Here is a 47,298-nt window from a genome sequence, read left to right on the forward strand (position 1 = left end):
CGTTGACGATGTGAATGACGGTGGAGCCCGCATCGCGAGCCTGGGCGAGCAAGTCGGCGGCGGCGTCGAGCGCCGGCTCCCAGCCCTCGAGCTCCATGACGCCCTCGGTGTACGTGTTCTGGTAGTCGACCATGATCAGGGTCGCGTCCTTCAGCGAGGCCGGGGTCTCGTCGAAGCCGTTCAGCTGTCGCAGTGTGGTGCGTGCCATGGGAACGTTCTCGTCTCTCATCGTGCGGCGTGGCCGCAGGGGCTTCCGGGGACGACTCGACGCTACGATCGAGGCCCGGATGTCGGCAATGACATGTGACCCGCAGAAACCGACATCACGATGGATGACGAGAGCGGAGGCGGAGCGTGAGCACGATCGAGCGACTGGTCGTGGTGGTCGTCTTCGACCAGGTCGACCTCCTGGACGTGACCGGGCCACCCGAGGTCTTCTCGTTGCTCCAGCGGGAGATGGACGAGCCCACGGGCTACAGAGTCGTGCTCACGGCGCAGACCATGGACCCGGTGACGACCTCCGCAGGAGTGCGCCTCCTCCCGGACGCAACCTTTGACGACCTCAGAGGCAGATCGATCGACACGCTGGTCGTGCCCGGCGCGGTCTCGGTCGATGAGGACCGCCGCGTCACGGCCCTGGTCGATCCCGAGATCGCTGCGCGCGTGGCCGAGCTGGTCGAGCGCACGAGGAGGGTGACCTCGGTCTGCGTGGGCGCGCACATCCTCGCCGCGACGGGCGTCCTCGCTGGCAAGCGGGTCACCACCCACTGGTCGACGGCGCACCAGCTCGCATCGGAGCACCCGGAGGTCGACGTGGACGCGGACCCGATCTTCATCCGCGATGGCCAGGTGTGGACCGGGGCGGGCATCAGCTCCTGCCTGGACCTCGCCCTCGCACTGGTCGCGGACGACTTCGGCGAGGTCCTGGCCCAGAAGGTCGCTCGCCAGCTCGTCGTCTACCTCAAGCGGCCCAGCGGGCAGAGCCAGTTCAGCGTCCCGCTCGAACCGATCTCGACCACGCGCCGGGTCGACGAGCTGCGCCACTTCATCTCCGGGCACCTGGCCGACACGCTGACGGTGCCCGAGCTCGCAGAGAGCCTGCACATCAGCGATCGCCAGCTCACGCGGATCTTCAAGAAGGAGCTCGGCATGACGCCTGCGGCCTACGTGGAGGCGGCGCGTCTGGAGGCGGCCCGCAATCTGCTGGAGACGACGGCGGACACGATCGCCCGTGTCGCGAAGCAGACCGGCTTCGGCACCGTCGACACTCTGGGCCGCGCGTTCCGTCGGACGCTGGGCGTGACGCCGAGCGAATATCGCGAGCGGTTCCGGGTCGAACCTGCCGTGGACCGGAACCGCGCGATGACCGGCGCCGTTCGAGACCGTCGGGGATGCCCGCCGTGACGGAGTCCGCCTGCCACTCCTGACCGCGGACACCGGGCGGCCATCTTCGTCCAGCAGGATGTCGGGATGACCGCACCCGCTCCGCTTGCCCGACGGCTCGGTCTCGGTGATGCGATCGCGATCGGTGTCGGCTCGATGATGGGTGCCGGCGTGTTCTCGGTGTTCGCGCCCGCAGCACAGGCGGCCGGTGGGGGTCTGCTGATCGGCTTGGTGATCGCCGGGGTCGTGGCGTTCGGGAACGCGACCTCCACTGCGCAACTCGCTGCGGCGTACCCCACGGCCGGTGGTGCCTACCTCTACGGCCGCGAGCAGATCGGGCCGACTGCCGGATTCCTCGCAGGGTGGTCGTTCGTGATCGGCAAGACCGCCAGCTGCGCCGCGATGGCGATGGTCCTCGCCGCCTATGTGGCGCCCGACGGGTGGGAGAAGGCGATCGGCATCGCAGCGGTGGTGGCCGTCACGACGGTGAACTGCCTCGGTGTGCACCGCACGGCCGCCGTCACGAAGGTCCTGGTGGTCGGAGTGCTTGCCGTCCTCGGGCTGGTGATCGTCGCTGCGTCGACAGCGCGGTCTGACGGAGCCGGACCGTCGCTCGACCTCGCGGTCGACGGCGGTGTGTACGGAGTCCTCCAGTCGGCCGGGCTGCTCTTCTTCGCCTTCGCCGGGTACGCCCGCATCGCGACCCTTGGTGAGGAGGTGCGCGACCCCGCACGCGTCATCCCCCGAGCCGTGGTCGCCTCGCTCACGATCGCACTCCTGGTCTACGCGGCCGTCGCCTGGAGCGTGCTCGCGGTGCTCGGGCCTGATCGGCTGGCCGCCTCCTCCGAGCCGCTGGTCGAAGCGGCTCGCGCCGGCGGGTGGGACTGGACCGAGCCCTGGATCCGCGTGGCAGCCGCGGCTGCGACGCTCGGGGCGCTGCTCGCTTTGGTGGCCGGCATCGGCCGCACGACGTTGGCCATGGCGCGGCACGGAGACCTTCCCTCCACGTTGGCGGTCGTGCACCCGCGCTTCGCGGTTCCGCACCGCGCGGAGATCCTCGTCGCCGTGGTCATCTGCGCCGTCGTCGCGGTGGTCGACCTGCGTGGGGCGATCGGGTTCTCGTCGTTCGGGGTGCTGCTCTACTACCTGGTCGCCAACGTGTCGGCCTACCGCCAGACTCCCGACCATCGTCGCTATCCGCGGGTGCTGCAGGTCGTCGGCGGCGTGGGGTGCGTCGTGCTGGCCGCGACGCTTCCGTGGCAGTCCGTCGCGGCGGGTGTCGCGGTGCTGGTGCTTGGCCTGGTTGGACGAGCCCTGGCGCACCGAGGCTGATCCCCGCCGCGCCTTACGTCACGGGTGCGAGGCGAGGGACGAGACCGGAGAGTCGATCGACGATGCGGGCGTACGCGGACTCGAAGGCCGCGTCCGTGCCCACCGAGACGGGGTCGGGTAGCGACCAGTGGAGCTGCACGTCGCCGCCGAGCTCTTCGTACGCCTGGTCGCAAACGGCGACGATGAAGTCGTCGTCGCGGCGGATCGTGGCGATCGCCTGGGGTTCGTCGTCGAGGGTGAGTCCGTGCCGACGGGCGACGGCGACCGCGCCGGGAGCGACGACGGCCGCGGGCGCGGTGCCGGCGGAGGCGACCTCCACCCGAGCGCTGCTGCGGGCATGAGCCGCCGCGAGCTGCGAGCGCGCCGAGTTGGCCGAGCAGACGAACACCACGCGCGGGGTCACGATGTCGGCGTGCGCGCCCTCGGCGGCGCGACGATCGACCAGAGTCAGGTAGGTGCGTCGTCGATCGCCGTCGGAGCGTCGTCGATCAACGATCCCGACCTCCTGAAGCACCTTGAGGTGGTGGGCCACCAGGTTCGACGGCAGGCCGAGCGATGCCTGCAGCTCGCTCGGCGAGAGGTCGGTGAGGGTGAGTCGGTCGACGATCTGAAGACGGGCGACGTCGGCGAGCGCCGCGTGCCAGGCAGCGCGTCCCGCCGTGGAGTTTCGCTCAACATTCATTGAGTCGAGTTTGACTGAGTGAAAAGTCCTCGTCAAGATGAGCGCGTGGACTACACCGAGACCTCCGACGATCCCGCGGTCGTCGGGCTGGCGCGCCGGATCTTCGCCGAGCTTCTCGGAACCGGATTGCTGGTCGCGATCGTCGTCGGCTCGGGCATCGCCGCTCAACGGCTCTCGCCCGACGACGTCGGGCTGCAGCTGCTGCAGAACAGCACGGCGACGGTGCTCGGCCTCGGTGTCCTGATCCTCGTGCTCGCTCCGGTCTCGGGCGCGCACTTCAACCCGGTCGTGACGGTCGCCGACTGGTGGCTGGGTCGAGGCGCAGCCGGATTCAGCGCCCGCCACGTCGGGCCCTACGTCGTGGCGCAGGTCGTCGGTGGTTGTCTCGGCGCGGTGCTCGCGAACGCGATGTTCGAGGTCCCTCAGGGCACGGCCACGACCGAGCGAGCCACTGCGGCGCACCTGCTGGCCGAGGTCGTCGCGACGGCCGGGCTCGTGCTGGTGATCTTCGCGCTGGTCCGCTCCGGGAGGTCCGCCCTGGCTGCTCCCGCCGTCGCCGCCTACATCGGCGCCGCCTACTGGTTCACGAGCTCGACGTCGTTCGCCAACCCGGCGGTCACGGTCGGTCGCACCTTCTCCGACACCTTCGCGGGCATCGAACCGACGTCGGTCGGCCCGTTCGTCCTCGCCCAGCTCGTGGGCGGGGTCGTGGGCGTGCTGCTCGTGCTCGCGCTCTACCCCCAGCCCCATCCAGGAGCCTCCCGTGACTGAACGCCCTGTCGTCCTGTTCGTCTGCGTCCACAACGCCGGGCGCTCCCAGATGGCCGCCGGGTTCCTGACCCACCTGGCCGGCGATCGCATCGAGGTCCGCTCGGCCGGCTCGATGCCGGGTGACCAGGTCAACCCCGTCGCGGTCGCCGCGATGGCGGAGGTCGGCATCGACATCGCCGGGGCGCAGCCGAAGAAGCTGACCGACGACGCCGTGATCGCGTCCGACGTCGTCATCACGATGGGCTGCGGCGACGAGTGCCCGTTCTTTCCCGGGAAGCGCTACGAGGACTGGGTCCTCACCGACCCCGCCGGGCAGGGCATCGAGGTCGTCCGTAGGGTCCGCGACGAGATCCGCGCGCGAGTCGAGGAGCTCATCGTGAGCCTCGGGGTCTGAGGTTCGAGAGGCTTCGAGGCTCGCTCGTTCCTCGCTCGCACCTCAGCCGACGGGTGGGGGCCGACCTCGCTCGCACCTCAGCCGACGGGTGGGGAAGTTCTCCCCAGGTGTGCACACAGCTGTGGAGAACTACATCGATGTAACTCGGTTGTCCACAGGCCCGGTGGTGAACGCCGGCCGAACGGCGATGGAACAGCACGACGGCGCCGTTGCTAGGCTCACGGTTTGCCGCGAACGGCCCGTTCGCTCCCGCCCCGCGCGTCGAGAGGACGAGTGATGCGCACCGACATCCAGGCGCTCCGCGCCCTCGCCGTCGGTCTCGTCGTCCTCAACCACCTCTGGCCGGGCCGCCTCGGCGGCGGCTACGTCGGCGTCGACGTCTTCTTCGTGATCTCCGGCTTCCTCATCACGGGCCACCTGATGAAGGAGGTCGAGGGCACCGACCGCCTCGGCTTCCTGCGCTTCTACGCCCGTCGCGCCCGCCGCCTGCTGCCGGCCGCGACCCTCGTGCTCGTGGTCTCGGCGGTCACCGCGTACCTCGTCCTGCCGTTCACGGCCTGGGAGCGCACCGCCTGGGAGACGATCGCCAGCGCGCTGTACGTCGAGAACTGGTACCTCGCGGCCAAGTCGGTCGACTACATGGCGCTCAACGACCAGGCCACGGCGGCGCAGCACTACTGGTCGCTGTCGGTCGAGGAGCAGTTCTACCTCGTGTGGCCCGCGCTGCTGGTCGGCGTCTGGGCCCTCGCGCGGCGGCGGTCGGCGGTCGTCACGGCGATCATCGTGGTCGGCGCGGTCTCGTTCGTGCTCGGCCAGATCGCCGTCAGCTCCGGCTCCCCCTCGGCGTACTTCGTGACGCACGGTCGGGTGTGGGAGTTCGCGGTCGGCGCCCTGGTGGCGCTGCTCGCGACCCGGCACGGGATCCGGGGTCGAGCCGCCGGGGTGCTGGCCGGAGTCGGCTTCGTCGCGGTCGTCGCTGCCGCGTTCCTGTTCGACGACGCCACCGCGTTCCCCGGTGTGAACGCGCTGCTGCCCGTGCTGGGCACGGCGGCGGTCATCTGGGCCGGCACCGGCAGGGCGCACGCGTGGCACGACGCGATCACCGCGAACCCCGTCGTGCAGTGGCTCGGCGACATCTCGTACTCGCTGTACCTCTGGCACTGGCCGCTGATCGTGCTGGTGCCCCCGGCCCTCGGGCGCGGACGTGACCTCGTCACGAGCGTCTCGATCCTCGCCCTGTCCCTGCTGCTCGCCGACCTGACGAAGCGCTTCGTCGAGGACCGGTTCCGCTCGCGCGCGAGCTGGGTGCGGTCGAACGCCCGGTCGCTGACCGCCGCCGGCTCGATGATGCTCGTGACCGCGATCGTCGGCACGGGTCTGGTCGCCGCGTACGGGCACGAGAACGCCAAGTACCAGCCGCCGCAGGAGGCCACCGTGGCCTCGTGCCTCGGTCCGAACGCGCTGGTCGACCCCGAAGCGTGCGGGGACGATCCCTTCGGTCCGGTCAGCGTCCCGACCCCGGGCAGCCTGAGCGACTACACCTTCACGCCCGAGGAGTGCAGCACGCCGACCGAGCTCTTCGCTCAGGACGACTTCCGCCCCACCGTCGAGTGCGACTTCTCCGGTGGCGACGAGGCGGCCCCCCAGGTCTGGCTCGTCGGCGACTCGCACGCCCAGCAGTGGCAGGGCCTCGTGCTCGACCTCGGCCGCGACCGCGGCTGGGACGTCACCCTGAGCTACCTCGGCGCCTGCCCCATCGCCGACGTCCCCTACGTCGGCTTCCGCACCCCCGCGCCCGACTGGGAGGTCACGCGGTGCGAGACGTGGAGCGAGGACGTGCAGCAGGGCGTGGTCGACGCGCAGCCCGACCTCGTGTTCACCTCGACCGCCGCTCGACTGGAGTTCCTCGACGACGGCACGGACCGCCCGCAGGTCGACCAGCTGACCGACTCCTTCGCCCGCATCTGGGGCGTCTGGACGGAGGCCGGCGTGCCGGTCATGGCCATCGCCGATCCGCCCCTCAACGGCGAGGTGCGCGACCCGGGCTGCGTCGACCTGGAGGGTGACGATCCCCGCGTGTGCGCGGTGGACCGCGCCGTCGCGCAGCCGCCGGACCCGGTGGCGCTGGCCGCCCAGCGCGTGCCCGAGGTCGGCCTGCTCGACCTGACGGACTACTTCTGCGATCCCGCCCTCTGCTACGGCGTGGTCGGGGGGCTCGACGTCTACCACGACGGCGACCACCTGAGCCTGGCGTTCGTGCGCCAGTTCCGCGACATCGTCGCCGCGCAGCTGCCCGAGACCGTCTGAGGTCCCGGCGGGGATCAGGCCGGGGTGTCCTGGTGCTCGCGCACCTCGCGCCGCACGACGTCGTAGGCGACGGGCATCTGCACGGCCAGGATCGTGAAGATGCCGATCGCCAGGCCTGACGCGGCACCCGCGGTGCCCCACTGCTGACCGCCCACGACGATCGCGACGCACCCGACGGCGCTGCCGATGATGGTGCTCGCGAGCAGCGAGGTCGTGCGGCGCCGTGCGGCCAGCACGTGGCGCGCCGTCACGGTCTCGAGCGACCAGCCGAGGAAGAACACGCCGAACGCGAAGCCGGTCGCGGTGTCCATCCGCAGGGGCTCGCCCAGCAGCAGGGCCGACATCGCCGGGCCGAGGAGACCGAGCGCGAGAGCGCCGGCCACACCGAGGACCAGGTGGACGCCGAGACTCACCCCGACGCGCTTGCGGAAGACCGCGCCCTTCGCCTCGGCGACCCAGGCGGTCAGGACGCTGCTCGTGACCGCGATGCTCGCGGCGCCCGTGCGGGTGAACCGCTCGGCACCCGAGAACACCGCGATGACCTGCGGCGAGCTGACCGACGCGCCGACCAGCGCGGTGGACCCCATCGAGTAGAGCCCGGCGATGAGCTCGGTCAGCGTCGGCGCCAGGTTGCTGCGCAGCGTGACGGCGCGTGGTCCGAGGGCGGCGCGGTCGAGCCCTCGGGTGAGCGACCGGTGGAGCACGCCCACGGGCAGGATCGTGAACAGGCCGAGCACGATCGCGTACAGGTAGAGGTGGTCGAACGCGACGGCCAGCAGGACGCCCACGACGTTGCCGGCGGTGCGCGGGATCGCGTCGTAGAGGATGACGATCGACGGCTGCCCCTGGCCGATGCCGTACCAGGCGGGCGAGAAGCCCGCGAGCAGCAGCGCCACCGCCATCGTCGGCGCGAGCGCGTCACGGGACGGGTCGACGAGGTAGGCGATCCCCGCCGTCGGCACCAGCAGCACCGCGAACGCGAGGCTGCGCATGCGGACGGAGTCGAGCCACAGGCCGGGGCGCTCGTGCTCGGGCACCCGGGCGACGTCGGCCGGACCCGTGACGGTCCACCCGTACGACAGCGCGAGGCTCGCGACCATGCCGACGGACTGCCCGAGCGCGATCGACGCGAACTCGTCGATCGTCGCGGCCCGCGCCAGCAGCGGCAGGACCAGGAGCGGCGTGAGCAGCGAGACGATCGGCACCGCGACGAAGCCGAAGCCCCGCCGCGTCAACGTCCTCACGCTGGAGACCTCGTCCGTCACTCCGCCACCCTAGTTGATCCGGTGTGGGCCACCGGCCTGCGCGCGGCTGGTCCCCCGCGGCGCACGGCAGACACGGCGAACCCGTTGCCATCGCACCGAAAAACGCCTGCCCCGCGCCTGCTACGGTCGTCGGAGCGCTCGCGTGGCCCCCGGGCTCGCAGCCGCGTCCCGCAGCCCTACTGGAGGAGTCCCTCGCCGTGAACGTGTCCGTCTCGCCCTCGGCATCCGCGTACTGGCGCTCTCGAGCCACGATCGACGGCGCGTTCTGGGACGTCGACTTCCGGCTCTTCGACGAGCTCCTGACCGCGCAGGACGCCCTCGGCGTGAAGGGCGACCTGCTCGAGATCGGGGCGCTGTACGGCAAGAGCACGATCGTGCTCGGCGTCCACGCCGAGTCCGACGAGACCGTGCACGTCTGCGACGTGTTCGAGTCCGAGGCGTCGACCGACGCCAACCAGGCCGAGAACGAGTCCTCCTACCCCGGCCTCGCCCGCGACACGTTCGAGGCCAACTACCGGAAGTACGTCGACCGCGACCCCCGGATCATCCAGGAGTGGTCGACGGCTATCGCGAGCCACATCGAGCCCGGCACGCTGCGCTTCGCGCACGTCGACGGCGGCCACCTGTTCGAGACGGTCGTCGACGACCTGCGCAACGTCAAGCCGTTGATGGGCGAGCGCGGCGTCATCGTGCTGGACGACTTCCGCGCTCTGCACACCCCGGGCGTCGCCGCAGCAGCCTGGGCCGAGGTCGTCAGCGGTGGGCTCGTGCCCTTCGCGATCTCGGAGCAGAAGATGTACGCGACGTGGGGCCCGGCCGGCGACTACGCCCGCCACCTCGACACCTGGCTCGCGCGCAGCCCCGACGTCGTCAGCTACGGCTACCAGGACGTCGCCGGCCACACGCTGCTCGTGATCGAGAACCCGACCCAGCCGACGACCTTCCGCGCCCGCGTGGGCCGCTGGGTGCCGCCGGCCATCGTGCCGCTGCTGCTCGGCAAGCGCCCGGGCCCGCACCTGGGCACGCGCGAGCGCCAGCGCGAGATCGGCGCCTGACACCGAGCTGACCGAGGGCCCGACACCGTCACGGTGTCGGGCCCTCGCTCACTCGGCGCTGAGGTACGCGACGAGCGCCGCGTCGGCGTCGCGAGCGGTGAAGCCCGTCGCCGTGATCTTCGCGAGGTCGAGCGCGCTGTGCGTCGGCCGCGGCGAGATCGGGCCCTCGGCGGAGGCGTAGTAGTCGGCCGTGCTGACCGGGGTGACGCGGGCCGGGTCGTGGCCCGTCAGCTCGTAGACCCGCTTCGCGATCGTGGCCCAGGAGCTCACGTCGCCGGTGTTCGACAGGTTGTACGTGCCGTGGTCCGGACGCTCGGTGAGCAGGTGCCGGATGCCGGCGGCCAGGTCGTCGGTGAACGTCAGGCGGCCGTGCTGGTCGTCGACGACCGTGGGGTCGATGCCGCGCTCGGCGAGCGACGCCATCGTGCGCACGAAGTTGTTGCCCTCGCCGATGACCCAGCTGGTGCGCACGACGTAGTGCCGCGGCGCCGTGGACGCGACGACGTCGCCGGCCGCCTTGGTCTGGCCGTACACGCCGAGCGGGGCCAGGGCCTCGTCCTCGGTGTGCAGCTCCTGGGTCCCGTCGAAGACGTAGTCGCTCGAGACGTGCACCAGGGTCAGCTGGTTCTCGGTGGCCACGCGGGCCAGGTTCGCGACGGCCTCGACGTTGACCTTCCAGGCGGCCGCGCGGCCCTCGGGCGTCTCGGCCTTGTCGACCGCGGTGTAGGCGGCGGCGTTGATGATCGTGTCGTAGCGCTTCCACGCGCGCGCCGTGCTGAGGTCGGCCGTGAGGTCGAGCTCGGCGACGTCGGTGAACTCGACGTGGTCCTGGCCCTCGAAGGCTCGGCGCAGCGCCTGGCCCAGCTGGCCGTCGGCGCCGGTCACGAGGGTCTTGCGCGGACCGAACGGCACGACGTCGGCCAGGCGCGGGTGGTTCCGGTCCTTGTCGGACAGCTCGCAGTCGGCCAGCGGGATGGGCCAGTCGATCGCGACGGTCTCGTCGGCGAGGTTCAGGAACGTGTACGACGCGTCGGGCGACCAGTGGTCGTTGACCAGGTACGTGTACGCCGTGTCGGGCTCGAGCGACTGGTACGAGTTGCCGATGCCGCGGGGCACGTAGATCGCGACGTCGCCGGTGATCTCGGTCGTGAAGACCGTGCCGAACGAGTCGCCGGCCCGCAGGTCGACCCACGCGCCGAAGACGCGGCCGGTCGCGACCGAGATGAACTTGTCCCACGGCTCGGCGTGGATGCCGCGCGTCGTGCCGACCGCGTCGTTGAACGAGATGTTGTTCTGCACCGGGCCGAGGTCCGGGACGCCGAGCTCACGGAGCTTCTCGCGCTGCCAGTTCTCCTTGAACCACCCGCGGTCGTCACCGTGGACCGGCAGGTCGATCACGAGCAGCCCGGGGATGGGGGTCTCGTGGACCGCCAGGTCGCGGCCGTACGTCGTCACTACTGTCCCTTCGATGCGTAGAAGGCCTCGGTGGCGTCCTTCGCGGGCGCCCACCAGGCCTCGTGCTCGCGGTACCAGTCGACCGTCGCGGCCAGACCGGCCTCGAAGTCCTGGTACTGCGGCTGCCAGCCCAGCTCGGTGCGCAGGCGGGTCGAGTCGATCGCGTAGCGCAGGTCGTGGCCCGCGCGGTCGGTCACGTGGTCGTAGGCGTCGGCGGGCTGACCCATGATCGTCAGGATCTGCTCGACGACGTCCTTGTTGTTCTTCTCGCCGTCGGCGCCGATCAGGTAGGTCTCGCCGATCTGGCCGCGGTCGAGGATCGTCAGCACGGCCGACGAGTGGTCGTCGGCGTGGATCCAGTCGCGCACGTTCTCGCCGGCACCGTAGAGCTTGGGCCGGATGCCGCGGATCACGTTGGTGATCTGGCGCGGGATGAACTTCTCGACGTGCTGGAACGGGCCGTAGTTGTTCGAGCAGTTGCTGATCGTCGCCTGCACGCCGAACGAGCGCACCCAGGCGCGCACCAGCAGGTCGCTGCCGGCCTTGGTCGAGGAGTACGGCGACGACGGGTTGTACGGGGTGGACTCGCTGAACCGCTCGGGGTCGTCGAGCTCGAGGTCGCCGTAGACCTCGTCGGTGGAGATGTGGTGGAAGCGGGTCTCGTGCTTCCGCGCGGCCTCGAGCAGCGTGTACGTGCCGATGATGTTGGTGTCGAGGAACGGGCGCGGGTTGTCCAGCGAGTTGTCGTTGTGCGACTCCGCGGCGTAGTGCACGACCGCGTCGGCGTCGGCGACGAGCCGGTCGACGAGCTCGGCGTCGGTGATGTCGCCGTGCACGAACGTGAAGCGGTCCTCGGGCAGGCCGTCGAGCGACGCGCGGTTGCCCGCGTACGTCAGGGCGTCGAGCACCGTGACGCGGTGGTCGGTGTGGTCCAGGACGTGGTGCACGAAGTTGGAGCCGATGAAGCCGGCACCCCCCGTGACGAGAAGGTGGGCCATCGGTTACTTCCCTCGTTCGAGAATGGTCAGCAGGTACGAGCCGTAGCCGGACTTCACGAGCTTCTCGGCGCGCACGCGGAGCTCGTCGTCGGTCAGGAACCCACGGCGCCAGGCCACTTCCTCGGGCACGCCGATGCGCAGGCCGGTGCGGCGCTCGATCGTGCGCACGTAGTCGGCGGCGTCGGTCATCTGGTCGAACGTGCCGGTGTCGAGCCAGGCCGTGCCGCGCGGCAGCACCTCGACCTGCAGCTTGCCGCGCTCCAGGTAGACCTTGTTGATGTCGGTGATCTCGTACTCGCCACGGGCCGACGGCTGCAGGTCGCGGGCGATCTGCACGACGTCGTTGTCGTAGAAGTACAGGCCGGGGACGGCGTAGCTGCTCTTGGGCTCGGCGGGCTTCTCCTCGAGCGAGACCGCCGTGCCGTCGGCGTCGAACTCGACGACGCCGTAGGCGCTGGGCTCGCTGACCCAGTACGCGAACACGGCTCCGCCGTCGATGTCGGCGTAGCGCTGCAGCTGGCTGCCGAGGCCGGGGCCGTAGAGCAGGTTGTCGCCCAGCGCCAGGGCCACGGTGTCGTCGCCGATGAAGTCGGCGCCGATCGTGAACGCCTGCGCGAGGCCGTCCGGGGACGGCTGCTCGGCGTAGGTCAGCGAGATGCCGAACTGCGAGCCGTCGCCGAGCAGGCGGTGGAACCCGGGGGCGTCGTGCGGCGTCGTGATGACGAGGATCTCGTCGATCCCGGCGAGCATCAGCGTCGACAGCGGGTAGTACACCATGGGCTTGTCGTACACGGGGACCAGCTGCTTGGACACGCCCAGCGTGATCGGGTGCAGCCGCGTGCCGGAGCCTCCGGCGAGAATAATGCCCTTCACGGCCCCTTATCCTGCCATGTGGATCGACGGCCGCCGGCCATCGGCGTAGCACGACGCCTGAGACGAGGAGTTCGCCATGACCTGGGTTGATCTGGGAGTCGCTGTCGGCGTCGCCGCCGCGCTCCTCGTGCTGCCCGGTCTGCCGGCGGCTGCGGCGGCCGGTCTGCGCGGTGCGTGGCTGCTCGGCGCGGCCGTTCCGCTGTCCGCCTCGGTGCTCACGGTGGCTGCGGTCGCGGCGCCGCGACTCGGGCTCGACTGGTCGCTGGCACCCGTCGCCGCGGTGGCGCTGGGCCTCGCGGTCGCGGCCGGCGCGTGCCGTCTGGCGCTGCGCCGCTGGTGGGACCTCGGCCCGCTGCGCGCGGGCGTCGAGTGGATCACGGTGGGCGCCGCCGCGCTGGCCGGCGGGGTCCTGTTCGTGCGGCTCGCGAGCGCACTGGGCTCGCCCACCAACGTGTCGCAGACCTACGACGGCATCTTCCACCTCAACGCGGTGCGCTGGGTGCTCGACATGGGCGACGCGTCGCCCGCGACGGTCGCCTCGATGAACTCCGACACGTCGACCTTCTACCCCGCGGGCTTCCACGGCCTGGCCGCGCTGACGACCCGACTCACGGGCGTCGAGGTCCCAGTCGGCGTCAACGCCACGTGGCTTGCCCTCGCCGTCGTCGCCTGGCCGATCGGCATCCTGCTGCTGACCCGCGCGCTGGCCGGCTCCTCGCGCGCGGTGCTCCTCGGCGCCGGAGCGGTCGCCGCGGCCCTCCCGGCGTTCCCCGCACTGCTGGCCGACTACGGCGTGCTCTACCCGCTGCTCGCGGCCTACGCGGTCCTGCCGGGCGCGCTCGCGCTCGCCGTCCGGGCCCTCGCGGTCGGAGCGGACTCCGAGCCCGACAGCGGGCTCCAGCTCTCCTGGCTCCTCCTGGCCGCCGCGACGGTCCCCGGTGTCGCGCTGATGCATCCGTCCGCCCTCGCGGCGTGGATGGCGATCGTGACCCCGTGGGTCCTGGTCGCCGGCGCCGGCTACGTGCGCCGCGCCCAGCTCGTCGGCCGGATCTTCTGGGTCGCGGCCTCGCTCGCGTGGGTCCTCGGCGTCGGGATCGCGTTCCAGGTGCTCCGCCCGCCGGCCGGCGCACGGTTCTGGCCGCCGCTGGGCACGATGGCGCAGTCGCTCGGCGAGGTCCTGACCCTCGCGGTCGAGCTGGGGTCGATCGCCCTGGTCGCGACGGTGCTGGTCTGGCTCGGCGGCTTCGTCGTCGCCCGGGGGCCCGGCTTCACGATCGAGCGTCGCCTCGCGCTGCTGGGCCCGGTCGCGGTGTTCACGGTCCTGTACCTCGTGGTCGCGGGCGTCGGCAACATGTGGGTCCGCGACACCGTCACGGGGTCGTTCTACAACAACTCCCCCCGCGTGGCCGCGCTGCTGCCGATCGTCGTCGTACCGCTGGCGGCGCTGGGCATCGCGCGGCTCTGGCAGCTCGTCGGCACGCTCGGACCGCTGCGCTCGTACGTCGGCGCCCCGGGACGTCGCGGCGTGGTGACCGCGCTGGTCGCGCTCGCGCTGCTCACGGTCGTGCTGCAGGGTCGGGCGCTCGACAAGGGACTCGAGGGGGTCGAGGCGGCCTACCGGGTCACCGACACCGCCCGCCTGCTGTCGACCGACGAGGAGACCCTGCTGAACCGGCTCGACGAGGACGTCCCCGAGGACGCCGTCATCGTCGGCAGCCCGTGGACCGGCACGTCGCTCGCCTACGCCCTGGCCGACCGGGAGGTGCTCTACACGCACATCCTGATGGACGTCACGCCCGACATGCAGCTGCTGACCGACGAGCTCCGCGACGCCCAGGCCGGCGACGAGATCTGTGCCGCGGCGGCGCGGCTCAACGTCGAGTACCTGCTCGACTTCGGCCGGCGCGAGGTGCAGGACATCGGCCCGCACCCGTACCCCGGATTCGAGTACCCGGCGTCGTCCGGAGCCTTCGAGCTGGTCGACCGCGAGGGCATCGCGCGGCTGTACCGGCTCACCGCCTGTGACTGACGCCGCGAAAGGACCCGGACGAAAGACTCGTCACACACGTCACTTCTGTCACATACTGTCGGCATGATCTTCCCCACCTCCCGGGGCACCCGTGTGCCGCGGAGCGCCATGGTGCTCCTCGTGCTCGCCTGGGTCTCCGGCCTGCTCGTGGCGACCGCGCCCCCCTCGGCGGCAGCGGACCTGCGGCAGTTCCAGCCCGGCAACATCATCGCCGACGGTGTCTTCTTCAACCCGTACACGATGACCGAGGCCGAGATCCAGACGTTCCTCAACGTCCGAGGCGGCCCGTGCACCGCGGGGTTCACGTGCCTGAAGTCCTACTCCGACACGATGCCGGCCAAGCCGGCCGACGCGTTCTGCGGCGGCTATCCCGCCAGCGGTGCGGAGCCGGCCTCGCGCATCCTGTTCCGCGTCGCGAACTCGTGCGGCATCAACCCGCAGGTCCTGCTCGTCATGCTCCAGAAGGAGCAGGGACTCGTCACCGGCCGCAGCCCCTCGGCCACGGCCTACCGCTCGGCGATGGGCTTCGGCTGCCCCGACACCGCCGCGTGCGACACCGCCTACTACGGCTTCGCGAACCAGGTCTACAACGCGGCCCGCCAGTTCCAGCGCTACGCCAACAGTGGCCAGTACACCTGGGTCAAGGTCGGCGCGACCAACCAGATCCGCTACCACCCGAACGCCGCATGCGGCACCGGCCCGGTCTACATCGCGAACAAGGCGACGGCCGGCCTGTACTACTACACGCCGTACCAGCCGAACCAGGCGTCGCTGAACGCCGGCTACGGCACGGGCGACGGCTGCTCGTCGTACGGCAACCGGAACTTCTACCAGTTCTTCACCGACTGGTTCGGCAGCACGCAGAACCCCGCGTCCCTCGTGCAGGTCCCCGGTCGTCCGGAGGTCTGGCTGGCGGTCGGCACGGTCAAGCACCACGTCCCCGACGAGGGCGAGCTCAAGGTCTTCGCCGCGAAGCTCGGCTGGGTCCGCCCGGCGCCGGCGTCGTACGTCGACTCCCTCGTCCTCGGCTCGCCGGCGCGCCGCTACGTGCACGACCCGCGCACCGGCACGCTCTACCTGCTGCAGGCCGACGGCACGAAGCACCGCTTCCCCGACACCGCGACGATCGCGTCGTACGGCTACGAGTTCGGCTCCTACACGAACATCGACGCCGCCCAGTCCGACGCGTTCACGACGGGCCCCGACGTCGGTGGCTTCTACCGGGTCGAGAGCGGTCCCGAGGTGTACCTCCTCGCGGACGGCCGTCGTCGGTACGTCACGACGCCGGGCGCGTACAACGACGCCGCGGCGGGTCGCAACAGCTACATCTCGAGCATGTCGGCCGCAGGCGCCGCGAAGATCCCGGCGGGCCCCGCGCTGCTGCCGCGACACTCGCTCGTGCGCGAGACCTCCGGTGCCAGCGTCTACCTGACCCTCGCCGACGGGAGCCTGCTCCACATCCCGTCGTTCGGCCTGGCGGCCGACGCGGGACGCCGTGAGTACGTCGTCGTCGCCAACGGCACGCTGGCCAACAGCACGGTCCGCACCGGATCGCTGTCGCCCTTCATCCGCTGCGGCTCGGCGGTCTACCTCGTCGCGGGCGGCACGCTCCGCCCCGTGACCGGCTCGGCCACGGGTGGTCTGACCCCGCTCGACCTGCCGGAGGCGGCCTGCGCCGACATGCCGAAGTCGGCGTCGTCGGTCTCCGCGCCGTTCCTGGTGCAGGTGCCGGGCCGGGCCGAGGCGTACGTCCTCGAGGCCGGCCAGCTGCACCACGTCCGGTCGTACGACCGCCTGATGCAGATCACGGGTGGCGCCGCGCCGCGCTTCGTCTCGTGGTCCGCCGACACCGCGAACGGCGTCGGCGTGGGCGCCCCGGAGCTCGCGGCCGGGACCTACGTCCAGTTCGTCGGCGAGGGCGAGGTGTACCGCGGTGACGGCCGCGGAATCCGCCACGTGACGTCGTACGACGCGCTCGTGCGATCCAACGGCGGACGCGTGCCGCCCATCGAGAAGCTGCCGGTCGCGCAGAAGGCGTACTACACGGTCGGGACCCCGATCTCCTGACGCGTCGGCGGTGCCCCAGGGCACCGCCGGGCGTTGGTACAGTCGCTGCATCATGGTCGATTCACGACGCGTGCTGGTGATCGTGCCGGCCTGGAACGAGGAGAAGAACGTCGCCGCGACGGTGGGCGAGATCCTCGCGACCGTCGACTACGACGTCGTCGTCGTCGACGACGGCTCCACCGACGAGACCGCGAACCGCGCTCGCGAGGCCGGTGCCGTGGTGCTCGACCTCCCGTTCAACCTCGGGGTGGGCGGCGCGATGCGAGCCGGCTTCGTCTACGCCCGCCGCCACGGCTACGACGTCGCGATCCAGGTCGACGCGGACGGCCAGCACAACCCCGCCGACATCGACCGGGTCCTGGCCGGCCTGGAGCACGCCGACATCTCGATCGGCGCCCGGTTCGCCGACACTGGCGACTACCACGTGCGCGGCCCCCGCTGGTGGGCCATGCGCTTCCTGTCGGGCGTCCTGAGCCGACTCACCAAGACGCGGCTCACCGACGTCACGTCCGGCTTCCGCGCCGCGAACTCGCGCGCGATCAACCAGTACGTGCACTACTACCCGGCCGAGTACCTGGGCGACACGATCGACTCGCTGGTCGCCGCGATCCACGCCGGCCTGCGGGTCACGCAGGTGCCGGTCGCGATGCGTCAGCGGGTCCACGGCGTGCCGAGCCAGAACCCGGTCGGCGCCACGATCTACCTCGGCCGCTCGGTCTTCGCCCTCGGTCTGGCGCTCGTGCGACGTCCCCGGGTCCAGCAGCTGGAGCGTGTCGCATGATGACCGTCGCCTCGGTCGGGCTCGGCCTGGCCCTGATCGGCAGCGTCCTGGTGCTGCTCCTGCGTCGCCAGCTGCGCGAGAAGTACGCCGTGCTGTGGATCGTGATCGGCCTGGCCGTCGTGGTCGTCGGCGCGGTGCCCGGTCTGCTGGTCGGCCTGACCGACGCCGTCGGCGTCCAGGTGCCGTCCAACCTGCTGTTCGCGATGTCGATCGTGCTGCTGCTCGGCGTGGCCCTGCACCTGTCCTGGGAGCTCACGCGGTCCGAGGAGCAGATCCGCCGGCTCGCGGAGGAGACCGCGATCAACCGTGCCGAGATCGAGGCGCTCCGCGCCCGGTGGGAGTCGGCCGCCCCGCCTTCCACCACCGACCCGACCGCATGACGGCTCCGTCGGGGCTGGTCGTCGACGCGGTCATCTCGGCGTTCGAGCCGGGCGACGACCTCGCCGGGCGGATCGACTCACTGCTGCCCCAGGTGCGCCGGGTCGTCGTGGTCGACGACGGCTCCCCGGGCCCGTGGCCCACCAACCTGCCCGAGGCGGTCGTGGTGATCCGCCTCGCGGAGAACAGCGGCATCGCGGTCGCGCTCAACCGCGGTGTGGCGGCGTGCCTGGAGGACGGTGCCGAGGCGGTGCTGACCCTCGACCAGGACTCCGACCTGCCCGCGGGTGGCGTCGCCCAGCTCGTCGCGACGCTGGCCGAGGCCGGCGAGGGCACGGCCTTCTCGGCTCCGGAGTTCTTCGCGGGGGTCAGCCAGGTCCACCGCACCGACGGGCGCGGTCGCCGGATCACCCGCCACACGATCCAGTCCGGGATGCTCGTGCCGGCTGCGACGTGGGAGCGGGTCGGCCTGCTGCGCGAGGACCTGTTCATCGACCTGGTCGACACCGAGTTCGAGATGCGCTGCGCCTCGGCCGGCCTCCACGGCGTCGCCGCCGCCGGCCTCCGCCTCGGTCACCGCCTCGGCACCCAGCAGCGTCGGCACGGCTGGCTCGGTCGGCTCGGCATCGTGGGCATCTCGCACCTCACGCTCAGCACGCCGTTCCGGTACTACTACCGGGTCCGTAACCGCGTCGTCGTGAACCGCGAGCGGATGTCGGGCACGTTCGCCTGGCGGCTGCGCGACACCCTGATCGAGGCGATCCACTTCGTGAACGTGCTCTCGATCGCGCGGCCCCGACGCGCGATGTGGCGGATCATGACCGCTGCGGTCAGCGACGGGCGAGCCGGCCGCACGGGCCGCATGCCGGCCCAGCTGGCCCCGGTCGCCCGCGAGGTGCGCTGGGCGGCTGACGTCATCGCGTCGCCCGACGACGAGGACCAGGCGTGAGCCGCTCGTCGGTCAGCGTCGCGATGGCGACCTACAACGGCGCGCGGCACGTGCGCGAGCAGCTGGACTCGATCCTGGCCCAGCTCGCACCCGGCGACGAGGTCGTCGTGGTCGACGACGCGAGCTCGGACGACACGGTCGCGGTAGTGAACGCGATCGGTGATCCCCGCGTCCGAGTTCACCCCCGCGACCACAACCTCGGCTACGTCCGCACGTTCGAGGAGGCTGTCGGCCTGACCACGGGCGACGTCGTGATGCTGTCGGACCAGGACGACCTCTGGGTCGAGGGACGGGTCGACGCCCTGCTCGCGGCCCTCGACCGGACCGACGTGGTGGCCTCGGGCGTCGTCCTGCTGCCCGACGACGCGCCCCTGCCGTCGCCGTTCCGACGTCGCCCGTGGCGCCTGGACCCGGCCACCTCGACGCACCGTCGTCGCAACGGCGCGCGGATGCTGGCCGGTCTGATGCCGTACTACGGCTGCGCGATGGCCGTGCGTCGCTCCGCGCTGCCGATCGTCCTGCCGCTGCCGCCGTGGCTGACCGAGTCGCACGACCTCTGGATCGCGACTGTCGGCAACGTCACGGGCCAGATGACCCACGTCGCCGCCCCCACCGTGCGTCGCCGGATCCACGAGGCGAACGCCTCGTCGTCGCGGCCCCGCGGGGTCCGCGCCGCCCTGGTCTCGCGCGTGCTGCAGGTCAGGATGTGGCGGGAGGCCCGACGGCGGGCACGGGTCCTGCGTCGCGCCGCTTGACGCGCCGCATGACCGGCCGCTCGACGAACAGCCAGCTCAGGGTCCCGAGCCCGGCGGTGATGACGGCGCTCAGCACGATCGACGGCCAGAGCTGGCCCGCGGTCGGGCCGAGCAGCTCGACGAGCTGTTGCACGGGCCACGCGTAGATGTAGACGCCGTACGACACGTCGTTGCGCGCCACGATCGCCGGCTGCGGCACGACCGTCGAGAGCCACAGGATGCCGTAGGCCAGCAGTGGCGCGGTCGCCTGCGCCGTGCCGATCGGGCCGAGGGCGATCAGGACCAGGGCCACCGGCAGGCTCAGGACGCCGGGCAGCGTCGCGATCCCGTGACGGTCGATCACGTAGTGCACGATCGCGCCGCCGAGGAAGAACGGCAGCAGGCGGGCCAGGAGCGCCATGTCCTCGTTCGCGCCGTAGCGCTGCAGGGTGTCGATGCCCGCGTAGGCCACGACGCTGATCACGAACGCCACGACCATCGGCACCATCGAGCGGCGCGCGAGCGCGAACGTCGCCAGCAGGCCCACCACGAGGTAGCAGCAGAACTCGTAGTACAGGGTCCAGATCGAGCCGTTCCAGGTCGACGGGTACGGCACGGTCGAGAGCGTCTGGCCGATCGCGTACTGGTCGATGTGGAGGTCGAGGTTGGTCCAGACGTACGACAGCGGGGTGGGACCGGTGCCGAGGTAGCCGTCGAGGGTGCCCTGCTCGTACAGCGCGGCGATCGGACCGAACAGCACCGCCGTGAGCACGATGCAGACCACGAACGCGGGCATGATGCGCGCGAGACGGTGCACGAGGTACTCGCCCAGGCCGTGCGAGAGCCGACTGCGCGTGATGAGGAAGCCGCTGACGACGAAGAAGCCCGCGACGGCCCAGCCGCCGAGGTTCTCCTCCTTCCACCCCGGACCGGTGCCGGCTCCGGTGATGTACCAGGCGTGCGCCACGAGCACCGCCGAGGCGAGCACCAGGCGCGTCAGGTTGAGGCTGTTGGCGCGGTACGGGAAGGGCCGACCGTGCCAGAGACGACTCACTTCAGGAGCTTCCGCGCCGCCATCTCGTCCAGGGAGCGCTGGTACGTGTCGGCCTCGATCGGCTCGGTCAGCACCCACTGGGCGAACTCGCGGACGCCCTCCTCGAAGGTCGTGGCGGGCGTGAACCCGAGGACCTCGGCGAGGCGCGAGACGTCGGCGACGTTGTGGCGGATGTCGCCCAGGCGGTACTGGCCGGTGACCGTGGCGGGCACCTCGCGGCCGAAGGCCGAGAACAGCGTCGCGACGACGTCGTTGACCGTCGTGGCGACGCCGCTGCCGACGTTGAGGATCTCGCCACCGACGCCGGGGGTCGTGGCGGCCAGGAACGTCGCCTCGACGACGTCGTCGATGTAGACGAAGTCGCGGCTCTCGAGGCCGTCCTCGAAGATGTTGATCGGCTGACCCTGGCGGATCAGGGTCGAGAAGATCGACAGGATGCCGGTGTACGGGTTCTTGAGCGACTGCCCCGGGCCGTAGACGTTCTGGTAGCGCAGCGAGACGGCCTCGACGCCGATCGTCGGCGCGACCGTCGTGATGAGCTGCTCCTGCACCTGCTTGGTGATGCCGTAGACCGACGACGGGTGGATCTTGGCGTCCTCGGCGGTCGGCACGAGGGTCAGCTCCTCGCCCGTGCCGGGCGCGGTGACCTCGAAGCGGCCCGCGGAGAGGTCGTCGTCAGAGCGGTGCGGCGGGTGCACCAGGTCGCCGCCCGGCGTGCGGTACGTGCCCTCGCCGTAGATCGAGCGCGACGACGCGACGACGATGCGGCGCACCGAGTGCTCGCCGTTGGCCAGCAGGTCCAGGAGCTTCGCGGTGCCGCCGACGTTCTGCTCGACGTAGCGCTCGATCTCGTACATCGACTGGCCCGTACCGGTCTCGGCCGCCAGATGCACCACGACGTCGACGCCGTCGAGCACGCCCTCGAGGTCCTCCCGGGAGGACACGGTGCCCTGCACGACCCGGGCGTGCTCGCGCGCGAGACGCAGCGAGGGCGAGGTCGTGTCGGGGTCGTCGCCGTGCACCTGCGGGATCAGCGAGTCGAGGATGACGACGTCGTCACCGTTCTCGGCGAACCGTCGGGCGAGCCGGGAGCCGATGAATCCGGCGCCGCCGGTGATGAGGACCTGATGGGGCATCGCTGCACTTCCGTGGAGATCGAGGACGCGAGCCGTCTGGCTCGGCCGCCGAGTCTACCGAGATCGACTCACGGCACGGGGCCGAAGGCGTGGCGCAGCAGCGAGCGGAGGCCGTCACGGTCGCGGAGCCGCACCGCGCTGGGGACCTCCGAGAGGGCGTTGAGACGCGACGTCGAGTGCCAGCGCGCAGCGCGCGACGCCCGGTTCCAGCCGTGGTCGCGCATCGCGTCGCGCATCTCGGCGAACAGCACGCGCTCCTGGGCGAACTTGGTGCCGTCCGGGCCCGTGACGGCCGAGACGCTCCCGGCGTGGCGGCGGTACTCGAAGACGACCTCGTCGTCGAGCACGAGGGTGCCGCCCGCGATGACGATGTCCAGGATCATCGCGAGGTCCTGCACGACGTCGAGGTCGGCGCGGAACTCGCGCTGCTGCAGCTCCGAGACGCGCCAGCACAGCGACGGGAAGTAGGTCCAGTTGGCGCGCAGGAGGCTGCGGGCGAGCACGTCGCCGCCGAGCTCGACCGGACCGTCGGTGTCCGGGCGGTACCAGCCCTTGACGCGGTCGGCGGTCGGCAGGTGCACCTCGCCGCCGTCGGCGATGACCTGCACGCCGGGCTGCAGCAGGGCCGCGCCGGGGTGCTGCTCGACGAGCTCGTGGGCCCGGCGCACGAAGCCGGGCAGCATCCGGTCGTCGCAGCCCATGATGACCGCGAACTCGGTCTGCATCATCGAGACGCACTTGCGGTAGTTGAGGCTGGGCCGCAGGTTGACCTCGTTGCGGTGGTACTCGACCCGCGGGTCGTCGATCGCCTGCGCCCACTCGCCGGGGGCCAGGTCGGGGTACACGTCGTCGACGATCACGAGACGCCAGCGGTCGTCGTCCTGCGCCAGGACGCTGCGGACGGCTTCCTGGAAGTGATCGATGCGGCCGTAGAACGGCATCATGATGTCGATGGTCACGTGTGAGTCCCTCGTGATCGGCGGGCGACCATCGTCGCACGAGACGCAGAAGCCCCCGCCGAGGCGGGGGCTGCGGGGGCCGGCGTGGGAGGACGCCGTGCCCGAGACCTGACCGGACGGGGGAGATCCGTCGGTAGCCGGGTCCGTTCGAGTGGCACCGAGGTGCCTGTGAACAGCGTGCCACCCACGCCGGGGCGCCCGCTGCGGCCGAAGGTCGTGACCTCGTGTGACCAAGGTCCCCGGTCGTCGGCGGTACCTCGACCGTGCCTTTGACCCCGATATCGCGCACCATAGGGGGTATGGACGACTCGGCAGTGCGCGTATTCCTCCTCGACGACCACGAGGTGGTGCGCCACGGCCTGCGCGGACTCCTGGAGGGTGCGGGCCTGGACGTCGTCGGTGACGCCGGCACCGCGGCGGAGGCCGTTCCGGCGATCCTGAAGCTCAAGCCCGACGTCGCCGTGCTCGACGGACGCCTGCCCGACGGCTCCGGCATCGACGTCTGCCGCGACGTCCGCTCGGCCGACCCGTCGATCAAGGTCCTGATCCTCACGTCGTACGACGACGACGACGCGCTGTTCGCCGCGATCATCGCCGGCGCCGCGGGATACGTGCTCAAGCAGGTGCGCGGCAACGACCTGGTCGACGCCGTGCGCCGCGTCTCGGCCGGCCAGTCGCTGCTCGACCCGGCCATCACGATGCAGGTGCTCGAGCGCATCCGCAACGGCCACGGCGAGGACCCGCTGGCCCGCCTCACGGCCCAGGAGCGCCGCATCCTGGACCTGATCGGCGAGGGCATGACGAACCGCCAGATCGCCGAGGCCATGAGCCTGGCGGAGAAGACGGTCAAGAACTACGTCTCGCAGCTGCTGGCCAAGCTCGGCCTCGAGCGCCGCACCCAGGCTGCCGTGCTCGCGGCCACGCACAAGCGCCCCTGACCGCCTCGGTCCGGGCCCACCCCCGGGCCGATATCCTTCGGGCATGGACCACAACGCCCGCCTGGCCGAGGCCGACCCGCAGATCGCCGCCCTGCTCGACGCCGAGCTGCTCCGTCAGCAGACGACGCTCGAGATGATCGCCTCGGAGAACTTCGCTCCGGTCGCCGCGATCGAGGCGCAGGGCAGCGTGCTGACGAACAAGTACGCCGAGGGCTACCCCGGCGCCCGCTACTACGGCGGCTGCGAGGTCGTCGACCAGGTCGAGCAGATCGCGATCGACCGTCTGAAGCAGATCTTCGACGCCGCGTACGCCAACGTGCAGCCGCACTCCGGTGCCACGGCCAACGCCGCGGTCCTGCACGCGATCGCTCGTCACGGCGACACGATCCTGGGCCTCGACCTGGCCAACGGCGGCCACCTGACGCACGGCATGAAGATCAACTTCTCGGGCCGTCTCTACGAGGTCGCGGCGTACCACGTCGACGAGAACGGCCTGGTCGACATGGAGGAGGTGCGCAGCCTCGCGCTGGAGCACCGCCCCAAGGTCGTCATCGCCGGCTGGTCGGCCTACCCGCGCCAGCTCGACTTCGCGAAGTTCCGCGAGATCGCCGACGAGGTCGGCGCGTACCTGTGGGTCGACATGGCGCACTTCGCCGGTCTGGTCGCGGCCGGCCTGCACCCCAGCCCGCTGCCGCACGCGCACGTCGTGTCCACCACGACGCACAAGACCCTCGGTGGTCCTCGCGGCGGCGCGATCCTGTCCAACGACCTCGACGTCGCCAAGAAGCTGCAGTCGGCGGTCTTCCCCGGCCAGCAGGGCGGCCCGCTCGAGCACGTCATCGCGGCCAAGGCCGTCGCGTTCAAGATGGCGCTCGAGCCCGGCTTCGCCGAGCGCCAGCAGCGCACGATCGAGGGCGCGCAGCTCATCGCCGAGCGCCTGACCCAACCCGACGTGGCCGAGGCCGGCGTCGCGGTGCTGTCCGGTGGCACCGACGTCCACCTGGTGCTCGTCGACCTGCGCAACTCCGAGTTCGACGGCCAGCAGGCCGAGGACTGCCTCCACGAGGTCGGCATCACGGTCAACCGCAACGCCGTGCCGAACGACCCGCGTCCGCCGAAGGTCACCTCCGGCCTGCGCGTCGGCACGCCGGCGCTCGCGACCCGCGGCTTCGGCGCCGAGGAGTTCGCCGAGGTCGCCGACGTCATCGCCGAGGCCCTCAAGCCCGAGGCCGACCTGGAGTCCCTGCGCAAGCGCACGGCCGCGCTCGCGGACCGCTTCCCGCTGTACCCGCACCTCACCCCGCACGCCTGACGCCGTGGGTCCGACCGGCACGTTCCGCCTGTGGGTGCGGCCCCCCATGTGGGGTCTGCACGCGCTGGCGGTCGTCGCCGCGATCATCTGCTTCATCGGCGGCTCCTGGCAGTTCGGGGCCTACGACCAGCGGCAGGAGCACGAGCGCGCCGACCGGCAGGAGGTGCCGACGGTTCCGATCGCCGAGGCGTGGCAGCCGGGCGACCCGTTCCTGGACACCATGAACCATCGGCCGGTCACCGTGTCGGGCACGTTCGGCGCGGACGACGAGCAGCACTGGGTCTCGGGCCGCGAGCAGGACGGCAGCACGGGGTACTGGCTGCTCGCCCCGTTCGTGCTGGACGGCACCCAGGACGCGGAGGACCCCGAGGGCACCGCGATCCTCGTGGTCCGGGGGTTCAGCACCGAGGCGGGTCCGATGCCCGAGGTGCCGAGCGGCGAGCAGACCGCCCGGGTCGTCCTCGAGCCCGGCGAGAAGGCACACCCCGACGACACCGCCGGAGGCGCCGACGCCGACGTGATCTCGGCGGTCCGGGTGCCGGCCCTGGTCAACGAGCTGCCGTACGCGCTGTTCCCGGGCTTCGGCATCACGACCTCGACCGAGGTGGCCGGAGGGCTGGAGCTCGCGGTGCCGCCCGAGCCCGAGGTCTCCTGGACCGTCGGCATGCGCAACCTCGCCTACTCGATGCAGTGGTGGGTCTTCGGGCTGTTCGCGCTCTACATGTGGTGGCGCATGGGCCGCGACCTCGTCGCGAACGAGCGTGCCCGGCGCGAGGGTGACGCGCCCCCGCTGGAGCCCGCCTCGGCGGAGCGCTCGGTGCCGGTCGATAGCCTGACCCCGTGAGCGACGTAGACGAGAAGGGGCCGGGACCCCTCAGGGCCTATCAGGTCATGGCGACGATCGTGGGTCTCAACCTGCTCGTGGTGATGGCAGGCTTCCTGGGCAAGATCCTGACCGAGGAGGGCTCGTGGTGGCACCGTCACCAGGACACCTTCCTGGTCATCGACCAGGTGCACGGGTTCCTGTTCATGGTGCTGCTCGTGCTGATCGCGATCCTGGCTTCACGGAACCGCTGGACCCCGCCGTTCACGATCACGACGATCCTGCTCGCGTGCGTCCCCTTCGTCAGCTTCTGGGCCGAGCGCCGCACGACCCGCGCCGTCGAGGCGCCCCTCCGCACCGCCGCCGGCTGACATACCCCTTTCGAGGCTCCTCGTTCCTCGTCGCACCTCAAGGGGCGGGGAGCCAGCCACCTGTGGTTGAGGTGCGAGTGCCCGCTAGGGCGCGAGCCTCGAAACCTCGGTCACCTGACCGCGGCCGGTGGCACCGGACAAGCGGCCACGGACGACGCCGGGGGCTGACCGAGCGGTGATGCGTTCGGGCCGCTCGGGCGACCGACATGCCTCATCCCTGGGCCTCAGCGACCCGTGAAGGTCGCCTTGCCGGGGCCGTCGGTCAGGAACGAGACCATCCCGGCCTGCAGGTCCTCGGTGTCGAACAGCTCGGCCGCGATCGCCGTGGTCCCCGCGTTCGTCGCGGCGAGTCCCTCGGCCTCGAGCAGCCGCAGGATCTGCTTCGCGGCACCGAACGCCCGGGTCGGGCCGACCGCGATCTGCTGGGTGAACGCCAGGACAGCGGCGTCGAAGTCGTCGCCCTCGAGCACACGGTTCACGACGTTCCAGCGCTCGAGCGTCGCGGCGTCGTAGAGCTCGCCGGTGAAGACGAGCTCCTTCGCGCGCGCCACGCCGGCCCGCGCGGCGAGCCGCTGGGTGCCGCCCATCGTCGGCGTCAGCCCGATGACCCGCTCGACCAGGCCGAACTTGGCGCGCGGGGCGGCCAGCAGGACGTCGCACGCCAGCGCGACCTCGAGGGCCCACGTCAGCGTCAGTCCGTGGGCGGCGAAGACCGTCGGCACGTCGAGCGCCGCGAAGCGGTCGGGCAGCTCCATCATGCGGTCGTAGAGCGCCTTGGTGTCGGCCTTCGTCTTCTGGGCGTGGAACTGCGCGACGTCGACGCCGCCCGAGACGAGCTTGCCCTCGGCGCGCACGATCACCGCGCGCGGCAGGTCGGCCTCGATCGCGTCGAGCGCTGCGTCGAAGGCCGTGTGCATCTCGAGGGAGTACAGGTTGACCCCGCCATCGGTGAACGTCAGGACCGCGACGTCGCCCTCGCGGTGGACCTCGACCTGGGCGCGCGCGCTCATCGGGCGTCCGCCGGGTCGTAGACGCCACCGGTGTCGGCGGTGGCCAGACGGATCACGGTCGCGGCGAGCGCCACGACCAGCAGCAGGAGCAGCGCGCGACGCGGGCGAGAGGGGCTCATGGCCTCAACCTACCGATGTGACGCGCGCGACGGACCGCGTCGGTGCGTGATTGGTGTGACGTGGGAGAATGACGGTGTACTTCCCCCCCGAAAGGAAACACGTGGCCGCCCAGCTGATCGCGACCCTGCACACCAACCTCGGCGACGTCCCCGTCGAGCTCTTCGCGAACCACGCGCCGGCGACGGTCGAGAACTTCGTCGGACTGGCCGAGGGCACCAAGGAGTGGGTCGATCCCAACTCGGGATCGGTCAGCACCGAGCCGTTCTACGACGGCCTGACCTTCCACCGCATCATCTCCGGGTTCATGATCCAGGGCGGCTGCCCGCTCGGTACCGGCACCGGTGGACCGGGCTACACGTTCGGGGACGAGTTCCACCCCGAGAAGAAGTTCGACCGCCCGTACCTGCTCGCGATGGCGAACGCGGGTCCCGGCACGAACGGCTCGCAGTTCTTCGTGACGGTCACCCCGACGCCGCACCTCAACCGCAAGCACACGATCTTCGGCGAGGTCACCGACCCGGAGGGCCAGAAGATCGTCGACGCGATCGCGGCCGTCCGCACCGACGGCTTCGACCGCCCGCTCGAGCCCGTGACGATCGAGAAGGTCAGCATCACGCGCGCGTGAGCCCCCTCTCGTGAGTGACTCCGTCTGCTACCGGCACCCCGACCGCGAGGCGTACATCTCCTGCCAGAGGTGTGAGCGGCTGATCTGCCCGGACTGCATGCGGGACGCCTCGGTGGGCTTCCAGTGCCCGGAGTGCCTCGCGAAGGGCGCCAAGGCCGTGCGCCAGCCGCGCACGGTCGCGGGCGGGGCGATCCCCGGACGCGAGGGTGCCGCGACGCTGAGCCTGATCGGCATCAACGTCGTGGTCTACGTGCTGACCACGATCCCCAGCCTGCGGGTCATCGAGGTCTACGGCGCGCTGATCGGCCAGCCCGTGATCTACGACGGGCACATCGTCGAGGGCGTCGCCGGCGGCGAGTACTGGCGACTGCTGACCTCGGCGTTCCTGCACGGCGGCGTGCTGCACCTGGTGTTCAACATGGTGGGGCTGTACTTCTTCGGCGCGTTCCTCGAGAACGTGCTCGGCACGGCCCGGTTCGTGGCGTTCTACCTCGCGTCGGCGCTGTTCTCCGGCGCGGTGGTCTTCCTGGTGTCGGACCCGCGCAGCGTCACGGTCGGCGCGTCCGGTGCGGTGTTCGCGCTGCTGGGCCTGGCGCTCGTCGTGCTCCTCAAGGCGCGACAGGACGTGCGCACGCTCGTCATCCTGTTGGCGCTCAACGCCTTCTTCAGCCTGCGCGACGGCATCAGCTGGCAGGGTCACCTCGGCGGCTTCATCGCCGGCGTGCTGTTCGGGCTGGCGCTCTCGGTCGCCCCGCGCGGCAAGGCAGCGCTCGCGCAGACGATCGGCGTCGTGCTCCTCGTCGTGCTCGCCGTGGCGATCACGGTCGTCCGCGCCCTCGCCCTCAACGCCTGAACCTTCGCCAACCGAGTTATCCACACCCCCGTCCCCAGGTGTGGAGAGTTACACCCGTGTAAGTCCTGCGGACCAGCGCAGCACCGAGGGCCTCCGCCATGGGCCGCGATCACGTGCAGGCCGAGGCGAAGCCGAGGCAAGAATTCCGGGCGAAGCCCGGCCACGGTGAGGAACGAGCCGTGGGGCGGCGAAGCCGCCTATTCCCATTTGGTGGCGAAGCCGAAGGCCGCAACGATGAAGCCCATGCCGACGACGAGGTTCCAGTTGCCGAGGTCGGTGAAGACCGGCAGGTTCACGTCGGTGTTGGAGGTCGTGTAGAACGTGACGATCCACAGCAGGCCGATCACCGCGCTGCCGACCATGAGCTGCGGGGCGTAGCGCCAGCCGAGCGTGGCACCCGGCTCGGGCTCCGGAGCGGTGCCCGAGGCGACGAACGAGGCCACGACCACCAGCACGCCCGCGATGGCCCAGTTCCAGTTGCCCAGGTCGGTGATGGCCTTCGGGACCTCGGGGCCGGGCAGGTTCGTGTCGATCTTCCAGAAGAGCCACATGGCGGCCCATCCGAGGCCCGCGAGGGCGAGGACGATCGCGGCCGGGTGCCACCAGCCGCCGCGGATACGGGAGTTCGACGGGGACTTGCTCACGGGATACCTCGGTCTCGGTGGACGTGCGACTGGGGCGGGCCGGTTCCGGCACCTCCGCTAGCGTAGTCACTGCGGCACAGGGCAGGCCGCAGGGGCAGGCGAGGAGGTCGACATGGCGAGATCGGTGCGTCCCGGCGCGTGGCGCGTCGGCGCGCTGTGCGTCAGCGTCGTGGCCGGCTACGCCTTCGTCTCCAGTGCCGTGACCTCGCGCGGCTCCGACCTGCGCCCGGCCGGCGGCGACATCGCCACCCTTCTGCAGGACCGCGCCCGCGAGGTCGAGCTCAAGCGGTCCTCGGCCTCGTCGCTCGAGGAGCAGATCGCCGGGCTGTCGGCCGCGGTCGGTGCGCCCGAGCTCGACCAGCTGCTCGCCTCCGGCGACCTGGCGGCGACCCAGGCTGGCGTGACCGAGGTCGAGGGATCAGGGCTGCGCATCACCCTGACCGATGCACCCCGCACCGCCGACGCCAGCGCGACCGACCCCAACCAGCTCGTCGTGCACCAGCAGGACATCCAGGGATTCGTCAACGCGATGTGGGCCGGCGGCGCACGGGCCGTGACGCTGCAGGGCCAGCGCCTCGTCTCGACCTCCGGCATCAAGTGCGTCGGCAGCACCGTCGTGGTCGACGGCGTCCCCTACTCGCCGCCCTACGTCATCGAGGCGATCGGCACGACGTCGCGCCTGCAGAACGCGCTCGACGAGTCGTCGCAGGTCGAGGTCTACCGCGAGTACGTCCGCAAGTTCGGCCTCGGCCTGCAGACCGAGGTCGACGGCACGATCACCGCGCCGACGTACACCGGCCAGGTCGACCTGCGGCACGCCACGGTCCCCAGCCCCAGCTGACCCCGCGGCCCGGCCGAGGTGCTCGGCCGGGCAGCAGGGGTCCGGCTATCCGGCGTCGGTGTCGGTGCCCGGATCGCCGACCGCTGCGGCGACCGTGAGGACGAACGAGGTGTCGGGTGCGACGCGGGAGCCGGCGGTGACCGACTGCTCGATCACGGTGCCGGGGGTGTCGGTCAGCGTCGCCTCGGTCTGCTGGGCGATCTTGGCCGGGTCGAAGCCCGCCTGCGTCAGCGTCGAGATGGCCGTGGCCACGTCCATGCCGGTGACGTCCGGGACCTGGATCTGGCCCTTGGAGACGATCAGCGTCACGGTCTGGCCCGGGAGCACGGAGGTGCCCGCCGGCGGGTTCGACTGGATCACGACGTTCGCGGGCTGGTCGGAGTCGCGGTCTTCGCGCGTGACCTGGAGCCCCTGGGCCTGCAGGTTGGCGGCGGCCTGGTCGTAGCTGAGGTCGCGGACGTCGGGCATGTCGAACGGCTCGGGTCCGGTGCTCACGATGAGCGTGACCTCCGTCCCCTCGTCGACCGTCTCGCCGGCCTTGGGATCGGTGTCGATGACCTGCCCCGCGGGCACGGTGGCGTCGGCGCGCTCCTGGGGCTCGGCCGCGACCGTGAGTCCGGCATCGGTGAGTCGGCCCGTGGCGGCCTCGACGCTCTGGCCCGCGGTCTCCGGGACCTCGACCGTGGGCGGCGGAGCAGGTTCGGGCTCGGTCAGCTTCCAGATGCCGAACGCGGCACCGGCGAGCAGCAGCACGACGAGCGCGCCGATGGCCCACCACTTGCCCTTGCCGCCCGACTCGTCCTCGTCGACGGCGCGACGGGCGCCGGGCTCGCGCGGGGCGGCGACGGCCGGGGCGACCTGGGTCGCGCCCACCGGCGGCACGGTCGTCGTGGGGGCGTCGACCCGCTGGCCGGAGATGGCCCGCTCGATGTCGCGGCGCATGTCGCCGGCCGACTGGTAGCGGTCGTCGACGCGCTTCGCGAGCGACTTGGCCACGATGTGGTCGATCGACATCGACACGTCCGGGTTGAGCTGCGACGGCGGACGCGCTTCCTCGCGCACGTGCTGGTAGGCGACCGAGACGGGACTGTCGCCGACGAACGGCGGGCGGCCGGTGAGCAGCTCGTACAGCAGGCAGCCGGTCGAGTAGATGTCGCTGCGGGCGTCGACGGTCTCGCCGCGCGCCTGCTCGGGCGAGAGGTACTGCGCGGTGCCGATCACGGCGGCGGTCTGGGTCATCGCGGACGACGCGTCGGCGATGGCGCGCGCGATGCCGAAGTCCATGACCTTGACCTGGCCCGACGGCGTCAGCATGACGTTGGCGGGCTTGATGTCGCGGTGGATGATGCCGGAGCGGTGGCTGTAGTCCAGGGCGCTGAGGATGTCGGCCGTGATCGTCATCGCGCGCTCGGGCAGGATCTTGCGCCCGTCACGCAGCACCTCGCGCAGGGTCTGGCCCTCGACGAGCTCCATCACGATGTACGGGATCGACGTGCCCTGCTGGTTGGGGGCCTCGCCCGTGTCGTAGACCGCGACGATCGACGGGTGGTTCAGCGCGGCGGAGGACTGGGCCTCGCGCCGGAAGCGCTCCTGGAACGTGGGATCCGAGGCGAGGTCCGGGCGCAGCTGCTTGACGGCGACGGTGCGACCGAGCCGCAGATCACTGCCGATCCGGACGTCGGCCATGCCGCCCCGCCCCAGCACGTCGCCGAGCTGGTAGCGGTCGCCGAGCAGGGCCGAGCTGTCGGAATCCGTCATGAGGACACTCTCCCAAAGTCGAGGGCGATTCGGGCCGAAGCCGCGAGGAGGTCGTGAAGTCGTGGCTGGGTCATGACGCGAGCAACGCCTCCATGACCGTCTTGGCGATCGGACCGGCCAGGCGCCCACCGGAGATGTCGTCGGTGGCCTGCGCCGACTCGATCATGACGGCGACCGCGACCTGCTGGTCGCCCGAGGTCGCGAACGAGGCGAACCAGGCGAGGTTCGGCAGGCCGTTGCCCCGCTGCGCGGTGCCGGTCTTGCCGCCGACCTCGAGGCCGGGGATGCGCGCCGAGGACGCCGTGCCGCTCTGGACCGTGCTGATCATCATCTGCTGCATCATCGCGGCGTGGTCCGGCGTGAGCGCAGTGCTGTACTCCTCGCCGTCGCCCGCGTCGTCGAGCACGCGCAGGCTCGGGTCGCGGACGACGTCGACGACGTACGGGGTCATGACGACGCCGTCGTTGGCGATGCCCGCCGCGACCATCGCCATCTGCAGCGGGGTGGCCGCGACCTCGAACTGTCCGATGCCCGACTGCGCCAGCTGGGGCAGCTCGAGCTCGGTGTCGGGAGTCGTGAAGCGGCTGGCGTTCGAGGCGAGGTTCTCGATGACCTTGTCGCCGAAGCCGAACTTCTCGGCCTGCTCCTCCAGCGCGCCCTGGCCGATCTGCGTCGCGAGCGAGCCGAACGAGACGTTGCAGGAGACGTTGAGCGCCTGCTCGAGGGTGATCTGGTCACCGCCGCAGCTGCCGCCGCCCGCGTTGGGCAGCGTGTACTCGATGCCCGGGAACGTCAGCTCGGAGCCGCCCTGCACCACCGAGCCGGGGTTGAGGTCGAGCTGCTCGAGCGCGGCCGAGGCGGTGACGAGCTTGAAGGTCGAGCCCGGGGGCTGGATCTCCTGCGTGGCGCGGTTGAGCAGGGGGTTCGCCGGGTCGTCGTTCAGCGCCTGCCACGCCTGGTTCACCGCCGCGAAGTCGTGCGACGCGAGCGCGTTGGGGTCGTACGTGGGCTGGGAGTACATCGTCAGCACGGCGCCGGTCGTGGGGTCGAGGGCGACGACCGAGCCCTTCGTGCCGGCGGGGAGCGCGGCGAGCGCCGTGGCCGCGGCCTGCTGGCCCGCGGCGTCCAGCGTCAGCTCGACGCTGCCGCCCTTGGGCTGCTTGTTGGCGAGCAGGTCGACCACGCGGTTGACGAACAGCCGGTTGTCGCTGCCCGACAGGAGCGGGTTCTCGGCGTTCTCGATCGCCGATCGACCGTACGTGTAGGAGAAGAACCCGGTGACCTGGGCGTACAGCGGTCCGTTCGGGTAGGTGCGTTGGAACGTGAACTGGTCGTCGGAGGGGACGCTCTCGGCGACGGGCTCGCCACCGACCAGGATCGCGCCGCGCTCGCGGGAGTACTCGTCGTCGATGACGCGCTTGTTGTTGGCCTTGCTGTTGAGGTCGTTGGCCTGCACGTACTGCACGTACGTGGCGTTGCCCATGAGGGCCACGAACAGCACGAGGCACGCGACCGCGAGCCGGCGGATCGGGGTGTTCACAGCTTCACCACCTGCGTCGCCTCGTCCTCGCCGACGGCCTGGACCGCGGGCGCGGGGCGGCGGGTCTGGTCGCTGATGCGCAGCAGGATCGCGATGATCGCCCAGTTCATCACGATCGACGACCCTCCCTGCGACAGGAACGGCGTGGTCAGACCCGTCAACGGGATCAGGCGGGTGACGCCGCCGATCACGACGAAGACCTGCAGGGCGAGCGAGATCGCGAGGCCGGCGGCGAGCAGCTTGCCGAAGGCGTCACGGCAGGTCAGCGAGATGCGCAGGCCGCGCTCGACGATGAGCCCGTAGATCAGGAGGATCGCCATGAGCCCGGTCAGCCCGAGCTCCTCGCCCATCGAGGCGGCGATGAAGTCGGAGTACCCGAACGGGGTGAGCTCGGGGCTGCCCTGGCCCCAGCCGCGACCGAGCAGCCCGCCGTGGGCGAGCCCGTAGAGGGCGCTGATGACCTGGAAGTTCTGGTCCGGGTCGGCGAACGGGTTCAGCCAGACGTCGAAGCGGGCGCGGACGTGGCCGAACTGCAGGTAGCCGAACCAGGCTCCGAGCACGAACAGCAGGCCGCCGACGAAGATCCAGCCGGCGCGCTCGGTCGCGATGAACAGCAGCACGACGAACAGGCCGAAGAACAGCAGCGACGAGCCCAGGTCGCGCTGCAGCACGAGGACGCCGATGCTGACGAGCCACGCCACGATGATCGGGCCGAGGTCGCGTCCGCGCGGCAGGTCGATGCCGATGACGCGGCGGCCGGCGAGTGCCAGGGCCTCGCGCTTCTCGGCCAGGTAGCCGGCGAAGAAGATGGCCAGGCAGATCTTGGCCGCCTCGCCGGGCTGGAAGCTGAACGGGCCGAGCGAGATCCAGATGCGGGCGCCGCGGATGTTCTCGCCGATGCCGGGCACGAGCGGCAGGATCAGCAGGATCACGGCGGCCAGGCCGAAGCTGTAGGTCAGCGTCTGCAGGCGCCGGTGGTCGCGGATCACGGTGAGCACGATCGCGAAGGCCACGAGCCCCAGGCCGGTCCACATGAGCTGGTTGGGTGCGAGCGACGCCCAGCTGTCGCGGCGCTCCTCGTAGCCCAGGTCGATCCGGTAGATCATCGCCAGCCCGAGGCCGTTGAGGCACAGCACGAGTGGCAGCAGGACCGGGTCGGCGTACGGGGCGAAGCGGCGGATCAGCAGGTTCGCGGCGACCGCGACCGCGATGAGCGTGACGGCCAGGCCGACGACACCGGCGGGGACGCGTCCCTCCGCGCCCAGGCCGACGGCGCAGTAGGCGAAGATCGCCAGCCCGACGGCCATGACCGTCAGGACGAGCTCGGCTCCGCGACGCTTGCGGGGGACCCAGGTGGCCTCGCTGCTCACGGTGCCACCGTCGATCCGGGGGGAAGCACCGTGTCGGTGGGGGTCGGCACCGCGGGCGTGGCCGTGGGGTCCGCGGGCTGGGTCACGACGTTCTCGCGCAGGTCGCGCACGATCTGCTCGGCGTCAGCCAGGTCGGTGGCCTCGATACCGTCGCGGATCTGGCCCTGCTGGAACGACGGCAGCGCGTCGACCACGACGTCGGTGCGCGTCTCGAGGTTGCGCAGTGTGATGAAGGGCAGGTCGGCGTCGACGCCGCGGTAGATCGCCACGTTGCCGTTGCTCTCGCTGACGAAGTACTGGTCCTGCGTCCACTGGTAGGCGTACCAGGCGGCGGCACCGAGCGCGACGAGGAGGATCAGGACCGCGACACCCCAGCGGGCGAACCGCCACTTGGACGGCGCCCGCGGCGCGTAGCGCAGCTCCTCGGGGTCGGACGAGAAGCTGGCGGTGGAGTCGTGCACGTCGACCGCGACTCCGCGCCGGGGCTGCGGTGACTCGGCCGCGGCGCCGACGAGCTGCGGCCGACCGTCGGCGCAGGCCAGGTCGGACTCCGCGAGGTCGGAGTCGGCCGCGACCATCTCGCCGATCACGACGGTCACGTTGTCGGCGCCGCCGCCCTCCAGGGCGAGGCGCACGAGCTCGGTGGCGGCGACGTCGATCGACGCCGAGGCCAGGGCCTCGGCGATCGCCGGGTCCTCGACCATGTCGGACAGGCCGTCGCTGCACAGGAGGTAGCGGTCGCCGAGCTGCGGCTGCAGCCACGAGAAGTCTGCCTCGAAGTCGTCGCGGCCCAGCATCGCGCGCAGCAGCAGCGAGCGGTGCGGGTGGTGGCGCGCCTCCTCGCGGGTGATGCGGCCCTCGTCGACGAGGCTCTGCACGAACGTGTGATCGGCGCTGAGCTGGGTCAGACGACCGTCGCGGAGGCGGTAGGCGCGCGAGTCGCCGATGTGCCCGACGGCGAACTTCTCGCCGTCCCAGAGCATCGCCTCGATCGTGGTGCCCATGCCCTCGACGGCGGGGTCGGCCTGGATCAGGTCGCCGAGCCGACGGTTGGCGGCGTCGACGGCGTCGGCCAGGTGGTCCAGGGCGTCGCCGCCACGGTCGTCGTCGACCGCGCGGATGATCGTGACGGCCTCCGACGAGGCGAGGTCGCCGGCGGCGGCGCCGCCCATGCCGTCGGCGAGGAGCAGCAGGTGGGGACTCGCGTAGCCGGAGTCCTGGTTGTTCGAGCGGCGCAGGCCGACGTCGGTGAGCGCGGTGTAGTGCAGCGCGAGGCCGGGGTTCGACACGGGCGTCGTCACTTCCGCAGCTCGACGATGGTCTTGCCCATGCGGACCTGGACGCCGAGGGCGATCGCGACGGGGCTCGTGACGCGCTGGCTGCCGATGAAGGTGCCGTTGGTCGAGCCGACGTCCTCGACGAACCACTCGGCGCCGTTGCTGGCGAACCGGGCGTGCCGGGTCGAGACGTAGTCGTCGTCGAGGCGGATGGCGGCGTCGGTGCCGCGGCCCAGCAGGATCGGCTGGTCACCCAGCGGGACGCTCTGGCCCGCGTTGGGTCCGTCGACGACGTAGAGCAGGTTCGGCGTGCCGCGCTGCGGGCGGCGGGACTTGGTGGCCTTGGGCTTGGGGGTCGGGCGCGGGGTGCGCGGTGCGACCCGAGCCTCGGGCGTCTCGGGCACCTTGGTGCCGAAGATGTCCGTGCGGATGACCGAGACGGCCGAGAGCACGAAGATCCACAGGACGGCGAGGAAGCCGAGCTTGATCAGGGTGAGGGTCAGCTCGGACATCAGGCCTCACGCTCCGAGAGTCGGACGACGACCGTCGTGTTGCCGAGGCGCATCTCCGAGCCGTCGGGCACGGCGGCGGACGAGACGCGGTGCCCGTTCAGCACGACGCCGTTGGTCGAGCCGAGATCGGTCACGGTGATCTGCACGGTCTCTCCGGTGTCGTGGATGCGCAGCTCGCAGTGGCGGCGCGAGATGCCGGGGTCGTCGATGCGCAGGTCGGACTCCGAACCGCGGCCGATGACCAGGCCGGGCGGGGTCAGCGGGTGCCGCTGGTTGCCGATCTGGAGGTAGGCCTCGGCGCGTCGTGCGGCCGAGTCGCTCATGCGGGCTCCGGCAGCGGGACGGACCGAGGCGTTGGTGCGGCTGCGGACGCGGAAGCGGCCGGTGCCGAGCTCGGGGGCCTGGACGAACTCGATCGTGAGTCCCCCGGCGAGGGTGTACCGCTGCTCGTGGACGTGCTCGCGCACGAGCGTGCTGAGCTCGCCGGTGAGCGTCTCACCGAACGGGACGAGCCGTTCGTGGTCGCTCGGGGAGAGCTCGACGGTGAAGTCGTTGGGGACGAGACGCCGATCGCGCGAGAGGATCTGCGCCGAGTTGTCGATCTCGCGCTGCAGGGCAGCGGCGATCTCGACGGGCTGGACTGCGCTGCGGAACGCCCGGGCGAAAGCGCTCGTGACGACACCCTCGAGCCGCTGCTCGAACCGTTGAAGAACCCCGGCCATGTCTCCCCCTTTCCGCGAGTTGGTCGTGCACCTCCGTCGATCGTATCGACTCCGGGTCTGGGACGCCTCGTGCCGGTGCTAGACTCGCTCTTCGTTCGGCCCCGCTGCCGAACGATCTCGCGCGAGTGGCGGAATGGTAGACGCGCTGGCTTCAGGTGCCAGTGTCCGCAAGGGCGTGGGGGTTCAAATCCCCCCTCGCGCACACGATGCAGATGTGGGGCTCCCCGTTCTTTGGGGAGCCCCACATCTGCATTTCCGGCGTGCGGAGGGATTTGAGGAGGAGCGACGAAGGAGCGACGGGGTCCCCCCTCGCGCACACGACACGACAGCCGGGTCCCAGATCTTGGGGCCCGGCTGTCGTCGTCCCTGCCGGTCCCTGAGGTGCGAGGAACGAGCCTCGAAGGGACCACCTCGGCCACGGGTGGGTGTCCGGTGGTGGCGGAGCGCCCTTCGAGGCTCACTCGTTCCTCGCTCGCACCTCAGGGCGCGGATGCTCCCGCGCGGACCCAGGCGACGAGGGCGCTGGCGAGCACGATCGCGATCGCGGCGACGGGCAGGGCGGCCCAGCGCACTGACAGGTCGTCCCCGTCCTGACGGCCGAGCACGCCGACCACGATGCAGCCGATGCCGGCCGGAACGGCGACGAGGACCGGGACGGACAGCCAGCGCAGTGCCAGGCCGAGAAGGATCCCGAGGCCCACGAGGCCCGCTCCCCAGATGAGCATCCCGACGGGGTCCATGGCCTCGACCCTAGCCGCGGCCGTCGACCGCGAAGCTGGGCCAGGGTGATCTCCGGGTCGGCCGATGGACGTCCCCCATGGCCGTCCGCCGGTGGAGGGACGAGCGTGGGAGCCATGAGTCGTTCCCGCCTGTCGCCCCTGGTCGTCGCCGCTGTCGTCGTGACGACGCCCTACGCACTCCTCAAGCTGTCCTGGCTGGCCGGCGGGCGCGTCGGCATCGTCCAGGACGACTTCGGTGGCGGTCTCGCGATGTGGGGGCTGAACGCGGCGACGCTCGCGATGGACCTGACGCTCGTCGCCCTCGTCGCGGCACTGAGCGGGGAGCGAGGCCGACGCCTGCCGGCCTGGATCGTGCTGCCGCCCGCCTGGGTCGCGACCGGACTGCTGCTCCCGGTCGTCGTGGCGGTGACCGTCGCCCTCCCGCAGGGCACCTTGACCGCGACCGACGCGGACTCCCCGCTGCGTGGCTGGGTCTTCGCGACCGTCTACTCGAGTCTCGCGGCCCAGGCCGTCGTGCTCGCCGTGGCGTTCGTCGCGCACGTCCGGTCCCGCTGGGCCGGTCACTGGTCGCGGCTCTCGGGAACGGCGATCGTGGCGACGTGGTGCGGGTCGTCGATCATCGCCAGCTGGTCGGCCTACGCCCTGGTCCTGACGGTCCTGCCGGTCGATCTCGAGCCCGGCGGTCCGGCCGCGACCTATGCCGTCGGCCTGGTGGGTGGACTGGTCCTGGCGGTGCTCGGGATGCGGATCGCCGACCACCGCCTACGCTCGGCGGTGAATCATGACGACCCACGACGGTCCGATCCTGGAGCACCCCGGAGACTCGGCACACGGTGAGGTCAGCGCACTGACGTGGAGCGTCGGGGCGGTGGCCAAGCGCTTGCACGTCTCGCCGTCGACCCTGCGGACCTGGGAGCGGCGCTACGGCCTCGGGCCGACCGATCGCACCAAGGGCGGTCATCGTCGCTACTCCGAGTCCGACATCTCCCGCGTCGAGCTGCTGCACGGACTGATCGGTCGCGGTGTCGCGCCCCGCACCGCAGCCACGCTGGCGGCGAACCACGACATCACCCCCGTGGCCCATCCGGCCCCGACGGCCGACGTCCACGACGCGCTCGAGGCGCCCGAGCTCTTCGCGGCCGACGTCTTCACCTCGGCCGCCCGGTTCGACAGCGTGCGCCTCAGCCGACTGCTCGCCGCGGTCGTGCTCGAGGTCGGCGTGATCGACGCCTGGGACACCTACCTGCGTCCGTCCCTGCAGCACGTCCGCGACGCCGTCGTCGACGGCATCATCGGCATGGACGCCGAGCACCTCGTGAGCGACACGCTCGCGACCGAGCTGCGGGCCTACGTTCGCGCCTGGCCCGATCTCGACCGTCGGCACGCGGGGGTGCTGCTCGCGACCGTCGAGGACGATCCGCACTCGCTGCCCGTCGTGGCGCTCCAGGCGGCGCTGGCCGGCCGCGGGGTCGCGTGCCACTCCTTCGGCGCCCGGCTGCCGGCCGGGGCACTGGCGAACGTCATCGCCTCGGTGCACCCGGCGGTCGTGTTCCTGTGGTCGGGCGCGACCAAGGAGCCGGACGACCACGTGTGGCGCGTGTCGTCCGCCGTGCGGGCCGATGCCCTGGTCGTGCTGGGCGGGCCCGGGTGGCCGAGCCGGATGGAGCACGAGAACGCGGCGCAGGTCGCGCGCCCGACGAGCCTGTCGGCGACGGTCGAGGTCGTCCTCGCGCGCCTGGCCGACCGGTCCCACGACGCCGACCGTACTCACGAGTAGCATCGGGGCATGAGCGAACCGCGGGTGATCACCGAGATCGAGGGACCGATCGCGCACGTGCGCCTCAACCGGCCCGACAAGCTGAACGGCGTCGACTTCGGGATCCTCGACGGACTGCTGGAGAGCGCCGCGGCGATCGCGCGCGACCGTGACGTCCGGGTCGTGCTGCTCTCGGGCAGTGGTGACTCCTTCTGCGCGGGCCTGGACTTCCCGTCCGTCAACCGCACCCCCGCGAAGGTCCTGACCCACTTCCTGCCGAACCCGCTGCGCGGCACGAACGGCTTCCAGCAGGCACTGTGGGCCTGGCGCCGCCTGCCCGTCCCCGTCATCGCGGTGACCCGCGGCCACGTGTTCGGAGCCGGCATCCAGCTCGCGCTCGCGGCCGACTTCCGTTTCACGACGCCCGACGCCAAGTGGTCGGTGCTCGAGGCCAAGTGGGGCCTGGTGCCCGACATGAGCGGCACGATCCCGCTCGTGGAGCAGGTGCCGCTCGACCTGGCGAAGCGCCTGACGATGACCGGCGAGATCTTCTCCGGCGAGCAGGCTGCCGCCTGGGGCCTGGCCACCGGCAGCGACGTCGACCCGGACAAGCTCGCCCGCGAGCTCGCGGATCAGCTGATCGAGCGCTCGCCCGACTCCGTCAGCGCCAGCAAGAAGCTGTTGAACGAGGCCGCCCGTCGTGGGCTGCGCGCGCAGCTCGGTCTCGAGCGCCGGCTTCAGCTGCGGATGTTCCGCTCACCGAACACGAAGATCGCGCGGGCTGCCGGTGCGAAGGGCGAGAAGCCCGAGTTCGGCCCCCGCACGTTCGGCTGAGGCCACCGCGACGTCGGGCTGGTCGGCGAAGACCCCGTCGACCCCCGCTGCGATCAGTGCGGCGAGCTCGCCGGCGACGTCGACGTTGCTCGGCAGGAACTGCGGCTCGGCGCGGATTGTGTAGACGACGACCTGCAGGCCGGCCGCGTGCGCCTCGGGCACGAGGGTGCTGGGTGCGCCGATGGCGCCCGAGGCGTCCCGCGGGAGCACCTGGCTCTTCTCGGGCCCGAGCCACGTCGCGTACGTCGCGACCTCGCGCAGGCCGGCAGGGCTCAGCAGGTCGGCGTACGTGCGCGGGTCGCCTGCCACGGTGAAGTCGCGCGGAGCGCCGCTCGCCGACGTCAGCTGCACGAGCGGCACCTGCACCCGCGTCGCGAGGTCGCGCAGGTTGGCGACCTCGAACGACTGGATCGCGACGGGCGCCTGGCGGTGGGTCCAGCCGACGCGCTGCAGCGTCGCGACGAGCGGGCCGGTCAGGTCCAGCCCGAGGTCGGCGAAGTAGGTGGGGTGCTTGGTCTCGGGTGCGACCGCGATCAGGCGGCCGGTGCGGAACGACTCCGAGCGGGCGAGGTCGACGATCTCGTCGAACGTGGGCACCTGGTAGAGCCCGTCGTAGAGCGTGTTGCCCGGGCGCACCTGCGGGAGCCGTTCGCAGGCCCGCAGCGTGCGGAGCTCGGCGAGCGTGAAGTCCTCGGTGAACCAGCCGGTGACCTCACGACCGTCGACGACCTTCGTCGTCCGCCGGTCGGCGAAGCAGGCGCGCTCCGCGACGTCGGTCGTGCCGCTGATCTCGTTCTCGTGCCGCGCCACCAGGACGTGGTCGCGCGTGCTGACGAGGTCGGGCTCGATGACGTCGGCGCCCAGCTCGATCGCCAAGCGGTAGGACTCGATCGTGTGCTCCGGGCGGTAGCCGGAGGCTCCGCGGTGGGCGAACACGGTGAGCCGCCGGGCCCGCGGCGCGGCGGGGGCCCGTAGGGGAACAGCAGCCTCGCGGATGCTCATGCCGCCACCGCCCCGGAAGGAGCAATGATGGGCGGTAGCGGCATGAGGAACACCTGGATGATCGCTCGCTGGCGCTCGCTCATGCCCCCAGTGCACGCCCCGGACATGGACTGCGGGTGACGAGCGGGTGCAGCGGGGGCGAACGTCAGAGCACGTCGAGCCGCCTCAGCACCTCGCGCACGTGGGCGAGGGCGTCGGGGTCACGCAGACCGGTGGAGTCGTCGAAGTACAGGCCGTCACCGATCAGCTGGATCGTGCGGGCCAAGGGGTCGTCGCCCAGGTGCTCGGCCAGCACCTCGAACCATCCGTCGCGCACCTTCGCCAGGGCTGCCGCGGCGCGCGAGTCGTTCTCCTGTGCCACCCGGGACGCGGCGATCAGGGCGCGGTCGAAGGCGCTGCCGGAGTCGACCGAGGTCTCGATGTAGAAGTCGACCGGCCCCTCGGGGGCGGCGCGCATCAGCGCGACGTCGGCGTCGGCCTGGTCGTACAGGCGCTCGAGCATGCCCTCGACGAGCTCGTCCTTGCTGTGGAAGTGGTAGAGCAGGCCGCCCTTGGAGACCCCGGCCGCCGCGGCGACGGCGTCGAGGGTGGCGGCGCGGCCACCCCCGTCGACGAGGAGCTGCTCGAAGGCGTCGAGCAGTCGGTCGCGGGTGCTGCGGTCGTCGCTCGAGGCCATGCCGGGAGTGTAGGACGTCACGTCCGCTCGGCTTGGAGACTGTACCGTCCAGACGGTACAGTTGAGGGCATGACCACCCCCGTCCTCTCTGCGCGCGCCACGCGCCGCGAGTGGGCCGCACTTGCCGCCCTGATGCTCCCCGTCCTGCTCGTCTCCGTCGACAACACCGTCCTGAGCTTCGCCCTGCCTGCCGTCAGCACGGCGCTCGCCCCCACGGGCTCGCAGCTGCTGTGGATCGTCGACATCTACGCCCTGATGCTCGCGGGCCTGCTCATCGCGATGGGCAGCCTGGGCGACCGGCTGGGACGCCGGCGCCTGCTGGTCGCCGGCTCGATCGGCTTCGGTCTCGTCTCGCTCGCCGCAGCCTTCAGCCCGAGCGCCGAGGCGCTCGTCGGCCTGCGCGCGCTGCAGGGCTTCTTCGGCGCGATGCTGATGCCGTCGACGCTCTCGCTGATCCGCAACATCTTCACCGACGCCCGCGACCGGCGGATCGCGATCGCGACCTGGGCCGCGATGTTCTCCGGCGGCGCGGCCCTCGGGCCGGTCGTCGGCGGCTGGCTCCTGCAGCACTACTGGTGGGGCTCGGTGTTCCTCATCAACGTGCCGGTCGTCGCGATCCTCGTGCCGCTCGCGCTCCTGCTCGTGCCGGAGTCGCGCGACCCGCGTCCGGGCCCGGTCGACCTGGTCTCGATCGGCCTGTCGCTGTCGACGATGCTGCCGGCCGTCTACGCGATCAAGCACCTCGCGCACGCCGGCATCGACGACGTCACGGTCGCCTGCGTCGCGCTCGCCGCGGTCTCGGGCACGGCGTTCGTGCGCCGCCAGCGGCGCAGCCGCGAGCCGATGCTCGACGTCGAGCTGTTCCGCAACCGGGTCTTCGCCGGCTCGGTCGTCGCGAACCTGCTGAGCCTCATGGCGCTGACCGGGTTCCTGTTCTTCGCGGCCCAGCTCCTGCAGCTCGTGCTGGGCCTCGACCCGATGATCGCGGCCTTCGTGCTCGTGCCGGGGCTGGTCGTGACGGTCGCGGCGGGCTTCGTCGCGGTGGCGCTGCTCAAGGTCGTGCCCGCACGGGTCCTCGTCACCGGCAGCTTCGTGGCGTCGGCGGGCGGGTACGCGATCGCCGCGTTCACGGGCCACCCGACGGTCGCGAGCGTCATGGTCGCGTTCGTCGTGATGGGCATCGGCATCGGCATGGCCGAGACCCTGACCAACGACCTGGTCCTGAGCCACGCTCCGCCGAACCGCGCCGGTGCCGCCGCCGCGATCTCCGAGACGGCCTACGAGGTCGGTGCGGTGCTCGGCACGGCCGTGCTGGGCAGCGTCCTGACAGCGACCTACCGGTCGAACCTCGTGGTCCCGGCCGACGCGGCCGGCAACGGCTCGTCGCACGAGACCCTCGGCGCGACGCTGGAGCACGCGGCCACGCTCCCCGACCAGGTCGGCACGGCCCTGGCCGACTCCGCTGTCGCGGCGTTCGACCTCGGCGTGCAGTACTCCTCGGGTGTCGCGATCGTGGTGGCGCTGGCCGCCGCCGTCATCAGCTGGCGCACGCTCCCGCGCTAGTCGGCCGACCGGTGGTTGAGGCGTGAGTGCCCGCTAGGGCGCGAACTTCGAAACCGCCGTCAGCCGGCCGCGTCCGGGTGTGCCGGACGAGCGGCACGGACCGCGGGCGGCTCTCCGCCGTCCGGCCCGCCCGCGCCTGCACGATGTGGTCACTCGGGTCACGGTTTCCGCCTGAATCCGTGACGTCACTGACCACATCTGGTGGCCCACCAGAAGTGACGACTTGGGGCCCATTCCGAGCCGGGAAATGGGGCCTAAGTCGTCACATCTTGCCGGCTACCCGCGCGTCAGGCTGCCGTGGCGGCCTGACGGGCGGCCTCGGCCTCGGTGACCGTCTGGTCGATGATGCGGGTCACGAGCTGCGGGTCGTCGATCATCGGCACGTGGCCCGCGCCGGGGATGTCGACGTGGCGGGCGTGGGGCAGGCGCTCGCGGGCGGTGGCCGCCTGCGAGTACGGGAGGATCAGGTCCTTCGTGCCCCAGGCGACCGTGGTCGTGACCGGCACCTGGTGGGCGAACGAGTAGCCCAGCGCCTGGATCGCGGTGCGCTCGAACGCGGTGCAGTACTTGAGGCCCCGCGCGTCGCGCTCGGCCGCCTCGGGCGTGATGCGCTCGGGGTGCGCGTAGAGCAGCTGGCCCGACAGACGCAGACCGAGTGACGTGCGCGTGACGGCCTTGAGCACCGGCGCCGGGGAGATCAGGGAAAAGAACCGCAGCACGAACAGGGCGAGCAGCGCCTGCACCTTGCTGATCGGTCCGAAGAAGCCGGCCGGGCTGAGGGCCGTGACCGAGGAGACCAGGCCTCGCGCGCCGAGCTCGAGCGAGATCGCGCCGCCCAGCGAGTTGCCCACGACGTGCGGCTTGACGACGCCCCAGCGCTCGAACTGCGTCGCGAGGTGGTCGACGGCGTTGGGCATCGTGTACGCGACGCCGCCGGCGAACGCGGGGGACTCACCGAAGCCCGACAGGTCGGGCGCGATGACGTCGTAACGGGTCGCGAGCTCGTCGATGATCGGGTCCCAGGCACCCTTGTTGTGGCCGATGCCGTGCAGCAGCACGAGCGTGGGGCCGGAGCCCTTGCGGACGTAGGTGAGATCGGGCAGCAGCATCGGGGGGTCCTTCCAGGCCGACGGGGACGGATGCGCCACTGATGATGGCACGTTCCGAGCCGCAGCGTACCGTGAGTATGTTGACAACCGTGACAGTAGTACTGTCACAATATGACTGTGACTGTTCAGCAGCCTGCCACCGGCCCGCTCGCGGGCGTCCGCGTCGTCGAGCTCGCCGGCATCGGCCCCGGGCCCTTCGCCGCCATGATGCTCGCCGACCTCGGAGCCGACGTCATCCGCGTCGACCGACCGGGTGGAGGGGGTCTGACCCTCGGTCCCGCCGAGCGTGACGTCCTCGGCCGCGGACGCCCCAGCGTCGCGATCGACCTCAAGGCCGACGGCGGCCTCGACCTGGTCCTCGACCTCGTCGAGAAGGCCGACATCCTGCTCGAGGGCTACCGCCCCGGCGTGACCGAGCGCCTCGGCCTCGGGCCGGAGGCGTGCCACGCCCGCAACCCGGCGCTGGTCTACGGACGCATGACCGGGTGGGGCCAGGACGGCCCGCTCTCCCAGAGTGCCGGGCACGACATCAACTACATCTCCGTCGCCGGCGGACTCGACCCGCTCGGCCGCAAGGGCGGCCCGCCGGCCTTCCCGCAGAACCTGCTCGGCGACTTCGGCGGCGGCTCGCTCTACCTCGTCGCCGGCGTCCTCGCCGCCCTGACCCACGCGCGCAGCACGGGCGAGGGCCAGGTCGTGGACGCCGCGATCACCGACGGCGTCGCGCACCTGCTCGCGATGGCCGTGACGATGCAGCAGAACCAGGTCTGGGACGGCCGCCGCGGCACGAGCCTGCTCGGCAGCGCCGCCCCGTTCTACGACGTCTACGAGACCTCCGACGGCCGGTGGATGTCGGTCGGCGGACTCGAGCCGCAGTTCTGGGACGCCACCGAGAAGCTGCTCGCCGAGGCCGGGTTCGCCGACCTCCCCGACCGCAACGACCCCAAGAACTGGCGCGACCTCCGTGCGCGCCTGACCGAGGTGTTCGCCTCGCGCACGCAGGACGAGTGGTCCGAGATCTTCGAGGGCACCGACGCGTGCATCGCGCCGGTCGTGCCCCTGACCGAGGCCTACACGCACCCGCACAACGTCGCCCGCGGCACCTACGTCGAGCGCGACGGACTCGTGCAGCCCGCGCCGGCCCCCCGGTTCTCGGCCACCCCGGCGACGCTCGGCACCCCGCCGTCGCGCACCGGAGCCGACACGCGGGACGCCCTCACGGCCTGGGGGATCGACGACGTCGAGTCCCTCATCGCCCGCGGCGTCGCCGTGCAGAACGACTGACGACCGACCACCCCCACGACCAGACCCACCCAGGAGCCCCCATGAAGCGCACCATCTTCGACTCTGACCACGACGCCTTCCGCGACACCGTCCGCGCCTTCTGCGAGAAGGAGGTCGTCCCCCACCACGAGGAGTGGGAGAAGGCCAGCATCGTGCCGCGCGAGGTCTGGCTCAAGGCCGGCGAGCAGGGCCTGCTCGGTTTCATGATGCCGGAGGAGTTCGGCGGCGGCGGGGTCGACGACTTCCGCTACAACGCGATCCTGACCGAGGAGATCACCAAGGTCGGTGCCTCCGGCCTCGGCTTCGTGATCCAGACCGACCTCGTCTCGGGCTACCTGCTCTCGCACGCGACGCAGGAGCAGAAGGAGCGGTGGTTCCCGAAGTTCTGCACCGGCGAGATGATCACGGCGATCGCGATGACCGAGCCCGGCACCGGTTCCGACCTGCAGGGCATCAAGACGACCGCGGTGCTGGAGGGTGACGAGTACGTCATCAACGGCTCCAAGACCTTCATCACCAACGGCATCAACGCCGACTTCGTCATCGTGGTCTGCCAGACCGATCCGTCGGCCGGCGCGATGGGCTTCTCGCTCATCGCGGTGGAGCGTGGCGCCGAGGGCTTCGAGCGCGGCCGCAACCTCGACAAGATCGGCCTCAAGGCCCAGGACACGGCCGAGCTGTTCTTCGACAACGTCCGCGTGCCCGCGACGAACCTGATCGGCGAGGCCGGCAAGGGCTTCATCTACCTGATGGAGAAGCTGCCGCAGGAGCGCCTGTCGATCTCGGTCGTCGCGGCCGCCGCGACCCGCCGCATCGTCGACATGACGCTGGAGTACGTCAAGGAGCGCAAGGCGTTCGGCCGCCCCATCGGCAACTTCCAGAACACGCGCTTCACGCTCGCCGAGCTGCACACCGAGGCCTCGATCGCGCAGGTCTTCGTCGACGAGTCGATCGTGCGCCACAACAGCAAGGAGCTGTCGGTCGAGGACGCGGCGATGGGCAAGTGGTGGACGACC

Annotated in this window: 47 protein-coding genes and 1 tRNA gene; 26 read left to right on the forward strand and 22 right to left on the reverse strand. The window is 71.3% G+C overall.

The features are described 5' to 3' along the window. Positions 1–208: cysteine hydrolase family protein (locus tag ABD127_RS00005; protein ID WP_425545778.1), on the reverse strand; the 208-nt coding region annotated here is incomplete at its 3' end. A 146-nt stretch (positions 209–354) separates the two neighbouring features. Here ABD127_RS00005 and ABD127_RS00010 point away from each other — a divergent pair. Both ABD127_RS00010 and ABD127_RS00015 read left to right on the forward strand, forming a co-directional pair. Next, positions 355–1,404, forward strand: coding sequence for a GlxA family transcriptional regulator (locus ABD127_RS00010; protein WP_344196302.1), 1,050 nt, complete (start codon positions 355–357; stop codon positions 1,402–1,404). A gap of 66 nt (positions 1,405–1,470) precedes the next feature. Beyond that, the gene (locus tag ABD127_RS00015) at positions 1,471–2,715 is read left to right on the forward strand and encodes an APC family permease (protein WP_344196307.1); all 1,245 of its coding nucleotides are present in this window, start codon (positions 1,471–1,473) and stop codon (positions 2,713–2,715) included. Between the two features lie 13 nt (positions 2,716–2,728). Here the strand turns inward: ABD127_RS00015 and ABD127_RS00020 are convergent, their stop codons facing one another. Next, the gene (locus ABD127_RS00020) at positions 2,729–3,397 is read right to left on the reverse strand and encodes an arsenate reductase/protein-tyrosine-phosphatase family protein (protein WP_344196311.1); all 669 of its coding nucleotides are present in this window, start codon (positions 3,395–3,397) and stop codon (positions 2,729–2,731) included. A gap of 45 nt (positions 3,398–3,442) precedes the next feature. Between ABD127_RS00020 and ABD127_RS00025 the strand changes: the two genes are divergently transcribed. The 3 genes from ABD127_RS00025 (at position 3,443) to ABD127_RS00035 (ending at position 6,869) form a co-directional block, all read left to right on the forward strand. Next, complete coding sequence (locus tag ABD127_RS00025) at positions 3,443–4,168, forward strand: aquaporin (RefSeq protein ID WP_344196314.1); 726 nt, start codon at positions 3,443–3,445, stop codon at positions 4,166–4,168. Further along, on the forward strand, positions 4,161–4,562 hold the full coding sequence (locus tag ABD127_RS00030; RefSeq protein ID WP_344196318.1) for an arsenate reductase ArsC: 402 nt from the start codon (positions 4,161–4,163) through the stop codon (positions 4,560–4,562). Before ABD127_RS00025 ends, ABD127_RS00030 begins: the two co-directional genes overlap by 8 nt. A gap of 276 nt (positions 4,563–4,838) precedes the next feature. Then, complete coding sequence (locus ABD127_RS00035; RefSeq protein ID WP_344196321.1) at positions 4,839–6,869, forward strand: acyltransferase family protein; 2,031 nt, start codon at positions 4,839–4,841, stop codon at positions 6,867–6,869. Positions 6,870–6,883: 14 nt separating this feature from the next. Here the strand turns inward: ABD127_RS00035 and ABD127_RS00040 are convergent, their stop codons facing one another. Beyond that, a complete protein-coding gene (locus ABD127_RS00040; RefSeq protein WP_344196324.1) occupies positions 6,884–8,134 on the reverse strand; it encodes a hypothetical protein in 1,251 nt (416 codons plus the stop codon). Positions 8,135–8,331: 197 nt separating this feature from the next. Between ABD127_RS00040 and ABD127_RS00045 the strand changes: the two genes are divergently transcribed. Continuing rightward, entirely contained in the window at positions 8,332–9,189 is an 858-nt protein-coding gene (locus tag ABD127_RS00045) for a class I SAM-dependent methyltransferase (RefSeq protein ID WP_344196327.1), read from the forward strand. 48 nt (positions 9,190–9,237) lie between these two features. On the opposite strand, the gene ABD127_RS00050 is transcribed toward ABD127_RS00045, so the two are convergent. The 3 genes from ABD127_RS00050 to rfbA are packed head-to-tail and all read right to left on the reverse strand — an operon-like array spanning position 9,238 to position 12,515. Beyond that, on the reverse strand, positions 9,238–10,644 hold the full coding sequence (locus ABD127_RS00050) for a sugar nucleotide-binding protein (RefSeq protein WP_344196329.1): 1,407 nt from the start codon (positions 10,642–10,644) through the stop codon (positions 9,238–9,240). After that, positions 10,644–11,642 (reverse strand): dTDP-glucose 4,6-dehydratase, encoded by a 999-nt coding sequence (rfbB, locus tag ABD127_RS00055; protein ID WP_344196332.1) that lies wholly within the window; start codon positions 11,640–11,642, stop codon positions 10,644–10,646. Before rfbB ends, ABD127_RS00050 begins: the two co-directional genes overlap by 1 nt. Before the next feature lie 3 nt (positions 11,643–11,645). Continuing rightward, on the reverse strand, positions 11,646–12,515 hold the full coding sequence (rfbA, locus tag ABD127_RS00060) for a glucose-1-phosphate thymidylyltransferase RfbA (RefSeq protein ID WP_344196335.1): 870 nt from the start codon (positions 12,513–12,515) through the stop codon (positions 11,646–11,648). 76 nt (positions 12,516–12,591) lie between these two features. On the opposite strand from rfbA, the gene ABD127_RS00065 reads away from it, so the two are divergent. The 6 genes from ABD127_RS00065 to ABD127_RS00090 all read left to right on the forward strand — a co-directional run bounded on the left by ABD127_RS00065 (position 12,592) and on the right by ABD127_RS00090 (position 19,474). Continuing rightward, positions 12,592–14,544, forward strand: coding sequence for a DUF6541 family protein (locus ABD127_RS00065; RefSeq protein ID WP_344196338.1), 1,953 nt, complete (start codon positions 12,592–12,594; stop codon positions 14,542–14,544). A gap of 63 nt (positions 14,545–14,607) precedes the next feature. After that, on the forward strand, positions 14,608–16,611 hold the full coding sequence (locus tag ABD127_RS00070) for a hypothetical protein (RefSeq protein ID WP_344196342.1): 2,004 nt from the start codon (positions 14,608–14,610) through the stop codon (positions 16,609–16,611). A 52-nt stretch (positions 16,612–16,663) separates the two neighbouring features. After that, entirely contained in the window at positions 16,664–17,392 is a 729-nt protein-coding gene (locus tag ABD127_RS00075; protein ID WP_344196347.1) for a glycosyltransferase family 2 protein, read from the forward strand. After that, positions 17,389–17,772 (forward strand): DUF2304 domain-containing protein, encoded by a 384-nt coding sequence (locus tag ABD127_RS00080; protein WP_344196352.1) that lies wholly within the window; start codon positions 17,389–17,391, stop codon positions 17,770–17,772. Before ABD127_RS00075 ends, ABD127_RS00080 begins: the two co-directional genes overlap by 4 nt. Next, on the forward strand, positions 17,769–18,719 hold the full coding sequence (locus tag ABD127_RS00085) for a glycosyltransferase (protein ID WP_344196355.1): 951 nt from the start codon (positions 17,769–17,771) through the stop codon (positions 18,717–18,719). The genes ABD127_RS00080 and ABD127_RS00085 overlap by 4 nt, the downstream gene beginning before the upstream one ends. Next, entirely contained in the window at positions 18,716–19,474 is a 759-nt protein-coding gene (locus tag ABD127_RS00090; RefSeq protein WP_344196359.1) for a glycosyltransferase, read from the forward strand. The genes ABD127_RS00085 and ABD127_RS00090 overlap by 4 nt, the downstream gene beginning before the upstream one ends. Here the strand turns inward: ABD127_RS00090 and ABD127_RS00095 are convergent. The 3 genes from ABD127_RS00095 to ABD127_RS00105 form a co-directional block, all read right to left on the reverse strand. Further along, positions 19,419–20,507 (reverse strand): acyltransferase family protein, encoded by a 1,089-nt coding sequence (locus ABD127_RS00095; RefSeq protein ID WP_344196362.1) that lies wholly within the window; start codon positions 20,505–20,507, stop codon positions 19,419–19,421. The genes ABD127_RS00090 and ABD127_RS00095 overlap by 56 nt on opposite strands. Next, complete coding sequence (locus ABD127_RS00100) at positions 20,504–21,643, reverse strand: NAD-dependent epimerase/dehydratase family protein (RefSeq protein ID WP_344196366.1); 1,140 nt, start codon at positions 21,641–21,643, stop codon at positions 20,504–20,506. Before ABD127_RS00100 ends, ABD127_RS00095 begins: the two co-directional genes overlap by 4 nt. 68 nt (positions 21,644–21,711) lie before the next feature. Next, positions 21,712–22,602 carry a glycosyltransferase family 2 protein gene (locus ABD127_RS00105; protein WP_344196370.1) on the reverse strand — a complete coding sequence of 297 codons (891 nt, stop codon included), beginning with the start codon at positions 22,600–22,602 and terminating at the stop codon, positions 21,712–21,714. Positions 22,603–22,901: 299 nt separating this feature from the next. Here ABD127_RS00105 and ABD127_RS00110 point away from each other — a divergent pair, with 299 nt between their 5' ends. Genes ABD127_RS00110 through ABD127_RS00125 form a run of 4 tightly spaced genes read left to right on the forward strand, consistent with a single transcriptional unit; the run spans position 22,902 to position 26,046 of the window. Next, positions 22,902–23,540, forward strand: a complete 639-nt coding sequence (locus ABD127_RS00110) for a response regulator (RefSeq protein WP_344196373.1) — start codon at positions 22,902–22,904, stop codon at positions 23,538–23,540. 43 nt (positions 23,541–23,583) lie between these two features. Continuing rightward, complete coding sequence (glyA, locus tag ABD127_RS00115) at positions 23,584–24,852, forward strand: serine hydroxymethyltransferase (RefSeq protein WP_344196376.1); 1,269 nt, start codon at positions 23,584–23,586, stop codon at positions 24,850–24,852. Between the two features lie 4 nt (positions 24,853–24,856). Beyond that, the gene (locus ABD127_RS00120; RefSeq protein WP_344196380.1) at positions 24,857–25,696 is read left to right on the forward strand and encodes an SURF1 family protein; all 840 of its coding nucleotides are present in this window, start codon (positions 24,857–24,859) and stop codon (positions 25,694–25,696) included. After that, positions 25,693–26,046, forward strand: a complete 354-nt coding sequence (locus tag ABD127_RS00125) for a DUF3817 domain-containing protein (RefSeq protein WP_344196384.1) — start codon at positions 25,693–25,695, stop codon at positions 26,044–26,046. Before ABD127_RS00120 ends, ABD127_RS00125 begins: the two co-directional genes overlap by 4 nt. Before the next feature lie 224 nt (positions 26,047–26,270). Here the strand turns inward: ABD127_RS00125 and ABD127_RS00130 are convergent, their stop codons facing one another. Beyond that, on the reverse strand, positions 26,271–27,056 hold the full coding sequence (locus ABD127_RS00130) for an enoyl-CoA hydratase/isomerase family protein (protein ID WP_344196388.1): 786 nt from the start codon (positions 27,054–27,056) through the stop codon (positions 26,271–26,273). After that, positions 27,053–27,175, reverse strand: a complete 123-nt coding sequence (locus tag ABD127_RS00135; RefSeq protein WP_344196392.1) for a hypothetical protein — start codon at positions 27,173–27,175, stop codon at positions 27,053–27,055. The genes ABD127_RS00130 and ABD127_RS00135 overlap by 4 nt, the downstream gene beginning before the upstream one ends. Before the next feature lie 101 nt (positions 27,176–27,276). On the opposite strand from ABD127_RS00135, the gene ABD127_RS00140 reads away from it, so the two are divergent. Together ABD127_RS00140 and ABD127_RS00145 are read left to right on the forward strand one after the other, a co-directional pair. Next, positions 27,277–27,801, forward strand: coding sequence for a peptidylprolyl isomerase (locus tag ABD127_RS00140; RefSeq protein ID WP_229052719.1), 525 nt, complete (start codon positions 27,277–27,279; stop codon positions 27,799–27,801). A 10-nt stretch (positions 27,802–27,811) separates the two neighbouring features. Next, positions 27,812–28,654: a rhomboid family intramembrane serine protease gene (locus ABD127_RS00145; RefSeq protein ID WP_344196398.1), complete on the forward strand. Its 843-nt coding sequence runs from the start codon at positions 27,812–27,814 to the stop codon at positions 28,652–28,654. Between the two features lie 197 nt (positions 28,655–28,851). On the opposite strand, the gene ABD127_RS00150 is transcribed toward ABD127_RS00145, so the two are convergent. Then, on the reverse strand, positions 28,852–29,298 hold the full coding sequence (locus ABD127_RS00150; protein ID WP_344196402.1) for a cell division protein CrgA: 447 nt from the start codon (positions 29,296–29,298) through the stop codon (positions 28,852–28,854). Between the two features lie 112 nt (positions 29,299–29,410). Between ABD127_RS00150 and ABD127_RS00155 the strand changes: the two genes are divergently transcribed. After that, positions 29,411–30,139, forward strand: coding sequence for a DUF881 domain-containing protein (locus ABD127_RS00155; protein WP_344196406.1), 729 nt, complete (start codon positions 29,411–29,413; stop codon positions 30,137–30,139). A gap of 45 nt (positions 30,140–30,184) precedes the next feature. Here ABD127_RS00155 and pknB read toward each other — a convergent pair whose 3' ends face one another. The 6 genes from pknB to ABD127_RS00185 all read right to left on the reverse strand — a co-directional run bounded on the left by pknB (position 30,185) and on the right by ABD127_RS00185 (position 37,318). Further along, positions 30,185–31,897: a Stk1 family PASTA domain-containing Ser/Thr kinase gene (pknB, locus tag ABD127_RS00160; RefSeq protein WP_344196409.1), complete on the reverse strand. Its 1,713-nt coding sequence runs from the start codon at positions 31,895–31,897 to the stop codon at positions 30,185–30,187. Positions 31,898–31,967: 70 nt separating this feature from the next. Continuing rightward, the gene (locus tag ABD127_RS00165) at positions 31,968–33,437 is read right to left on the reverse strand and encodes a peptidoglycan D,D-transpeptidase FtsI family protein (RefSeq protein ID WP_344196412.1); all 1,470 of its coding nucleotides are present in this window, start codon (positions 33,435–33,437) and stop codon (positions 31,968–31,970) included. Then, positions 33,434–34,807 (reverse strand): FtsW/RodA/SpoVE family cell cycle protein, encoded by a 1,374-nt coding sequence (locus ABD127_RS00170; protein ID WP_344196415.1) that lies wholly within the window; start codon positions 34,805–34,807, stop codon positions 33,434–33,436. Before ABD127_RS00170 ends, ABD127_RS00165 begins: the two co-directional genes overlap by 4 nt. Beyond that, positions 34,804–36,108: a PP2C family protein-serine/threonine phosphatase gene (locus ABD127_RS00175; protein ID WP_344196417.1), complete on the reverse strand. Its 1,305-nt coding sequence runs from the start codon at positions 36,106–36,108 to the stop codon at positions 34,804–34,806. Before ABD127_RS00175 ends, ABD127_RS00170 begins: the two co-directional genes overlap by 4 nt. Beyond that, positions 36,105–36,596 (reverse strand): FHA domain-containing protein FhaB/FipA, encoded by a 492-nt coding sequence (locus ABD127_RS00180; RefSeq protein WP_344196420.1) that lies wholly within the window; start codon positions 36,594–36,596, stop codon positions 36,105–36,107. The genes ABD127_RS00175 and ABD127_RS00180 overlap by 4 nt, the downstream gene beginning before the upstream one ends. Continuing rightward, the gene (locus ABD127_RS00185; protein ID WP_344196422.1) at positions 36,596–37,318 is read right to left on the reverse strand and encodes an FHA domain-containing protein; all 723 of its coding nucleotides are present in this window, start codon (positions 37,316–37,318) and stop codon (positions 36,596–36,598) included. The genes ABD127_RS00180 and ABD127_RS00185 overlap by 1 nt, the downstream gene beginning before the upstream one ends. Before the next feature lie 119 nt (positions 37,319–37,437). Between ABD127_RS00185 and ABD127_RS00190 the strand changes: the two genes are divergently transcribed. Beyond that, positions 37,438–37,520 (forward strand) — tRNA-Leu (locus tag ABD127_RS00190). Positions 37,521–37,797: 277 nt separating this feature from the next. On the opposite strand, the gene ABD127_RS00195 is transcribed toward ABD127_RS00190, so the two are convergent. Further along, the gene (locus ABD127_RS00195) at positions 37,798–38,058 is read right to left on the reverse strand and encodes a hypothetical protein (protein WP_344196424.1); all 261 of its coding nucleotides are present in this window, start codon (positions 38,056–38,058) and stop codon (positions 37,798–37,800) included. Positions 38,059–38,172: 114 nt separating this feature from the next. Between ABD127_RS00195 and ABD127_RS00200 the strand changes: the two genes are divergently transcribed. From ABD127_RS00200 to ABD127_RS00210, 3 genes are read left to right on the forward strand one after another with little or no spacing between them, the layout of a single operon-like run. Beyond that, the gene (locus ABD127_RS00200; protein ID WP_344196426.1) at positions 38,173–38,895 is read left to right on the forward strand and encodes a hypothetical protein; all 723 of its coding nucleotides are present in this window, start codon (positions 38,173–38,175) and stop codon (positions 38,893–38,895) included. Continuing rightward, the gene (locus ABD127_RS00205) at positions 38,840–39,835 is read left to right on the forward strand and encodes a MerR family transcriptional regulator (RefSeq protein ID WP_344196429.1); all 996 of its coding nucleotides are present in this window, start codon (positions 38,840–38,842) and stop codon (positions 39,833–39,835) included. The genes ABD127_RS00200 and ABD127_RS00205 overlap by 56 nt, the downstream gene beginning before the upstream one ends. Positions 39,836–39,844: 9 nt before the next feature. After that, complete coding sequence (locus ABD127_RS00210) at positions 39,845–40,648, forward strand: crotonase/enoyl-CoA hydratase family protein (protein WP_344196431.1); 804 nt, start codon at positions 39,845–39,847, stop codon at positions 40,646–40,648. Here the strand turns inward: ABD127_RS00210 and ABD127_RS00215 are convergent. Together ABD127_RS00215 and ABD127_RS00220 are read right to left on the reverse strand one after the other, a co-directional pair. After that, on the reverse strand, positions 40,571–41,650 hold the full coding sequence (locus ABD127_RS00215) for a glycerophosphodiester phosphodiesterase (protein ID WP_344196433.1): 1,080 nt from the start codon (positions 41,648–41,650) through the stop codon (positions 40,571–40,573). The genes ABD127_RS00210 and ABD127_RS00215 overlap by 78 nt on opposite strands. A 145-nt stretch (positions 41,651–41,795) precedes the next feature. Continuing rightward, positions 41,796–42,326, reverse strand: coding sequence for a TetR/AcrR family transcriptional regulator (locus ABD127_RS00220; protein ID WP_344196435.1), 531 nt, complete (start codon positions 42,324–42,326; stop codon positions 41,796–41,798). Positions 42,327–42,395: 69 nt separating this feature from the next. Between ABD127_RS00220 and ABD127_RS00225 the strand changes: the two genes are divergently transcribed. Further along, the gene (locus ABD127_RS00225; protein WP_344196437.1) at positions 42,396–43,889 is read left to right on the forward strand and encodes an MFS transporter; all 1,494 of its coding nucleotides are present in this window, start codon (positions 42,396–42,398) and stop codon (positions 43,887–43,889) included. Between the two features lie 287 nt (positions 43,890–44,176). Here the strand turns inward: ABD127_RS00225 and ABD127_RS00230 are convergent, their stop codons facing one another. Beyond that, entirely contained in the window at positions 44,177–44,998 is an 822-nt protein-coding gene (locus ABD127_RS00230) for an alpha/beta fold hydrolase (RefSeq protein ID WP_344196439.1), read from the reverse strand. A 111-nt stretch (positions 44,999–45,109) separates the two neighbouring features. Between ABD127_RS00230 and ABD127_RS00235 the strand changes: the two genes are divergently transcribed. Together ABD127_RS00235 and ABD127_RS00240 are read left to right on the forward strand one after the other, a co-directional pair. Further along, complete coding sequence (locus ABD127_RS00235; protein WP_344196442.1) at positions 45,110–46,282, forward strand: CaiB/BaiF CoA transferase family protein; 1,173 nt, start codon at positions 45,110–45,112, stop codon at positions 46,280–46,282. 41 nt (positions 46,283–46,323) lie between these two features. Continuing rightward, positions 46,324–47,298, forward strand: a 975-nt coding sequence (locus ABD127_RS00240) for an acyl-CoA dehydrogenase family protein (protein ID WP_344196444.1), incomplete at its 3' end; no start/stop codon positions are given.

It is taken from the genome of Aeromicrobium alkaliterrae (assembly GCF_039529015.1).
In the GTDB taxonomy this organism is placed as follows: domain Bacteria; phylum Actinomycetota; class Actinomycetes; order Propionibacteriales; family Nocardioidaceae; genus Aeromicrobium; species Aeromicrobium alkaliterrae.

Excerpts from the sequence above, each read along its gene's own strand:
- ABD127_RS00015 (WP_344196307.1), top strand. The coding sequence starts at position 1,471 with ATGACCGCACCCGCTCCGCTTGCCCGACGGCTCGGTCTCGGTGATGCG.
- ABD127_RS00020 (WP_344196311.1), bottom strand. The coding sequence starts at position 3,397 with ATGAATGTTGAGCGAAACTCCACGGCGGGACGCGCTGCCTGGCACGCG.
- ABD127_RS00035 (WP_344196321.1), top strand. The coding sequence starts at position 4,839 with ATGCGCACCGACATCCAGGCGCTCCGCGCCCTCGCCGTCGGTCTCGTC.
- rfbB (WP_344196332.1), bottom strand. The coding sequence starts at position 11,642 with ATGGCCCACCTTCTCGTCACGGGGGGTGCCGGCTTCATCGGCTCCAAC.
- ABD127_RS00065 (WP_344196338.1), top strand. The coding sequence starts at position 12,592 with ATGACCTGGGTTGATCTGGGAGTCGCTGTCGGCGTCGCCGCCGCGCTC.
- ABD127_RS00070 (WP_344196342.1), top strand. The coding sequence starts at position 14,608 with ATGATCTTCCCCACCTCCCGGGGCACCCGTGTGCCGCGGAGCGCCATG.
- ABD127_RS00075 (WP_344196347.1), top strand. The coding sequence starts at position 16,664 with ATGGTCGATTCACGACGCGTGCTGGTGATCGTGCCGGCCTGGAACGAG.
- ABD127_RS00080 (WP_344196352.1), top strand. The coding sequence starts at position 17,389 with ATGATGACCGTCGCCTCGGTCGGGCTCGGCCTGGCCCTGATCGGCAGC.
- ABD127_RS00085 (WP_344196355.1), top strand. The coding sequence starts at position 17,769 with ATGACGGCTCCGTCGGGGCTGGTCGTCGACGCGGTCATCTCGGCGTTC.
- ABD127_RS00100 (WP_344196366.1), bottom strand. The coding sequence starts at position 21,643 with ATGCCCCATCAGGTCCTCATCACCGGCGGCGCCGGATTCATCGGCTCC.
- ABD127_RS00110 (WP_344196373.1), top strand. The coding sequence starts at position 22,902 with ATGGACGACTCGGCAGTGCGCGTATTCCTCCTCGACGACCACGAGGTG.
- glyA (WP_344196376.1), top strand. The coding sequence starts at position 23,584 with ATGGACCACAACGCCCGCCTGGCCGAGGCCGACCCGCAGATCGCCGCC.
- ABD127_RS00130 (WP_344196388.1), bottom strand. The coding sequence starts at position 27,056 with ATGAGCGCGCGCGCCCAGGTCGAGGTCCACCGCGAGGGCGACGTCGCG.
- ABD127_RS00135 (WP_344196392.1), bottom strand. The coding sequence starts at position 27,175 with ATGAGCCCCTCTCGCCCGCGTCGCGCGCTGCTCCTGCTGCTGGTCGTG.
- ABD127_RS00155 (WP_344196406.1), top strand. The coding sequence starts at position 29,411 with ATGGCGAGATCGGTGCGTCCCGGCGCGTGGCGCGTCGGCGCGCTGTGC.
- pknB (WP_344196409.1), bottom strand. The coding sequence starts at position 31,897 with ATGACGGATTCCGACAGCTCGGCCCTGCTCGGCGACCGCTACCAGCTC.
- ABD127_RS00180 (WP_344196420.1), bottom strand. The coding sequence starts at position 36,596 with ATGTCCGAGCTGACCCTCACCCTGATCAAGCTCGGCTTCCTCGCCGTC.
- ABD127_RS00185 (WP_344196422.1), bottom strand. The coding sequence starts at position 37,318 with ATGGCCGGGGTTCTTCAACGGTTCGAGCAGCGGCTCGAGGGTGTCGTC.
- ABD127_RS00195 (WP_344196424.1), bottom strand. The coding sequence starts at position 38,058 with ATGGACCCCGTCGGGATGCTCATCTGGGGAGCGGGCCTCGTGGGCCTC.
- ABD127_RS00200 (WP_344196426.1), top strand. The coding sequence starts at position 38,173 with ATGAGTCGTTCCCGCCTGTCGCCCCTGGTCGTCGCCGCTGTCGTCGTG.
- ABD127_RS00205 (WP_344196429.1), top strand. The coding sequence starts at position 38,840 with ATGACGACCCACGACGGTCCGATCCTGGAGCACCCCGGAGACTCGGCA.
- ABD127_RS00210 (WP_344196431.1), top strand. The coding sequence starts at position 39,845 with ATGAGCGAACCGCGGGTGATCACCGAGATCGAGGGACCGATCGCGCAC.
- ABD127_RS00215 (WP_344196433.1), bottom strand. The coding sequence starts at position 41,650 with ATGAGCATCCGCGAGGCTGCTGTTCCCCTACGGGCCCCCGCCGCGCCG.
- ABD127_RS00220 (WP_344196435.1), bottom strand. The coding sequence starts at position 42,326 with ATGGCCTCGAGCGACGACCGCAGCACCCGCGACCGACTGCTCGACGCC.
- ABD127_RS00225 (WP_344196437.1), top strand. The coding sequence starts at position 42,396 with ATGACCACCCCCGTCCTCTCTGCGCGCGCCACGCGCCGCGAGTGGGCC.
- ABD127_RS00230 (WP_344196439.1), bottom strand. The coding sequence starts at position 44,998 with ATGCTGCTGCCCGATCTCACCTACGTCCGCAAGGGCTCCGGCCCCACG.
- ABD127_RS00235 (WP_344196442.1), top strand. The coding sequence starts at position 45,110 with ATGACTGTGACTGTTCAGCAGCCTGCCACCGGCCCGCTCGCGGGCGTC.